We start from the raw sequence: 57,671 nt of genomic DNA, 5'->3' as shown, positions 1-57,671 counted from the left end.
CCAGCAAAAGTCCCAGAAGGACCCTCCCAAAAACACGTGCAAACTTACTCATATAATCTCCTCCTCTAATCAGCCGCTTCTGTATTTTTCAGAAACTTGTTGTTAAACGCCGTAAGAATCAGTATCAGCATAAACAGCACTACGCCAAGAGCTGAACAATATCCCATCCTTCTGTAGGTGAAGCCCTGCTCATACATATACACAGCGGGCACCATAGTTGACTGTCCGGGTCCTCCCTTAGTCAGGATAAAGATGGAATCAAATATCTGCAGCGAATTGATGATAGCAAGTGTGATCATCAGCTTCAGCTGGCTGGCCAGCATGGGAAGGTCTACCTTCAGGAAACGCTGTACTATATTGGCCCCATCCAGCTGGGATGCCTCAAAATAATCTTTTGGTATACCCTGTATGGCTCCGAAATAAATCAGAAACTGCATGCCGCCCATCATAGCCATCCCGATCCACGGAAAACCGATCGCCAGGATCGATCCAAGCGCCGTCCCCGAACTGCCCAGCCAGGGCTTTGCCAGATTTCCAAGTCCTACCATGTTCAGGAAATTGTTCAGGACTCCCGTATCGCCTGCCAGGATCCATTTCCACAAAAGGATCACTACCACTCCCGGCACTACCATAGGAAATGTAAAAGCCGTCCTGATCGCATACTGTTTCCTTGACGATTTCACTGCGTACAGCAGTTCGGCTGCCAGCAGCGGGACTGTGACTACGATGATCACCTGGACTATTGTAACGATTCCCGCCCTCAGGATACTGTTCAGAAACATCTTGTCCCCAAATGCCTCCGCATAGTTTTTCAGCCCTATGAATTCGTTCATATTGGCGCCGTTCCAGTTAAAGAGAGATTTTACAAACGCCATCCCGAATGGTATGTACTTAAAGGTTATCAGCAGGAAGTACACTGGCACCAGGAACAAAAACGGCTTCAATATCTTGAAAAACGATTTCTTTTTTCTTCTTTCCATGTCGCTCCTCCTTTTCATTGAAACCATCATATCATAATGTTTTAAGGAATTATTTGTAGTATTTTACTAGTTTAGTGGTATTATTTTTCTTTTTTTCATCATTCTTTAACATTTGCCCATCATTATTTTATACTCCAGCCAGCATTTCTTCCAATTGCCTGTCCGTTTTCCATACCGTGTCCATCAATATTCCCGTATATGTTATCGCTTTTCTTACTCCCGGATCTATGTTAAAATTAACATAATAAATATAAAGGAGGAATGCGTTTGGAAAAATACCTGCTGATTGTTTCACTCATCTGTATAATATCTGTCGTATGCAGCAAGCTCTTTGCCCGTTTTGGAATACCTGCCCTGCTGCTGTTTCTGGCTCTGGGGATGCTCATGGGATCAGACGGCATCGCAGGCATCTCATTTGATGATTACGGGCTCACGGAACATATCTGTTCTGCTGCTCTTCTTTTTATCATGTTCTACGGAGGCTTTGGCACCAACTGGGATGCTGCGAAGCCTGTAGCTGTCAAATCTATCCTGCTCTCCACCTTCGGAGTGATCCTGACTGCTCTGATAACAGGAGTCTTCTGCTATTTCGTTTTAAGGACCTCGCTGCTGGAGGGCCTGCTCATAGGCGCTGTTCTGGGCTCCACAGACGCTGCTTCTGTATTTTCCATTCTCAGGGGAAAAAAGCTGAATCTGACAGGAGGTCTGGCTTCCCTGCTGGAAATCGAGAGCGGAAGCAATGACCCTATAGCATATATGCTCACCATCATCATCCTGGGACTGATGCAGGGAAATGGCGCCGCCAGCCTGCCTCTCCTGCTTTTTAAGCAGATATTTTTCGGGCTGGCATTCGGAGCTGCCATCGGCTGCGCCACAGCTTTTCTTATGAAGAAATTCTCCTTTCACTCAAACGGGATGCATCTGATCCTCGTGTTCGCAGTAGCCATCAGCGCCTATTCCATGCCGGTGCTCCTGGGGGGCAATGGATTTTTAAGTGTCTACATAGCCGGAATCATTCTGGGCAACAGTGCAATCTCAGATAAAATTGAACTAGTGCATTTCTTTGACGGACTGACCGGGATCATGCAGATCCTGCTGTTTTTCACGCTTGGCCTGCTCTCCTTTCCCAGCCAGATGCTCCTGATCCTGCCAAGCGCAGCCCTGATAGCGCTCTTTCTGACGCTGGTGGCCAGGCCGCTGGCAGTCTTTGCCATACTGACTCCCTTTAAGGTCCCCTTCAGGCAGCAGCTCCTCGTGTCCTGGGCAGGCCTAAGAGGCGCAGCCAGCATTGTATTCGCCATAGCAACTGTAGTAAGCCCGGCATACACCAAAAATGATATTTTCCATATTGCCTTTTTCGTATGCCTTTTGTCTGTGGCCATACAGGGCTCCCTGCTTCCCCTCTTGTCCAGGCGTCTGGGCCTTATAGAGAAAGACTGCAATGTCTTTCGCACCTTTAATGATTATCAGGATGCAAAAGAATTAAACCTCATAGAGGTGCGCCTCAGCGAAGGACATCCCTGGGTGGGACAGACGCTTTCTGATATCTCCATGCCAAAGGATATGCTGGCAGTCATGGTAAAGCGGGAGGGGGAAACTCTCATCCCCAATGGTTCTACCCGTATCCGGCTCTCTGACAGCATCATTATCAGCTGCAGCAGCTACACCGACAACTCAAATGTGAACTTAAGCGAAGTCTTTCTGGACAAAGATCATCCGTGGGTCAACCAGCCTGTAAACAATATCTCCCTCCCTGACAGTTCTCTTATAGTTATGGTGAGGCGGGGGCAGGAAAATTTTATTCCGGACGGAAACAGCATGCTTAAAAAAGGAGATACCCTGATTTTGTGCAGCGATGTTTAAATCGTTGCCGGGTTACTGGTCACAGAGCGGCCAGTGATGTTAAATCCTTCCTTGACGCGTCAGACAAAAGGGTTATATAATTAAATTAATAAGAATTTCCCTGTAATGCAAAATGATAAGTGCGCACTGCTCATCATTTAAGCGAGGAGGAAGGAGTTATAAAAGATGGAAAGTAACCATAGTGTTACAAAAGTCATTAAACGGTTTCAGGATTTCCGGTACAAGCTTGTATTTGAAGGTCTGTGCATTGGAGCCGTGGCAGGTCTTGTTGTTGTGCTGTTCAGGCTGATCCTTGGAAAATTGGAGATACTGCTGGAAGAACTCGTAGTATATGTACAGGTCCACCCGTGGTTCATGGCAGTGTGGTTCCTTATCCTGCTCTGCGGCGCCGTCATCACCACCCTGCTTCTGAAATGGGAGCCTATGATATCCGGTTCAGGCATCCCACAGCTGGACGGCGAGATCCAGGGCTATTTCCAGCAGACCTGGTGGAGAGTGCTGACAGCCAAATTTCTGGGAGGGATCATCACTATCGGTTCAGGCCTTTCCCTCGGGCGCGAAGGCCCGTCCATACAGCTTGGAGCCATGGTGGGAAAAGGATTTGCCCGGCTCACCAAAAGAATGAAGGTGGAGGAAAAGATGCTGATCACCTGCGGTGCCAGCGCAGGGCTTTCAGCTGCCTTTAATGCCCCTATCGCAGGCGCCCTGTTTGCGCTGGAAGAAGTACATAAAAATTTCTCAGTAGAGATACTCCTCTCCTCCATGGCCTCCGCCATTACAGCCAATTTTGTCTCCAGAAACGTATTCGGCTTAAAACCTGTATTCGATTTTTCAGGCGCTATTGCCATTCCGCTCTCCCACTTCTGGATCGTTATCCTGCTGGGAGCAGTTGTGGGACTTATAGGTGTGCTTTATAATTTCTGCACGGACCGTGTACAGAAGCTTTATGATAAGATCCCCAGCCAGTTTATCCGTACCCTTATCCCGTTTATGCTGGCAGGGCTCTTCCTGTATTTCTGTCCTGCAGTACTGGGAGGCGGCAGCAGCCTTGTTATGGATATTGCGGACAAGATCCCGCTCATCACACTGGCAGCGCTGCTTGTTATCAAGTTTGCATTTTCTATTACCAGCTTCGGTGCAGGCATACCGGGCGGGATTTTCCTGCCTCTCCTGGTCCTGGGCGCCCTCTGCGGCGGGGTCTTCCACGGCATCGCTGACGCTCTGGGCTCTGACCTGAACCTGGGCGCCCTGCTCATACTCGGCATGGCCGGAAGCTTCGCCGCAATTGTCCGCGCCCCCATAACAGGCATCCTTCTTATCACTGAAATGACAGGCAACTTCACCCATCTGATGTTCATCGCTCTTGTATCATTGACTGCGTTTACTGTAGCTGATGTCTGCCATGCCAAACCCATCTATGACCAGCTGCTGCGCAGAATGCTCTTTAAGGCCGGCAGAGTCAAGAGGGAAGAGACAGGTGAAAAGCTGCTGCTTGAGACGCCCATACATCTGGGGTCACCGATCTGCGGAAAGCGCATACGCGAAGTCAGCATACCTGACCGCTGTCTGATCATAGCCGTCAAACGGGGAGAGATCGAGATCGTGCCCCGGGGCGAGACAAAGCTGGAAGCCGGAGACGGACTGATCGTACTCTGTGATGAGGCCTACAGCCCGGAAGTCACCCAGATGATGGAGGAACAGTGTAAGGCGGTAGTCGCGCCTGATGAATTCTAGACGGTAATAAAACAGGACATATAGAATCTGTCTAAGCATTTTCTATATGTCCTGTTTTTTTGATCAATCCGCGGATCAGCTCCCGAAAAATTCCCATACCCTGTTCTTTGGATCATTCAGGTCATTGTACTGAAGCATCCTGTACTGGTCCAGCAGTGACTGCTCATCCTCGTCCGCTTCTCCATCCTTCCAGTTGTGGAAGGCAATGCCCTCTTCTGATGCATCAGCCCAGAAATTGGCAGTTATCACAGGGAAATCCTCCCGGAGGCCTCCCAGATAACTCTGGAAGCCGCTCAGAGGCAGATTGGCTTTTTCCAGAAGAAGCCCGCCCAGATAATTGGCGCTGATTGCATCAACCTGTTCTTCTTCTATATCATAGTTTGCCCACATCACAAAGGGCACAATGTAACCTTCTGAAAATTCATCAACGCTGTCTTCCCTTGCCTCTGTATCCTTACCCAGCAGCCTGAGTATTACATTGGATATGTAATCTGACGGCTGATGGTCGCCAAACATCAGAATGACTGTATGCTCATCCTGGCCTGCAAAGTACTCTGTCAGATCCTGGAATGCTTCATCAGAGCGCTTTATAAGGCTCAGATAACGCTCCGCCGAGATCTGGCTCAGTGTCTTTCCTGACTCATCCAGGTCAGACAAATAGACATCTTCCTTAAAGTCATCAAACTCTTTGCTGTACCCTCCATGGTTCTGCATTGTCACTTCAAATGCAAAAAGCCTGTCATCCTGCTGCTTCTCCTCATACAGTTCAATGATCTTATTAAAAGCAGATTCATCATCTACATATCCTCTCAGAGTGGAAGCGCCGCTAAAATCTGACTTAAAATAAGAATTGTCAAATCCAAGATCCGGATAAACAGTATTCCTGTTCCATCCTGTAGCGTAGTATGGATGGAGGGCAGCCGTCTGATATCCCAGACTTTTCAGATGGCTTGCAAGTGAGGGCATCTGGCTCTTTACATACTGCTGGTAAGCAACACTGCCGCTTGGCAAAAAGGCCATCGTATTTCCTGTCAGGAATTCAAATTCTGTATTAGCTGTATTTCCTCCCTTTACAGATACGTAAAGATTGCCCTTTACAGTATTTTCCTCAAGAGAATGGATATATGGCATAAAATCTTCACTCACATTAAAATCACCGTACACAGAAAGGTCAGAAAATGCCTCGTTCATGATAACAACTATATTGGGCATGTCCGATATATCTGTCAGCGCATCTTTATTGTCATCCTTATTTTTTTCTTCCAGAGAATCCGCAATTTCCTCTACAGCCTCTTTTGAATATCCCGACGGTTTCTCAATATTCAGATACTGGAGATTTGCCAGAAATGCTCCTGCGAATCCATTATTCCGATACAGCACATTTGGCGTAAAGAGGATGTTATCAAGTCCAAACAGATTTTCTGTAAACTTTGTCTGTATCCCCTGGACATATCCAAAAAGCAGTACGGCTGACAGCACTATGGAAGCAGCACGCACCTTCACCTTCCGGATCCTGATACTTGTCTTCTCACCCAGTATCATCAAAAATATAAATCCCATCAGGACAAACACAAGACGGTCACTGACAGTAAAAGTATAATTATCCGCTATCGTTACTGCTGTCCCCAGTGAATAGAAATCCCACGGAACGATAGGTGAGGATCTGAAGCTCACCACGAAATAATTTGCCATGCCAAAGATCATGGGTATCACAGGCCCTGCAACACATCCCCATCTGGTATTTCCAAACAGAGAGGAAAACAGCAGGTAGAGCAGCAGATAAAACAGATAGTTCAGTATCAAGATCGGAAATGTCAAGTCCCAGGGCACATGTGTATAAAATTCCATACAGCAGAGCGCCAGCAGGGGTAAGATGAAAAATATGATACCGCCTGCTATCTTGTTAACAGGGATCCTGATAATAATAAGAAGGCCTGCAAGTATTGAGAGAAACAGAGCCAAGGCAAATTTCCCCGCCGTCATCCCGCCTTCCTGCAAAGCCACTATGCTGAGTACAGACAAGGCAATTGCCACTGCGCTAGCAATGGCAACCCTCACCTTTGAGATATTGAGATATTTCTTCATTTATTTCGCCTCGACTATGTGCATCATGTTAGTTATTGTCCCTTCACCGGTAACAAAATTCGTAGCCGGATCTCCCGCTGTAAATACAGCCAGCTGTCCTCTCTTTATCAGCTTTTTCTTTCTGATAAGAATCATAGAATTGGCAATGATGCTGCTCGTTGTCTCTTCCTGATTTCCCAGGAACGGCCTTACTCCCCAGTACAGCTGCATCCTGCGCACAGCTTCCTCATTGGGGGAAATTGCATATATAGGCATCTCAGGGCGGAAATTAGAGATCAGCCTGGCTGTCTGCCCTGAAATAGTTGGTGTCACTATGCAGACTGCATCCAGGTTATGTGCTGTAGATACCGTAGCAAAGCCTACAGCGCTTGAGATGCTCTTCTTTCTGCGGCTCTTGGCATTCTTTATAAGCAGTTTATAATCCAGATGGGCCTCTGTCGTTTCAGCGATCTTGGCCATCATCCTGACTGCTTCCACTGGGTATTTTCCCATAGCAGTCTCACCGGAAAGCATAATGGCGTCACTGCCGTCATAGATAGCGTTTGCCACATCTCCCGCTTCCGCCCTTGTAGGCCTGGGATTCCTTATCATAGAATCCAGCATCTGTGTTGCCGTGATAACAGGCTTATAATGATCATTGCATTTCCTGATAATCTTTTTCTGGATATACGGAACCTCGTCAGCCGGTATCTCCACACCAAGGTCTCCCCTGGCAACCATTATCCCGTCGGCTTCCTGGATGATCTCATCTATATTCTCCACGCCCTCCGCATTTTCAATCTTGGCTATGATATGGACATGGCTTCCTCCGTTCGCATTCAGGATCTTCCTTATCTCCCGTATGCAGCCTCCGTTTCTCACAAAGGATGCGGCAATAAAATCAAAGCCCTGCTTGATGCCGAAGAGAATATCCTCTTTATCTTTTTCTGTGACATTCGGAAGGTTTACGCCTACATTCGGCACATTGATGCCTTTCCGTTCTCCCAGCTCACCGCCGTTGATAACGGTACAGCTTATCTCCTCATCTGTCACTTTCTCTACACGCAGTCCGATCAGGCCGTCATCGATGAGGATCGTATCACCCTTATTTACATCCTCACAGAGCTCAGGATAAGTGATAGAGCATTTTGTCTCATCCCCCACTGTCTCTTCCATCATGAGAGAAAAGCTGTCTCCTGCCTTTAATTCCACCTTCTTCCCGTCCTTCAGAAGGCCGGTGCGGATCTCAGGACCCTTTGTATCCAGAAGCATGGCAACCGGTATCCTCAGTTCATCCCGGATGCTTTTCAGCAGCTCTATCCTGCCGCGGTGTTCCTCATAATCACCGTGGGAAAAGTTAAACCTGGCAACATCCATGCCGTTTTCAATCAGCTGCTTCAGCAGATCGCGGTCATTCGTGTTAGGTCCCATGGTACATATAATCTTCGTTTTCTTCATTTAATTTCTCCTCTGAACTATGTTATTAAGTTGCTCCGGCAGCGCCCTCATATCAGGCACCCCTATTTATGCTTGTGGACATGGTTAAACAGATGGTCCTGACAATATTCGTAATTCCCGTCACACTTGGAGCAGAAACGGAATTCTAGGTTGTCCCCGTCCAGCTCTGTCCGCCCGCAGACGGCGCACTTATGCTTTGTAACACCCTTCGGAGTGCTGGTGGCCTGCTTATACTTCCGCTTCCTGTTTATCTCTCCTGGTGAGACTCTTTTATAATTCCTTGTCATCAGGAAGAATACAATGAAGTTAAACAGTGATGCGATGATCGCAACCTTTCCCACCCATGAAGACTTAACAAAGGAATACAGTATAAATACTCCGTAGACCATTCCCATCCATTTCATCTTTATAGGGATCAGGAAATACAGCATGACGCGCATCTCCGGATACATGGCGGCAAATGCCAGGAAGATGGACATATTAATATAATAAGTGCTGAACAGCGCAGAGCCGAACAAAATGTTTCCTCCCAGGATAAAATACAGAAGGAATGCGCCCAGCGCCGTAGCTATGATACCCGTAAAAATATATACATTATACCTGAAAGCGCCCCAGGTATGCTCCAGCGTATTTCCTATTGAATAATAGAAAAAAAGCATAATAATTGTAAAGATATCAAGGCTTGAGGGCGGCACGATGACCCATGTCACCAGCCTCCAGACCTGGCCCCGCAGGATAAGTCCCGGCTCAAGGGTGAGATATCCTAAAATCTGCGGTGAAAACATGAGCAGTACATAGCCTGCCGCATACAGCGCTATAATATATGCCGACAGGTTATGTATAGCATGCCTGCCGAATTTCCGTTCCATCTTGTTTAAAAAATTCATTCTGTCACCTTTCCTTTTTCACTTTTTTCAGAAAAGATCTTTTTTGGAGAAGATCAGAGCAACCACAAGGCTTAAGACCAGTGAAATGAGGATCACGATCAAAAATCCATAGGGGCTGTCCGCAAACGGCATGCCTGCAGGGTTTACATTCATTCCATAAGCGCTGAATATCATTGTCGGTATAGCCATAACGATCGTCACTGTTGCCAGGAACTTCATGACAATATTCAGATTGTTGGAAATAACAGATGCAAATGCATCCATCATGCCGCTTAAGATACCGCTGTAGATATTGGCCATCTCAATAGCCTGCTTGTTCTCTATAATAACATCCTCCAGAAGCTCTTCATCCTCCGGGTAGTGCTTGATACTCTCAGTCTTTAGCAGCTTCTCCAGAACCACCTCATTGGAACGCAGGGAAGTGGTAAAATATACGAGGCTCTTCTCCAGCTCCAGAAGTTCTATCAGCTCCTGATTCTTTGTGGATGCATGGAGCTTCTGCTCTACCTGCTCGCTTTTTTTGTCAATCACACGCAGATAATGCAGGTACATGGTAGCATTCTTATACAGGATCTGCAGGATGAACCTAGTCTTCTTATAAGTGAAGAAATTCCTGACCCTGCCGTCCATGAACGCAGACAGTACCGGCGTATCCTCCAGGCATACTGTAAAGATCAAATCATCTGTCACGATAATTGACATAGGTATGGTCACATACCACTCCTTATCGTTGCGCTCCTCTATGATGGGGATGTCCACAAGGATCATAGTATAATTATCCCCCACATCTATACGTGAGCGTTCTTCCTCATCCAGAGGGGCCCTCAGATCGTCCACCTCTATCTGGTATTCTTTTGAGATATCAAGTATCTCTGTAGCTGTAGGATTTACAAGTGCAATCCAGCAGCCCTCCTGTACTTCGTTTACCTGATGGACTGCCCCATCAATCGTCCTGAAAATCTTAATCATGACTTTGTAACTCCTTTCGATTATCCGCGGACGGATAACCTGAAATGGACCGCCCTGCGATTATTTTATTTTTCCTGAAAACCTGCTTCGCTCAGGACTAGGCCCACCTTCCATGGAATCACTCTGCCTTTCCTCTTAACACTATAAAAGCTTTCGTCAATGCGAAAGCTTTTGACTTATCTACAGTTCACAATTTACACTTGACATTATAAATTCTAAGCGGCTATTTGTCAATCAACGGTGTTATTTTTTTCATATTCTTTACTTTCTTTTAATAAAGAAGCGGGAATGTCAACAGGTTCCAGACGGGGGATACAGAGTTCATCACCTATCTGAAGATTGTAGACATTTACATAGGGATTAGCCATCAGCAGGCTTCCCACCCTGACGCCGTATTTTTTTCCTAATTTATATAAAGTATCTCCTTTTTCTATTACATGGATAAATCCTCTGCATCTTCTGAAATTTTCCTCTTGTCCATACATATTATGCTCCATCTTTTTCTCCTTTATAATAATGTATAATAATATATATGCTTTTTACCCCTTTTGTGATAAACTGATAGAGAAGAACTCATTTTAATATTTGATAGAAGAAGGAGGAACATCATGGCTGGTTCAACATTTGGAAATATATTCAGGGTAACAACCTGGGGAGAATCCCATGGAAAGGGGATCGGGGTGGTAGTAGACGGCTGCCCGGCAGGGCTTGAGCTGGATGAAGATGATATCCAGCGTTTCCTGGACAGGCGCAGGCCCGGACAGAACAGGTATTCCACACCCCGCAAAGAAGATGATACTGTGGAGATCCTCTCAGGAGTCTTTGAAGGAAAGACTACAGGAACCCCTATCTCCATGATCGTATATAATAAGACACAGCGCTCAGGAGATTATTCTGAGATAGCAGGCTACTACAGGCCCGGACATGCAGATCTGACATATGATATGAAATACGGCTTCCGTGACTACAGGGGAGGAGGACGTTCCTCCGGCCGGGAGACTATCGGACGTGTGGCTGCCGGAGCCATAGCTGTCAAGATACTGGACAGGCTGGGAATCAGGATCCTGACATATACACGTGCTATCGGCCCTGTCTCCATTGACTACAGCCGTTTTGACCGCAGTGTCATTAAAGAAAATCCTCTCTTTATGCCTGACCGCACAGCTGCTGGGGCTGCCGCAGCCTTTCTGGATGAATGTATAAAGGACCAGGATTCCTCCGGAGGTGTGGTAGAATGTATCGTTAAAAATATGAAGCCGGGATTCGGCGATCCGGTCTTTGAAAAATTAGACGCAAATCTGGCAAAGGCTATTCTCTCCATAGGCGCCGTCAAAGGATTCGAGATCGGGGACGGATGTGCTGCAGCGCGTGCCCGGGGAAGTGAGAATAATGATGAATATACTCTCTCCCCTGACGATGAGATCATCAAGCTCAGCAACCACTCCGGAGGCGTGCTGGGAGGGATCAGCGACGGAAGTGACATTATCCTGCGTGCCTTTATCAAACCTACTCCGTCTATCAGCACTGAACAGTCTACTATTACAAAAGACGGCAGGAGCATACAGATAAAGGTAAAGGGACGCCACGACCCTGTCATCGTGCCGCGTGCAGTCGTCGTTGTTGAGGCTATGACAGCCCTGACACTGCTGGATATGCTGTTCGCCGGAATGACCTCCAGGATGGACAACCTGATAAAATTCTTTAAGCTCACAGACGGCCAATAAGGGACGCGTGAGCCAGGCAAGCCAGAATTTAACTTATTACAGCAAAAACATAAGGCCTGCGGCCGGATATTAAACTATCCCGGTCCGCAGGCCTTTTCTTATGAAATAAAACCCTCCTGGAGGATGCGCAGCTTTTGTTCTATAAATATTATTCCGGTGATCCTACTTTAGAGATCAGGATGCAGTTGGGCGTCTCTATAGTGATTGGTCTTCCCTTCATCACAAGCAGTCCTTTTTCATAATCAATTCTGAAGAATCTGATATCATTTGACTCGTGGTTAAGCACTACGAGAGTCTTCTCCTCCCCCGGTATCACAGCGATATCCTTAGGATACTTTCCGCTGATGGGCAGGATACACACTTTCGAAAGCATTCCCGTCTCCTGGTCTATCTTAAATACTCCCGCGCTGTTGTCTCCTGCTGTTGAACAGTAGAGATATTTGCCGCTCGGTGAAATCCTCAGTCCTGAAGCAGCACATGCCCCTTCAGCAGCATCCATAGGCGTATCAACAGTCTGGATCAGATCGAAACGAGGATTCTTTCCGCTGCCGTCGTATGTGTACACATTGATCTGGTTGCTGAGCTCACATATAACATACGCAAACTTTCCGTTTCTGCTGAATCTGATGAGCCTTGGCCCTGATTCCAGTTCACAGCGCACAATATCATAGAGCTTTAATTTTCCTGTTACAGGATTTACTGTATAGAGCTTGATCTGGTCAATCCCATTGTCAACTACACAGAGGTATTTTCCGTCAGGTGTGGGCATGGCACAGCTCACATGGGGGCGGAAATTCCTCTCAGCCACGCTGCCCAGCCCTTTGTGGAAGATGCCATCCAGGACACTGCCCAGCCTGCCGTCCTGATGTATGCGGACAACTGTGATCTTTCCGTCATGATATCCCCCTACAAACAGAAATTTTCCTGATATATCTGTGGACAAAAAACATCCTCTCATGCCATCGATCCCCACCTTATTGATAGGCTCCAGATCGCCTGTCTCCTGGTCTATCTTCAGCACCTCTACGCCCTCATCTGCTATTGAATAGAGATATTCCCCGTTATTAGATTTGCAGATGTGGGATGCATTATTTACAGGTATCACATTTCGTTCCTTCATTGTCCCATTCTCAGCGTCTATATCATATACATGGATACCAATGCTGCTTCCGTGGGTATATGTGCCTACATAAGCAACGTATCTGTCCTTTGATTCACTCATAATAATTCTCCTCCTTAAACTGTGCTGTTCGCCCTCCGGCATTTGTTCTTACTTATCTTATCATAAACATGTTTATTTGTTAATATAAAACTTTTTAAAATCTCTCTCTTTTCTATTGACAACGGGCATCAAAGATGTATAATCATTCTTAGCGTTTGTTTACTAATTGTAAACTTCATGTTTATCCACAAAGGAGGGATTCTCTTGCATATCGGTCAAAAAATCAAAGAACTGCGCACTGCCAGAGGGCTTACCCAGGAAGAGCTCGCTGACCGTACAGAACTTTCAAAAGGATTCATCTCACAGCTGGAAAGGGATCTCAATTCTCCTTCTATCGCAACGCTGTGTGACATCCTGCAGTGTCTCGGAACGAATCTAAGTGAGTTCTTCTGCGAGGAAACAGAGGAGCAGATCGTTTTCAGGGATGCGGACTATTTTGAAAAAATCGATCAGGAATATCACAATAAAATAGAGTGGATCGTTCCCAATGCCCAGAAAAATATGATGGAGCCCATACGCCTGACCCTTGAGCCCGGCGGTTCCACATATCCTGACCAGCCCCATGAAGGTGAGGAATTCGGATATGTGCTTTCCGGCAGCATCAGTATTATCATCGGCAAAAAGACATATAAGGCAAAAAAAGGGGAATCCTTTTATTACCAGCCTGCTAAGCAGCATTTTATCAAAAACACCGGCAAGACACCTGCCACATTAATCTGGGTGAGTTCACCTCCCAGCTTTTAAATCTACTTCAGGAGGAATTAAAATGAAAGACAAATTGATTGACCTTGTCAATATCACAAAATCCTTTGACGGACAGACGGTGCTGGATGAACTGAACCTCTACATCCGCGAGAACGAATTTTTGACCCTGCTTGGCCCAAGCGGCTGCGGCAAGACTACCACACTGCGCATTCTGGGCGGATTTGAGACGCCGGACAGCGGACAGGTGATATTTAACGGCGAGGATATTACGAAACTTCCTCCTAATAAAAGACAGCTGAACACGGTCTTCCAGAAATATGCTCTCTTTTCCCACATGAGCATTGCTGAGAATATTGCTTTTGGACTGAAAATCAAAGGCAAGAGCAAGACTTATATACAGGATAAGATCAAATATGCTTTAAAGCTTGTAAATCTGGAGGGCTTTGAGGACCGTTCACCTGATTCATTAAGCGGCGGCCAGCAGCAGAGGATCGCCATCGCAAGGGCGATCGTGAATGAACCAAAGGTCCTTCTTCTGGATGAACCTCTGGGCGCTCTGGACCTGAAACTGCGCCAGGACATGCAGTATGAACTGATCCGTCTGAAAAATGAGCTGGGCATAACCTTCATCTATGTGACACATGACCAGGAAGAGGCCCTCACCATGTCAGACACTATCGTTGTAATGAATCAGGGCTACATCCAGCAGATCGGAACACCTGAAAAGATCTACAATGAGCCTGAAAATGCCTTTGTGGCTGACTTTATCGGGGACAGCAATATCATTCCCTCCCTCATGGTGGAGGATAAGCTTGTAAAGATCCTCGGTGTTCCTTTCAAGTGCGTAGATACCGGCTTTGGCAAAAATAAACCAGTTGACGTAGTGATCCGCCCCGAGGATATTGATCTTGTCTCCCCTGCTGACGGCACTATGACCGGCATTGTCACTCACCTTATCTTCAAGGGAGTGCACTATGAAATGGAAGTCACTGCTAACAACTTTGAATGGCTCGTGCATTCAACAGACATGGTTCCGGTGGGAACTGAGGTCGGCATCAAGGTAGACCCGTTCGATATCCAGATCATGAACAAACCAGTATCGGAAGATGAGGAGGCTGTCGGGGTTGAAGAATAAAAAATTACTTGCAGGCCCTTACCTGTTCTGGTCAGTGGCCTTCGTAGTCATACCGCTGTTAATGATCGTATATTATGGTCTGACAGATACTTCAGGCGCATTCACCTGGGACAACATCGCCAAGATCACCACACCTGAAAATCTGAAGGCTCTGGGGATAGCGGTGCTGCTCTCCGTAGTAAGCACGGTGATCTGCCTGCTGCTGGCTTATCCGCTTGCCATGATACTCAGCGCCAAAAGCGTCAGCCAGTCCAGCTTTATTGTGCTCATTTTCATCCTTCCCATGTGGATGAATTTTCTTCTGCGTACCCTGGCATGGCAGACACTGCTTGAGAAGACAGGCGTCATCAACAGCATTTTAAACGTACTGCACCTGCCTTCCCTGGATATTATTAATACACCTTATGCCATCATTCTCGGCATGGTTTATAATTTTCTGCCCTTTATGGTCCTGCCCATCTATAATGTGCTGATCAAACTGGACAGGGATGTTATCAACGCCGCCAGGGACCTGGGCGCCAACAGCCGCACTACATTTTTCAAGATCATACTGCCGCTGAGCATGCCGGGCATCATCAGCGGGATCACTATGGTATTCGTCCCCGCTCTGACAACCTTCGTTATCTCAGACTTGCTGGGAGGCGGAAAGATTCTGATGATAGGCAATGTGATCGAGCAGGCATTCAAGCAGGGAAGCAACTGGAATGTGGGCAGCGGCCTGTCTCTGGTACTCATGATTTTTATTATCGCAAGTATGGCTGTTGTGGCTAAATATGATAAAGACGGGGAGGGAACAGCATTTTGATAAAAAAAGTATCTCAAAAAGTGTATATGGCGCTGATCTTCATCCTGCTCTATGCCCCGATCGTGACACTCATCGTTCTGTCCTTTAATGCTTCCAGGACCAGGGCAAAATGGGGGGGATTCACCATTGACTGGTACAAATCACTTTTCCAGAACAGCCAGATCATGAATGCCCTGTACACAACACTGATCATTGCCCTGCTCTCAGCCCTTATCGCCACCATACTTGGCACTTTGGCGGCCATCGGCATGCAGGGGATGAAGAAAAAATCCCGCACGGTTTTTATGGGGCTTACTAATATCCCCATGCTTAATGCGGAAATCGTAATGGGTATCTCACTGATGCTCCTCTTTATCGCTTTCCATATAACGCTGGGATTTTCCACGATATTGATCGCACATATTACTTTTAATATTCCATATGTGATATTAAGTGTCACGCCAAAACTGAAACAGACAAAACGCAGTACTTATGAGGCAGCTCTGGATCTGGGGGCTTCTCCTTTGAAGGCTTTCTTTTCCGTTGTCTTTCCTGATATCATGCCCGGCGTGCTGTCAGGCTTCATGCTGGCCTTCACCATGTCCCTGGACGATTTCGTCATTACGCATTTTACCAAGGGGCCGGGGATCGATACCCTCTCCACAAAGATCTACACAGAGGTGAGGAAGGGGATAAAGCCGGAGATGTATGCACTGTCCACCCTCCTTTTCGTGACTGTGCTGATCCTGCTGATCCTTATCAATGTCTCTCCCGCCGACAGCAAAAAGGCCAGGAAAGTGATCACAAAACGCACAAAAGCTGTTTCCATTATCTGTAAACGCGTGGTACCTGCCCTGATGGCCATTGTCCTCATAGCAGGAGGCTTCTACTATGCCGGACAGGGCGGCCTTGGAACAGATGACAAGGTTATTGTCTATAACTGGGGCGAGTATCTGGATCCGGAGGTTATAACCATCTTTGAGGAAGAGACTGGAATTGATGTTGTCTATGAAGAATTTGAGACTAATGAGATCATGTATCCAAAGGTTCAGTCGGGGGCCATCGCCTATGATGTGGTCTGCCCCTCAGATTATATGATCCAGCGGATGCGGGAAAACGGCCTGCTGGCTGAGCTCAATTACGACAATATCCCCAATATTAAAAATATCGGCAAAACTTACCTGGAAAAATCCGAAGAATTCGATCCGGGAAACCTGTATTCAGTGCCGTACTGCTGGGGCACTGTAGGCATACTCTATAATAAGACTATGGTAGATGAACCTATTGACAGCTGGAGCGTACTCTGGGATGAGAAGTATAAAGATAATATACTGATGCAGGACAGTGTCCGGGATGCCTTCGGCGTCACCCTGAAATATCTTGGATATTCTCTGAATTCCACAGACCTGGATGAGCTGACAGCAGCCAGAGATATGCTGATCAGACAGAAACCGCTTGTGCAGGCATATGTGATCGACCAGGTCCGCGACAAAATGATTGGGAATGAAGCGGCTATCGGCGTCATATACTCCGGAGAGGCCATCTATACTCAGCAGGAAAATGCAGATCTGGAATATGTCATTCCAAAAGAAGGCTCCAACATCTGGATAGACTCCTGGGTCATTCCAAAAAATGCGCAGCACAAGGAGAATGCAGAAAAATTTATCAATTTCCTCTGCCGTCCTGACATCGCACTTATGAATTTTGAATACATCACTTACTCAACTCCAAACACCGCGGCCAGAGACCTGATTGAAGACGACAGCATCCGCAACAGCCCCATCGCTTTTCCAGATGATGAGGAGCTTAAAGACTGCGAGACATACAGATTTTTAGGTGATGAATTCGACTCTGTCTATAATGAGATGTGGAATAAAGTAAAGGCAAGCTGACTTACCTGCGCATCTTTGTATTTAGCTGTTTAATATGAAAGGAGATTTTAAAATGAGTTTTAAAGAGATCGCTGCAACAGAACTTAAAAGTAATCCGTTCCAGATGATTGGAAAAGACTGGCTGCTGGTGACAGCAGAAAAGGACGGAAAATGCAACACCATGACAGCTTCCTGGGGAGGCGTAGGCGTTATATGGGGCAAAAATGTGGCATACATCTTTATCCGCCCACAGCGCTACACAAAGGAATTTATAGACGGTTCTGATACTCTCTCACTCTCCGTTTTGGATAATTCCTTCCGCAAGACCCTGAATTACCTGGGCACTGCCTCAGGGCGGGATGAAGACAAGATCGCCAAAGCCGGTCTGAACGTTGTCCGCGATGAGGAAACCCCGTATTTCCAGGAATCCGATACAGTGCTCATCTGCCGAAAGATGTATGCACAGGAATTAAAGCCGGAATGCTTTATCGATGATGGCGCAGGCGAAAAATGGTACCCGCAGAAAGATTACCATACCATGTATGTATGCGAGATACAGAAAGTACTGGTGAAATCAGATACCCCGCAGTAACTTAGACTTCAAATAGGACTTCAGAATCTGTATGCGCTGTCTGCAGTAAAGACAGAAAGTTCCCGGATCTCCTGCCATTGTCAGGATCCGGGAACTTTTTTACACCTGCACAAATTTCATTACAGGAAACTTACTCAGCATCATCTTAAATGGTATCTCATCAATCTCATCTTTGTCAATATATCGGTAAAGCACGGTGTATGGCAGATAAAAATCCATCTCAGTCTGGGGGCGCAAAGCGAACGAAACACTGCCTCCCGCATTTCTATTAGCATAAGGGTATAAAACAGCATTCATATCCAATGATTTATCTTTATCGATCAGATACATCCATAACCAGTTGAGCCCATTTGTATTATCACTTACTATACTGGTATTTCTTACTTTTACATGAACCATAAAAATTTCATCTGGCTCCACTGTCAAGTGGTTTTCTACTTTCTGCCAATATTCTTTAATCTCTTCACCGGAGGCATATTTCTTTAGATACTCTTCCACGTTCATTCTGGAAGTATCTTCTACTTTGATTTCATATCCCGTCATAACTGCATATTGTTCTATTTTACATGCATCCAGATTAACCCACTCTCCTTTAGCATATTCCTCCTGTGGTATGATTACTGCTTCTTTATTAATTTTCCAGACGCGGTACCCCCAAAAGACCAGAAGAAAACAAAAAGCGAACACAATCACAAAATAATGCTTCCTTTTAGCCATCTTACTCCCCCTTTTTTTCTTTAGCTGCTTTACCTCCTGAAATTTCTATAATTTCATCAGCTAAAAATTCTAATTGCTCCCTGTCATGACAAGCCATAATCACCAGTGCACCTCTCTCTTTCTCATTCCTGATTAAGTTTGCAGTCATAGTGACACCATCCGTATCTAATGCATTAAATGGTTCATCCAGAATAACTAAATCGGGCTGCTCCATTAGTGCAGCTGCAATACCAAGTCTCTGTTTCATTCCCAGGGAATACTTTTTATACTTTCGTTTATCATTAGGTTCAAGTCCTACCTTGTCAAGAATCTCTTTAATTTCTTTTTCTCCTATCTTTTTCTGTATATCCGCAATCAGCTTCAAATTCTGATAACCTGTATAACCATCCAGAAAAGAAGGGTTTTCCAGTAAAACACCAACATCAGGAGGAAAAAAATATCATGTCCCAGTTCCATATCATCATAATATATATTTCCAGAAGTAGGCCTTATCAAGCCGCAAATGAGCCTCATCAGCATTGTTTTTCCGGAGCCGTTAATACCTCTTAAACCATAAATCCTGCCTGGTACAAACATCAGGCTGATATCATCAATTACAAGTGAACCCTTTATCTGTTTACTGACATGTTCTATTTTCAGCTTCTGTAAACCAGCCATTTATGTATCCTCCTGTTCTTTTGATAAGTAATCTTTTCTTCGTGCTGCAATACATATTAAAAACAGGCACAAGATAATTGCAGACACACAAACTGCCACACATCCTCCTGCCTGTATCCCTGTATCCGTTATACTCTTATCCCTCAGAACCATCCCAAGATTACCTATTAAAAAAGGAGAAGCATACACCGTAGATGATACCAGCCATGATGAAGATGCTAAGAACCCTAAAAGAGGCCCCGCCAGAATTCCTACCGCAAATTGTAAAAACATCAAAGTAAATAGCACAAGAATGGGACATCCTATTAACCGAAATACCCAATACAATCCTGTTACTTCTTCTATAGGTGCAAAACTACTGCTGTATGCAAATATCTCTAAATCCATTTTACCCATAATAGGAATACCACTCAAAGCACAGTATAGGAGCAGTGCACATCCAAAGACTATAATATAAAAAATCAAGCATAATACTGCCAGGATAAGCTTCTCTATCCACCATCCAATCCTAGCCTTTAACCGTACTAACTGCTGGATACCTGTAGCTTCTAATATATGGAATGTGAAGTCATTTGATATAAATAGTCCTGGTAAATAAATCAGACACCAAAGAACCGGAACCTGGAAAAATTGGAAATCTTCTGGCTTTGCATATTTAGTTCCCATAAAAAGGTACGCCAGGAGATTCCATATACTTCCCTTTCCGCTTATTAATCCAAATTGATTCCCCATATGTATCATACTTCCATATATGGTGCAAAGTATCAAAAATGCACAAAAACAAATTGCAAGCTGGCACAAAAAACGCTTTCTTATACTTTTGAAATCTGTAATTAGCAAATTAGTATATTTCATATTTTTCGCTCCGGTACAAAACAATAAAATGAATCAACAATAAGCCTGCTGCTATCCCTAAAATAACCCACCCATTACTTCCATATCCCTGCCGACGCAAAAAACCATATGGTGAAAAATCACTATTTAAAGTTATAGACGGATTCCAGTAAGATACATATTTTCGCACAATATCTGTAAACAAATATAGAAACAGTGGGATTCCCAGTACAGCTATACGCCTTTTTATGAAGAAACTTAAAATATAAGTTGTACCCGCAAAAAGCCCGCCATATATACCTTCGATGCCTATGTATCCTATCACATAAAGCAATGGTTTACTATAAAAAATCTCAGACCACATTTCTCCGCTCATAACCCCAAAATAGGGAAAAATCACAATGGGCACTTCTGCATGATACAGGGCTGCCGAAACCATAAAATCTAATGCAAGTGGAATGGCAATTACAGATGCACCCGCTAAAAATACAGCAAAATATTTGGTGACAAAATAATCCCTTCTTTTCGCCCTGACCAATACCATTCTGAGCTGACGCTTCTTTTCCTCCACGTAAAATGAAGTTGCAAAAGGAATCGATGCAACTACCGGAATCCAGAAAAAAAACAAAGTACGGCCTATACTGTTCTGCTCTATAAGAATCCATGAACTATATAATGTAAATACCTGTGATACAGGATATTTATCCGCCCAATACTCAATATATGGCTTTTGATACTGATATAAACCATACTCATACAGAATGCTAATAAGACAGAAAAAACATGAAATCAACATCGCAGTTTTAAATGAAGGACCTGAAAAAGCTTTTTTTAATTCAATCTTTAGAATATTCTTCATTCTTTTTCTCCTCATTCATGGCCGGGATCTCCAAAAGAATCCCCTGAAAAGTATCAGCATTTACTACGAGATGACATTCTTCTTCTAACCATTTTTCCTTGATAATAAATCCGACTTTAAAATCAATGGACTCTCCAGGTTCAACCCAAAAACGATTATAGCCTTTTTCCAAATCTCCATGCGGCTGATTATATATTCTTTCTATAGAAAAAATACCCTCTTTTTCTAATGCCTCACTGTTAAATCTTAAATCTAATAAATAATATTTCTTACCATTATCCTCAAGAGGAGTACCATCTTCATTTGTAACTCTGACCTGGCACTCAAGAAGTTTTTGGGCACTCCCATCATACGAATATCTAAAACTGCCATCTTCCGCAATTTCATTTTTCAAATAGATATCTTCCAGTTCTATGTCAGCATCCTTTATATTATCATATAAAACCGCTGATGTTATTTTGTAACGGATACCTCTGGAACTGCCTTCTACAGAGTCTACATCTTCATTTTTTTCTTTTATTTCCTGTATATTTTCAGATTCAATTTTCCTATATTCTTCATCTGTAATTTCAGACTTTATTCCATCGCCTTTAAAATAACCTTTTACTTCATTTTCAATTTCATACCAGGAGCAGCCAGATAAGACACATAGGAAAACTAATAAACTAAGTATGGTGATATGGAGTTTTGTATCTGAAATTATTTTAGAATATTTATATTTTTTCACTGGCTAACCTACCTTTCTCTGCAAGTCTGGCTAACATGAATCATTACCACTCATTTTCAATGCAGGCTTTAAGATTTTGTCATAGCGCGCCTCAATATACCGGCCATAAAATTCCTTTTGCAGTTCAGAGATATACGGGACTCCACCAAGAAACGCCCTGATTTTTTCCATGTCAGTTCCCTGCACGATCCCCCGGACCGCTTTCTTGCAGCCCTCGTACTCCATACCGGTCAGAAAATCATAGTAATTGATCTTTCGGCCATTCTGCTTGATGGCGGAGGTCGGGAACTGATAGATGCGGGCATTCAGCGCATTCACGTCTGACAAAACCTCTTTCATAACTTTCTCATCTGCCTGCGGCAACAGGCAGCTTCCGCAGTCGAACACCGGTGCCACACAGGCCTCACCGGAAACGTCATCATAAAGAAACCCCCAGTTTCCGTTGTGCCGGTCAAAATTTCCAAGCAGGGCATCTACTACAAACATATTCCAAAAATGTTCGGTCAGCATAGCGGGATCGACATACTGCTGTTTTTCTAATGCTTCCAGTATATCCTGAAGCTCTGTACCGCTGCCGTCCGATTCGGAATCAAGGATCGTGTTCTTAATGGAACAGAAGTCAAAAAAACGCATCCCATCCGCTGTAAAATCCTTGCAGGCGCACACAACCTTTCTCTTTGCTCCCACCTGATATGTGCCGAGCAGCGTTTCCTGTGCCCTCACTCCCAAGAGATTAAAGATACTGCTTGCAATATGCTCGCTGACGCAGCTGTTGGTATACGACATAGTTGTGGGCTTTCTCGCGCCGGAAGGAGGGAACTTCAGCATATACGCATTCCCGTCATATTCCACGGCGATTTTCTTACCGTTTGCGCCATTATAGGCTCTGCCGGGTATCTTCCGGCAGCCTGTAAAGTCAATTCGTTCCATCATGGATTTCTTCCCCATAAATATTTCTTCCGCAGATAATCGGCGTGCTCCGGCGTGATAACACCATCGCTGATTTCTGCCAGATTGATGCTTCCGTAAAGTTCTCCCCAATAACAGTCGAGCAGGCTGGATTTTTTGCGCAGCCCGTCTTTATAGGCGTCCAGATCATGCTGGAGGTATTCGGGCAGTCCGTATTCATAAGCGCATTCCCGCTCGGTCTGCCGTATGCCGTCCTCTGCGAGCAACTCCATAGTAACGCCCAGTGCCTTTGCCAGCTTGTAAACCGTTTCGGCAGAACACTTTTCCAGTTTCGTTTTTCCGTTGCAGATATCACTCAGCGTTGCATGCGGGATACCCGCCTGTTCCGCAAGCCGGTATCTGGTCATGTGTGCCTGTTTTAACAAATCGTTAATGATCATCGTATCATCCCCTCTCGCTTTATTATATCGGCACGCCGAAATAAAATCAAGTGTGTTTGAACAACTTTGCAAAAAAATCCCCGGATCTCCTGCCATCGCCAAGATCCGGGAACTTTTGTCAGATTCTAAATTTTGTAAAAATTATTTGTAAAATTATGATTCTGGGGATTCCGCATATTTTTCATAATATAACTTTTCAGCGGAATCAAGCTGGTCTTCAAACTCTTTCAAGACAGATTCCTCAATCTGAGGATAAGCAATTTCTTCTAAATAGGCTCTAAAATAGTCTTTCGTGTTTTCATAGACGTGATCACCGACTCTGTCATTCCCATCAGCGAATTCTTTACGAATATATTGTTGCAGCCTTGACCTCACTAAGTCAGCACGCATAATCTCTTTGTTTTTCTCTGCTGATTCCTGAAGGGATATTCCCGCATCCATATAAATTTTATTATAGTTTTGCATAAAGTAGTCTGCCTGTGATACGTCAGAAATATATTTTTCCACTATTTTATTCATTTCCTCATCTGAAACAGTAATACCCAGTTGTTTTGCACATTCATTTTGCATCATATTTTCTGTAAGCAAGTTTCTGACAGCATTAACTGCCTCCGTTTGAGACTGGTTCGTATTCTCTAAAAGAAACTTCGTGTAAAAAACAAATTCAAAATCTTTTCCAGGGTATCAAAAGCTTTTTCCAACTCTAAACGTATTTTCAAGCTTTCAGGGGGCATTCCAAGCGTATACTCTCCTTCACCCGCCTGAGGAGATTTTTTAAAATCAGTTAAACTTGTAAAATCCGCTATAAAATCAGCATTTTCATACACACTGCCGCTATCAGTCTCTACATACCAGTTGTCGCCTCTTTTAAAGAAAAAGAAAACATCTTTTAAGCCATCACTGTAAATAAATGAGATAGGTACATAATCTTCTCCCCTTTTGATGCTGTACATTTCCTCCTGTGCCAAAAGTTCAACTCTGTTTAAACGATAAATCAGAGTATCAAGCTGAGCGCCAGGATATTTATCTATATCTATTCGCGATGAACCAAGCTGAATTTTAACAATGTCTTCTTTTCCGTGCGTCATTATGAATGCTTGATCTGTCTGTTTTTTCTCAATCTCTTTCTCAGCGTGGACAGAAAGAGGAATACTCGAAAAAAGTATGATACATATGAAATAAAACACTGAGCAAGTTACTATTTTTTTCATAAGATATCACCTCCCATTCGCAAAGAAATCTACGCTTCGCTCCCCCATACCTCCATCTGCACCAGCGCCGGAAACGGTGACGGGTCATCAGCTTTTATCAGCTGTCCCAATGTAAGCCATTCAATTTTCCTTTTCTCAAATGTAAACTCCTGCGCCATGCCTGTCTTTTCCAGATTCAGTTCAAGGCTGCTCCCATCTGAGAATGTAACTGTCCCTTTAACCCACCAGTTGTCATGAGGAAAATCTGCTCTTGTATACAGAATGATCCTGTCGGTCTCCACAAGCCTGCCAAAATCCAGCTTAAGCCTGGCATCCTCTCTCCTGTTGATTCCCCAGGATTCATGAGGCCACCGGCCATGGCTGTCGCTGGCTGTGACACCGTCTATGACATTCATGGCGGCAAACACTGATTCTCCCCTGGTTTCCACATTAGCAGAAGCGTGGGGATAAGAGCCAGTATTCTCATGCCAGTCACTTACATTCAGCGCCAGGTTCCTGTAGGCCTGATATTCATACGGCCTGGCCTTTCTCATATGTATCAGGTGTCTTTCCCCTGAAAATACCTTTGGTGAGAGGTTGATCCGCTTTTCACCGAATGGGATCTCATACTGCAGATCTCCTTTCACATATACAAGAGAGCTTCCTTTTGCATCATCCAGCTGCAGCCAGTAAAAGGCATCCTTCTCATCTGTCTCAGCCACAATCACATCCCCCTCCTGGTAGGCAGCATCATAAAGCAGATTTATTTCCTCTTCTGCGCAGCCTTCCCTCAGGAGTACACCTTCTCTATTCAATATTTTGATACTTATCTTTGCCATATCTTTTTTGACCTCCTAACAAATATTTAATATCGCCTTCGGCGATGGGATTTTTGCACTCCTAGATCATTATAATAGACCCTACTGAAAAAGGCAATGGCTTCCAGCACTGATTAACTGTTGCTGCCTGATATTTGGGTATAAATTGGGATATGCTACGGAGTGTTAATTATTGTCAAAGACCATTTTCTATGTTATGTTGTTATTATAAATCATAGGAAGGGGCTTGATTATGCCAGCATCCAAATATACAAAAAGCCACACCAGCCCCCACCGATAAGCCAAAAGAAAGGAAGTGTTACTATGGCAATACCGAAAAAACAGACATACACAGAAGCAGATTATTACGCCTTGCCGGAGGATGTCCGGGGCGAACTCATTAACGGCCAAATTTATTACCAGGCAGCACCCAGCCGGGCACATCAAAAAATACTGATGTCTGTGTCAAAAACAATTGCAAATTATATTGATACAACGGGCGGATCATGTGAAGTCTATCCTGCCCCATTTGCCGTTAAATTATATGAAGACAGGAAAACCATTGTCGAACCGGATATAAGCGTTATATGCGATCGTGATAAGCTCACAGACAAGGGCTGCACCGGTGCGCCTGATTGGATTATTGAAATTGTTTCCCCCGGCAATTCCAGCCATGACTACATTCGGAAGCTGAACTTATACGCTGATGCAGGCGTTCGGGAATACTGGATTGTGAACCCTGTAGAACAGTCCATATTTGTGTATCACCTTGAAACGGACAGCTTTCAGGTCAAATACTACACCTTCCGGGACAAGATAAAGGTCAATATATATGATGATCTATGGATTGACTTCCAGGAAATCACCCTGTAATTATTTCCGGGGAGCATTAGAAAACAAAAATATCCCGCGGAGAATCGTATGCCGAAAAGCACTGAATTCCACGGGATATTCTTTTACCCTGCAAACTTTGTGATATATCCCATCACAAAGATCACAATCACGATAACCGGCAATATAAATTTCACATAAATGAGCACCCAGGAGGGAAACTTTAATCCCTTACCCGTGTTCGCTTCACTGCGGAAATTTTTAAATCCCCATCCGCACTTCCAGGTACAGAACAGCAGATAAATGAGGCTTCCCAGAGGCAGAAGGTTATTGCTGACAATGAAATCCTCCAGATCCAGCACATTGCTGCTTCCACCCAGAGGGTTGAACCCGCTCAGAACATTGAAGCCCAGCAGGCATGGCAGGGAAAGGATAATAATTGCAATAAGGTTTACAACAACCGCCTTCGTCCTGCTGCACCCTGTCAGATCCATGGCAAATGAGATGATATTCTCAAATACTGCCACAATGGTGGATAAGGCCGCAAATGACATAAACATAAAGAACAGGCTGCCCCACAGTCTTCCTCCTGCCATTGCATTAAATACATTGGGCAGGGTGATAAATATCAGATTCGGGCCGCTGTCCGGCTGCACATTATATGCAAAGCACGCCGGAAAGATGATCAGGCCTGCCATCAGGGCCACGAAAGTATCCAGGACCGTCACACTGACAGCCTCCCCTGTGAGCGCCCTGTCTTTGCCGATATAGCTTCCGAATATTGCAAGAGCGCCTATCCCAAGGCTCAGGGTGAAAAATGCCTGGCCCATGGCTTCATAGATCACCTGACCGATCCCATACTCCTGAAGCTTCCCGAAATCCGGCTTCAGATAGAACTCCAGCCCGGCCTGTCCTCCTTCCAAAAAGATCGAACGTCCTGCCAGAACAATCATCAGGATCAAAAGGCATACCATCATGACCTTTGTGATCTTCTCCACACCATTCTTGAGTCCCTTGCCGCATATTCCAAACCCAATAAGAACTACCAGTATCATACATCCGCCCATCAGCAGCGGCTGCCCCATCAGGTCGCCAAAAGCGTTCTGGACCTGTTCAGGATCCAGGCCCTGGAACTGTCCTGTCACCATCTTGAAAAAGTACAGGATCATCCATCCACCTATGGTTGTATAGAACATCATCAGCAGATAGTTCCCTGCCATGGCACCCCATTTATACCAGTGCCATTTAGTTCCCTTAGGCTCCAGCACATCAAAAGAAAGCGCCGCACTTTTCTGGCTGGCACGTCCCACGGCAAACTCCATGACCATGATTGGCAGACCCAGGATGAACAGGAAAAACAGATAAATAAGCACAAACGCCGCTCCGCCATACTTCCCTGTTATGTAGGGGAACCGCCACACATTTCCAAGCCCGATGGCGCATCCTGCAGATATCAGGATAAAACCAAGCCTGGAAGAAAACTTTTCTCTTTCCATTTCTCTTTACCTCTCCTTTGTAGTTTCCCTTTCATTTTACATGATAAGGCACATTCTGAGAAGTGGTAGATAATTTTTTAACAAATTTTATCATCTATTTAAAGCATTAATGTTCCAGCGTATATATTTAAATTGCTTTCCTTTTCTTTAAAAAAATGATATGCTATTTACTGTCTAAGATTTTTATAATACTGAACGAGTTTAGTTACACCGAAAGGATACATATGACACGGATTTTTACCTATAATATTGATATGAACTACTCTTCCATTGAAGAATTTCTGCGTCAAAAAGGGTACTCGCATCATATAATGACACACCTTAAAAGGACAGAGAGGGGAATTGTCCATAATGGAGACTGGGCTTATTCCTCCGCCGCTCTTGTTCCGGGCGACAGGCTGGTCATAACCCTCACAGAAGATGCCTGCTCTGAAAACATACTGCCGGCTCCTGTCCCGTTTGAAATCGTCTATGAGGATGAAGACCTGATGATCATAAACAAACCCAGCAATACGCCTGTCCATCCATCAGTCAATAATTACGGCAATACCCTGGCCAACGGGCTGGCCTGGCATTTTGCCCAGAAAAAGGAAAACTTCGTGTACAGATGCATCAACCGCCTGGACAGGGATACCAGCGGTCTGCTGATCATAGCCCGTCACGCACTAAGCGCTGCTCTTCTCTCCTCCATGGTGGCCAGCAGAAACATCTGCCGGGAATACCTGGCAGTCGCCGCCGGATCTGTCCCTCACTGCGGCATCATAGACGCGCCTATTGCACGGGAAGCTGGTTCCGCTATAACACGCTGTGTGGATTTTGAAAGGGGAGAGAGGGCTGTGACACATTATAAGTGCCTTTCACGCAGGGATGGCTGTTCTCTCGTGCGCCTGCGCCTTGAAACAGGCAGGACCCACCAGATCCGTGTCCACATGAAATACCTGGGATATCCCCTGCTGGGTGACTATCTGTATAACCCCGATTACCGCATTATGAAGCGGCAGGCGCTGCACAGTGCCAGACTTTCCTTTGACCACCCGGTTACAGGCATTAAAATGGATTTTACAGCGCCCCTGCCGGATGATATGGAATGGATCATGAAATGACAGGCTCTAGTCTGCAGTATCAGAAATCTGGAAAGGAGTGCGGATTTTCCGCAGTAAATAATATGCGCCACGGAATTAGAAACGTATTTGGAATTGTTTTACGCAACTGGAGCACCTTATTGTGCTTTGAAATGATCTACAGATGGTTTGGTTTTGTTTTTCTTTTCCCGTTTGTCAGATTTCTTGTGAGCCTGCTTCCTTCTCTTGCCGGCGAGACATATCTGGGCCAGGAAAATATATGGGCAGTATTTAGGCATCCTGCCGCTATCCTGCTCCTTTTGGCAGTCTTGCTTCTGGCAGGGTTTTATATTTATTTTGAAATAATAGCTCTCATCCTTTACAGTAACAAAGGCTGGCAGCGCACTACGGTCTCCGTCTGGGGGCTCTGGAAAGAAACTGTCCGTAAAGCTCTCTCCTTTTTCTCTCTCAGACGGCTCCCTGTCTTTCTTCTTTTGCCGCTGATGATGCTCTCCGTATTTGCCTTGACGAGTGGTTATCTCCGTATGTTCCAGATTCCTGAATTTATCCTGGAATTTATGATAGGAGATCCTATACTGCTGTGGGTTTTTGTTTTTGTGATCGTGATCCTGCATGTTATTTTATTCTTTTATCTGCTGGGATTCCCTTCGCTCATCCTGAATAAAAATACTTTCCTGCAGTCCTTTAAAGAAAGCCTTTCTCTTCTTCGTGGGAAAAAGCTAAAGATTTTGGTGCGTTTTGCGGCATATGTAGTCCTCTTCCAATTATTCATGGCTGCAGCTGCGTTCCTGGCTGCGGGGATCCTGGCCGGCTCCGTGAGACTGTTCCATCCTCCGTCTGACTGGAGGAGTGTATTCCAGTTTTATTTTCTGAAATGGGAGAGTGTGTGGCAGATAGCTGCCGGCGTGTTTCTGTCAGTCTTTTTGTGCACTGTAATGGTTGTTTTTTATCATCAGTACAGAAATGACATAAGACCCGCCTGCGTTAAATCACAGTGGTCTTTCAGACACTTTGGAATCAGGTTATTTTTTACTTTAATTACTGTAATAGCTCTTCTTATATTCAGTGAGACAGAAATCGCCGCACAGACATGGTACCCTAAGCCCAGCCATACTATATTTGTAGCCCACAGGGCCGGAGCCACATTTGCTCCCGAAAATACCGTGGCTGCACTCAATCAGTCCATAAAGGACGGGGCAGATATGGCTGAGATCGATGTCCAGCAGTTAAAAGACGGCACTCTTATCGTGATGCATGATACTAATTTCAAGCGCACCACAGGCACCGACCTTAATGTGTGGGATGCTGACTACGAGACTGTCAGGGAGCTGGATGCAGGGTCCGGATACTCTTACGAGTACTCAAAAGAGAGGGTCCCCACCCTGAAAGAAATGCTGACTGCAGCCAAAGACAACATCCAACTGATGATAGAACTGAAATCTACCGGACATGAAAAAGAGCTTGTCAGGCAGACACTTGATGAGATCTGCGAGGCAGGGATGCAGGACCAGTGCATGATCGCTTCCATGAGTCTGGATCTGCTCAAGGAGGCAAAAGAGCTCAGGCCCGAAATAAAGACTGTATATATTTCTGTCCTCCTGCTCTCCCGGCAGTATGACCTGGATTATCTGGATGCCTACAGCATAGAGACCACATCTTTATCCGCCGGCCTTGTTGGGCAGGCACATTACCAGAATAAACAGGTATATGCATGGACTGCAAATTCTGAACGTAGCATCCAAAAGATACTCCGCAGTCGGGCAGACGGCCTTGTGACTGACAATATCCCTCTGGCTAAATATGAAGCCGGAGACATAGGATGGAACTTTATATTAAATCAGGCTGCAGACTTTTTCTTTCCTGATCCGTCTGCACAGATATTTTAGCATTATTATCCACGGCCCTGGGAAAATACCGTTTCCACGAATCTTCCGCCTTCCCAAAAAAGGGATGCGCCATCTCCGGCGCATCCCTCATCTTTTGTCTTTCTTACTTCTGTCGCATATCCGTATCATTTTAAGCTCATCAGAGTATATCTCCTCTGATCCTGGGCACTTCATCAATATGCAGATAACGGCTCAGGCATTTGACTATCAGATCATGGTCAGCAATATGGTCAAGGCCCGACACTAATATAGCTCCAATAACGCCGACCTCCTCCACGCGTACCGGGAAACCTCCGCCGCAGGCAGCATACTCTTTTTCATCAAGCGTCCAGTCTGACAGCTTCTCCTCTGTCTTCTGGAGGAGCATATAAGTATGGAGGCTGCTGTGCTCAAGCGTCTTCACTGAATTATACTTCCGGTTCAGCCAGTTCTCATTGTGAAGAGTCGTGCCGTCTCCTGCATACTTGAAGACCTCATATCCATTATTGAGCCTTATCTTCACTGCCACAGAAAGTTTCCTTCTTCTGGCCTCCGATACGATTTCACAGCCCAGCTCCCAGGCATCCTCATTAGTGAAATGTGAAAACTGCAGTATTTCTTCCTGCATTTCCAGCATTGTGATAATCTCATCCCAACTCATAAAAATACCTCCTTATATTTTAACATGACACATCTTATCTGATGCGTTCAGGGAAACCTACTTTTTTCTGTACCTTGCGAAGTGTCTTAGTTGCGAAATAATTAGCCTTCTCTGCATTATTCTTAATTATGCCGTCAATATATGCCTTATCCTTTTCAAGGCGCACCACCTCATCCTGTATTGGCTTTAACACAGAGACAACAGCTTCGCCCACAGCTGACTTCAGATCACCGTAGCCTTTGCCCTCAAATTCTTTCACTGCATCCGCAGGTGCTATGCCCAGGCAGGTACTGTAGATGTCCAGCAGGTTTTTGACACCCGGCTGCTCATCCCTGTAAGCGATCACCGCTTCTGAATCCGTCACCGCACGCCTGCACTTTCTCATAATTGTATCAGGGTCATCCATAAGATAGATGCTGGCATTTGGGTTCTCATCTGATTTGGACATTTTCTTCACAGGGTCCTGAAGACTCATGATCTTCGCGCCTGTCTTTCCAATATAAGCTTCAGGAATGGTAAATACATCCCCGTAGATATTGTTGAAGCGGATAGCGATATCCCTTGTGATCTCCAGATGCTGCATCTGGTCGATCCCTACAGGCACAAGGTCTGTCTGGAAAAGCAGGATATCTGCCGCCATCAGCACAGGATAAGTGAACAGACCTGCATTGATATTGTCAGCGTGTTTAGCTGACTTATCCTTAAACTGGGTCATTCTGTTCAGCTCTCCCATATAAGTGAAACAATTCAGTATCCATGTCAGTTCTGCATGGCCTGACACATGGGACTGGTAGTAGATACAGTTCTTCTCCGGGTCCAGTCCTGCCGCTATATAGAGCGTAAGAAGAGCCCTGGCTCTTTTTCTTAAAACCGCCGGATCCTGTCTGACTGTTATGGAGTGCATATCAACCACACTGTAGAAACATTCATATTCATCACTTAAAGCTACCCAGTTCTTCAGGGCTCCCAGATAGTTTCCAAGAGTCAGATTACCGGTAGCCTGCATTCCGCTAAATAATACTTTTTTGTCATTAATCATGTCATATATCCTCCATATTTGTATGGGTAAAGTTAGTTACTGTTCACTCCGTGAACAGTAACTAAAGTTTATCACTGAACCCCATTAAAGTCAAGTTTCTGTGGTAAAGCACGGCCATATCTGGTAAAATAGAAATTGAATTCTGAGTGACAAATTTATTAAGGAGACTGATCTATGGAAAAAATAACCAGCTTTACAATCGACCACATCAGGCTTGTCCCTGGCCTCTACGTATCCCGGAAGGACACTGTTGGGAATACAACTGTAACCACCTTCGATATCCGCATGACTAACCCAAATGAGGAACCTGTCATGAATACTGCCGAAGTCCACACCATTGAACATTTGGCCGCTACTTTTTTAAGGAACCACCCTGTTTTCGGGAGTAAAACGATCTACTTCGGACCTATGGGCTGCCGTACAGGTTTCTATCTTCTTCTCTCCGGCGATTATGAATCAAAGGATATTGTTCCGCTTATGACAGAGCTTTTCACTTTTATCCGTGGATTTGAGGATGAGGTTCCCGGGGCCTCTGCCAGGGACTGCGGAAATTATCTGGATATGAATCTTCCCATGGCCAGATATCTCGCAAAACGTTATCTTGAAGAAGTGCTCACAGGCATTACAGAGAGACAGCTGAATTACCCTTCATAAATATGGGTTTACGCAGACAGGAGCTTCCCTGGGGCAGCTCCTGTCTCTTTTCACTCTTCTTTTAAAAACCTGTTCTTTACATACCAGAAAAGTGCATCTTCTCCTTTATCATTCAGGATACGGAGCAGGCCTTCCAGCTGCCGGAATGTCTCCGGATGCATCATATAATGCTGCTTGCCCTTCTCGAAATATGCCAGAGGATAACTGTCATTATAATGTCCCCTGTTATAGATCCTGGATGCTGCAATGCGGTCCATGAGCATTTCAGCAACATAACGCCTTGGCATCTTCATGCCTGCCATAGGCGCTCCTTCCTCCTTGTCATTATAATCAATCCAGTATTCCAGGTGATGCTTATTCCGCCCCTTGTGGTGCAGCCAGGCGCTGGAATATCCCTTCACTTCCCTCTCAGCATTGTTGGGGCTCCTTGTTCCCTGATAATACCTGCAACCCACCAGAAACTCACTGGGCATGTATTTGGACATATCATGCAGAAGTCCCTGCCTGTACAGGCCAACGCGGAAACAATATCTCATCACCAGCAGCTTATGCTCTGTAATAGTTTTAAAATGTTCAATTACCTTCATTTCTTACGCCTCGGTTTCTGTCTGCCAATAAGCACGATTATGCTGCGACCGTCTGCTTTCAGATAGCGCTCATCCTCAAGGACAGGTTCCTCTTCTTCTTCATAAATACCATATGCCGTATCCAGCGCTTTGTACCATTTATAATCCCCGTTCAGGCTGGGCAGGGCAAAATGCTTTTCCTCCCAGTGCATATTTAAGGCTATGTAGATAAATTCGTCTTCACCTGCATATTCACCGCAGTACATCAGACCGATATGGCGGCAGCTGTCATCAAAATCACCATACCAGGCCCTGTCCCCATGATAAGAGAGATCAGGGTAGCCGCAGGACATGGTATCCATGACCTTCAGCTCGGACGGCATATGAAGGATCCTGTGTTTTTTGCGGAATTCAATCAGACCCTTAGTAAAATCCAAGAGAGGCTGATTGGTCTTCTGCATATTCCAGTTCAGCCAGGAAACTGCATTGTCCTGACAGTATGCATTATTATTTCCGTTCTGGGTATTCCCCATCTCATCTCCTGCCAGGAGCATGGGAGCTCCCTGGGCGAGAAGCAGTAATGCCAGGGCATTTCTCACCTGACGCATGCGCAGCTCCACTACCTTTTTGCGCTTCGTCTTTCCCTCTATGCCGCAGTTCCAGCTGTAATTATTATCAGGCCCGTCCAGATTCTGCTCTCTGTTTTCCTCATTATGCTTTTCATTATAAGATACAAGATCAGCCAGGGTAAAGCCGTCATGATTTGTAATATAATTAATAACGCCGCTCCCTGACGGGTTCCTTCTAAGCCTGTAAGTAGCGGCATTCACCATACCCTCATCACCCTTTAAAAAGCAGCGCATATCGATCATAAAACCGTCATTGCACTCTGCCGTATTGCGGTACCTCTTCTTCCTGTCATATGGTCCCCGGGCCTCGTCCGGAAAATATATTCCCAGAAGCTTAGTTGATGACAGCATAGGATCCTTCGAAACAAAAGAAGCTACTGTTTCATCACACAGCAGATGGAAACCATCTATATGATATTCCACTGCCCAGTAAGCCAGGCAGCTGGATATAAGCCTGGGATTTACGTTTTTCGGGAATGAGAATTCCATAATGATCTCAAGTCCGTTCAGGTGAAAGGCCTTGATCATGTCCTTAAACTCCCGGACAGCATCCTTCCCATAGCTGTATGCTTCCTTGAGAGCAAAATAATTGCCGCTGCCATATCCCCAGTAATTTATCTTGAATGTCTGGACCTCTTTTTCCTTATAGTTCATGTTTGTATGAGGTGAAAGCTCCATCCGCTCTGCAAAATCATATACAGGCATCAGTTTTATCTGATTTACCCCAAGCTCTTTTAAGTAAGGTATTTTTTCCTGGAGACCCAGAAATGTCCCTTTATGGCGGACTCCGGAGCTGGAGTGTTTTGTAAAGCCTCTCACATGGAGATTATATGCAACCACATCCTCATAAGGGATATCCGGCCCCCTGTCACCTTCCCAATCATACTCCCGGGTTACAAACCCTGACCTTATACAGTGTGGATCTTCTGCCGGGACAGGCTCACCAAACGCAGGCCGTCCTGTAATGCGCTTTGCATAAGGATCCTGCTGCACACAGCCTTCTATACGAAAATTATACTCATACCGCTGGGGTTCAAAACCTTCCAGCTTCATAGCATATATGCTTCCAATCACAGGTTCGTCCGGAAAGGGTATCTCCTCAAAGACATCCCTCTCACCTTTTTTATAGATCAACAGGCTGACCGGTTCTTCTGTATCTGCCGCAAGCGCAAAATTCATGCCCCCGGACATTCTGACCGCTCCCAGTCCTCTGTAGTCCCCCTTGCTGATCCTCTTAAAGCTCTTTCCTTCCACTTTGTTTTTCCCCTGCCCTTTCCTCATTCATCCTGCCAGTCTGTCATGGAGAATATTTTTTGTCAGTTTAAACTATTATACTTCATATCGCGCTAAATTTCCAGACTATTTTAAGAAATGGGCAAAAGCAACAGACATCCGGCGCATCATCAATTTTTCTGCGCTTCTATCTTTTCTGCCAGGTCGTTCAGATATATCCAGCGCTCCATTTTTTCCTCCAGCTGGGTTTCCGCCGCCTCCTTTTGCTGTGTCAGTTCATTGAGCCTGCCGGAATTTGTGGCGTTTGCCATGATATCTGCGTCAAGTGCTTCTATTTTCTGTTCAAGAGCAGCAATCACATCGTCTATTGTCTCAAACTCTTTCTGTTCTTTATAGGAGAATTTTAATTTAACAGACCTGTTCTGTTTCCAATCCTTATTTTGCCCCTTCTTTTCATCAGGACTCTTCCTCTGTACCGGGCTTTCATCCTCCCCTGCAGCCTCTCTCTGTCTTGCCTCCAGGTAATCAGTGTAGCCTCCCTCATATTGCCTGAGGCGGCCATTACCGTCAAAAACGAATATCCTGTCCACCACATTATCCAGAAAATAACGGTCATGAGAGACAGTGATCACAATACCCGGGAAAGAATTCAGGTAATCTTCCAGGATCGTCAGAGTAGGGATGTCCAGAGAATTCCCAGGTTCATCAAGGAGGATCGTATTGATTCCGCTGCTTAAGGTCCCCAGCAGATAAAGCCTGCGTTTCTCACCGCCTGAGAGCTTTCCTATAGGTGCATACTGCATATCCGGTGTGAAAAGGAATCTCTCCAGCATCTGTGAAGCGCTGATCCTTCCCTCCCTGGTAGGTATATATTCTGCGATATCCTTCACATAGTCAATCACTCTCTGGCTGTCATCCATATCCTGCTCTTCCTGGGCAAAATAGCCGATCCTGACAGTCTCCCCAATCTCGATCACCCCTTCGTCAGGCTCTGTCAGCCCTGCGATCATTTTAATAAGAGTAGACTTGCCGCAGCCATTGGCCCCTATGATCCCAATGCGCTGGTTTTTAAGGAAGATATAATCAAAATCATCTATTATTGTCTTGCCGTCATAGCTTTTGCTTATATGATGCAGCTCAATTGTCTTTTTCCCCATCCTGGTTTCCACAGAGTCCAGCTCCACCAGCTGGTCCTGCACCGGCGCAGCCCCGTTCTTCAGGGCCTCCAGCCTTTCCAGCCTGGCTCTCTGCTTTGTGCTCCTGGCACGGCATCCTCTCTTAGCCCATTCCATTTCTATACGCATGATGCTCTGGCGCTTTCTCTCACTCGCCAGCTCCATCTCCTCCCTCTGGGCCTTCATTTCCAGAAATTTTGAGTAATTGGCATCATAGGAATAAAATTTGCCGCGGCTGATCTCCAGTATCCTGTTGGTAACCTTATCCAGGAAATATCTGTCATGGGTCACCATAATAAGGACACCCTTATATTTTCTCAGGTAATCTTCCAGCCATGTCACCATCTCCTCATCCAGATGGTTGGTTGGCTCGTCCATGATCAGGACATCGGAGGGCTCCAGAAGAGTCCTTGCCAGGGCCACTCTCTTTTTCTGGCCCCCGGAGAGAAACTCAATCTGTGCATCATGGTCTGTGACTCCCAGGCTGTTTAAAATGCTCTTTGCTTCACTCTCTGTATTCCACTCTTCCTGCCTCTGTCCGGCAGACACATAAGAAAGCACAGTGGCTCCTTTGGGAAACTCCTGATACTGGGGCAGGTAGCTGAACTTTATGCCGTTCTGCCTTATAACCTGCCCTTCATCCGGCTCCTCAATTCCCGCTATGATCTTAAGCAGGGTAGTTTTCCCTGTTCCGTTTATCCCAATGATACCGACCTTATCACCTTCATGTATCCCGAAGGATACATCATCAAAAATCGTTTTCTCACCAAATATTTTGCTGACATGTTCTATATTTAATATATTCATCTTATACGCTCCTCTTGGCAGCTGCCTGCAGTACTAACACATATCATAAAAGATTTTAGCCTAAACGTCAACTTCCTGTAACTCTTTTACATGAAAACGTTACTGTTCACTCCGTGACCTGTAACACGCTTCGCGATGCACAGAAACGGCAAAAACCGCCGTTTCGCGCTGCAGCCCTCGGGATTTTCGTGAAAATACACACGAAAACACCTCGCGGGATGGTGACGTGTGAACAGTAACACGAAAACACCTCGCAAAATAGCGGTGTGTGAACCAAAACAAAATCAGGGCCATGGCAGGCCCTGATTTTTAAAGTTCAATATCAAGTTCAACAGGACAGTGGTCTGAGCCAAATACCTCTGTGTGTATTTTAGCGTCCACCAGCTTATCCTTCAGGCATTCTGATACGCAGAAATAATCAATGCGCCACCCTGCGTTCTTCTCCCTGGCCCTGAAGCGGTATGACCACCAGGAATATACCTCTTCTGTATCAGGATAAAAGTACCTGTAAGTATCGATAAAGCCGGACTCTGTTATCCGGGTGAATTTCTCCCTCTCCTCATCGGTAAAACCTGCGTTTTTCCTATTTGTCTTAGGATTCTTAAGGTCGATCTCTTTGTGGGCGACATTCAGGTCACCGCAGAATATAACTGGCTTTTTCTCCTCCAGTCCTTTTAAATACCTCAGGAACTCATCCTCCCATTTCATCCTGTAATCCAGCCTGGCCAGCTCATTCTGGGAATTCGGGGTATACACTGTAACCACATAATAATCACCAAATTCCAGGGTGATCACCCTTCCCTCCTGGTCATGCTCTTCTATCCCTATCCCATATGACACGTTTAAGGGTTCTTCTTTTGTAAAAATGGCAGTCCCTGAATACCCTTTTTTCACAGCATAGTTCCAGTACTGATGATAGCCCGGCAGCTCCAGTTCGATCTGCCCTTCCTGCAGCTTGCTCTCCTGGATGCAGAAGACATCTGCATCGATCTCATTAAAAAAATCTATAAAACCCTTCTGCACACAGGCCCTAAGCCCATTCACATTCCAAGATATCAATTTCATAATAAAGTTCTCCTTTACTTCTTTCTCTGTCTAACAATATATCATGAATCAGCTGTAAATGGTACCCTGTTTTTTCATACTCATTCATTTCCATAAATTGTTACAGTTCAGCCGTCTGCTATTCAGCAGCCGGCTGAACTATAACAACGCTTCGCGATGCACACAAAATGCTGTTTACAGCATTTTGGCGCTGCTACTCTCGGGATTTTCGTGCATTTTGCACGAAAACACCTCGCGGAACAGTGGAGGGCTGAACTGTTACCGTAAAATCTAAAATTTTCCTATTAAATCTTGCTTTTTTCATATACATCTGTTAAAGTGAAAGTGCATTTATTTAAAAATCACATGATAAAAGAGAGGTATTCATAATGAGTGAACATAATCACGACGAAAACTGCAGCTGCGGCTGTGACTGCTGCGGATCTGACTGTGGATCCGACTGCGGACATGAAGAAGAAGCTACCGTAACCCTGACTCTGGATGACGGAACTGTTGTAGAGTGTGCGATCCTTACGATCTTCCCTGCCGCTGACAAAGAGTATATCGCACTTCTCCCGCTGGATGAGAAGGGTGAAAATGAAGACGGAGAAGTTTTCCTTTACAGATTTACTGAAAAAGACGGACAGCCGGAACTTTCCAACATCGATTCTGATGAAGAATATGAGATCGCCGCTGACGCTTTCGATGAACTCTTAGACAGCCAGGAATATGATGAGCTGGTTGACGCAGAAGAAGACGAAGAAAACTAAAACGAACAAAAACTAAAGCATCTAAAATAAGCCCGCTCCGTGCCAGTACCAAAAAGGTACCCGGCGAAGCGGGTTTTAATCTGTCATTTATTTCCTGTCCTGCGAAGCTCTTCTAAAAATCTGGACGGATCCATTGGTTTTCCGTACCGCTCTTTTACATAATAGAGATGGAGCTTCTCTTTTGCCCGGGTCATCCCCACATAGAACATTCTTCTCTCCTCCTGGACATCCATGTCCAGCACTGCCTTTCTGTGGGGGATCACTCCTTCATTAATATCAATAATAAAGACGATCTTAAATTCCAGCCCCTTAGAACTGTGAAGCGTGGTAAACAGCACTGCATCTGCCTCAGGATCAATGCTGCCCGCCTGTTCCCTCAGAGCCTTCGTATACTCCTCCATATGTGCAAACCAGTCCTCAAAGGTCCGGAAGGCCTTTGCCGCCTCTGACAGCTCGTCCAGTACCTCATACAGATCTTCCGGCTTGATTTTCCTGTATACTGCATATTCCTTCAGGTACTCTTCATATCCTATGCCATGCCTGATGTAGTTGATAGCCGCATAGGGCGTCATTTTAGATATGAGCTTTATATTGTATTCCATCTGGTCGATACGTTCAACCATCCACTGCTTGTCTTCATAGTATTTACACAGCTTATCAAAAGAAACCGTCGGCTCATCCAGGGTCTCCCTGCCAATATACCGCTTCGGCCTGTTGATAATGCGCAGAAAATCCTGGCGTTTCCTCTCCCCCATGGCAATCCTGAAATAAGCTGCGATATCCTTTGTGATCCAGTGGTCGTAGATATTGGGCATCACGTCCCTCATCTGAAAGGGGATATTGTATTCCATGAACTTTTCTACGATCGTCCTTGCCCCTGTATTAGTGCGGAACAATACAGCCATATTCCTGTATGTCTCACCCTGCTTCAGATATTCCTGTATCCTTTTTATCAGGAAGATATTTTCCTGTGTCTGGTTTACAAATCCATGCAGCTCCAGCTTATCACCAGGGCCTTTTACACCGTGTATCTTCTTGGGAAATCTGGATGTATTGTTTGATATGACCCTTCCCGCCGCTTTAATGATATTCTCCGCGGAGCGGTAATTTTCCTCAAGGGCCACGATTTCACACTCGGGATATTCTTTTGGGAAATTCAGCATGATCTCCGGCTTTGCGCCTCTGAACCGGTAGATGGACTGGTCATCATCCCCTACGATAAAAAGGTTATTGGCCGGGGCTGCCAGCAGCTTTATCACATCATACTGGATCTTGTTAATATCCTGGAATTCATCTATAAGTATATACCTGAAACACTTCTGCCATGATGAACAGATATCCGGCCTCTCTTTCAGAAGCTCATATGTATACACAAGTATATCATCAAAATCCAACAGCCTTGCGCGGCTGACTTTTTCCTTATATGCTCTGAAGATATCCCGGAATATCTCCTCAGGACAACTGTTAGAATAATAATGCTCCAGGGGTATCCTCTCATTTTTGACAAGGCTTATTTCAGAAGCCAGATCAGATGTAAACTCTGACTCATCTTCGATCTCCATCTTCAGATGGCTGACTATCTCTTTTAAATACTGGTATTTCTGCTCTTCCTTCAGTATATTCCCTGCTGTCAGATGATAAGCCTGCCTCAGAATAGTAAAAAATACGGCGTGGAAGGTACCAAATGTCACAGGCAGCTTTATCCCGCCCATAAGAGCATAAAACCGCTCCTTCATCTCCAGCGCCGCAGCCTTCGTAAAGGTTATGACAAGGATCTCCCTTGGCATGACCTTTAGCTCTTCTATCAGATATTTTGTCCTTTGTGTAATTACTGTGGTTTTTCCGGAGCCGGGCCCTGCAAGACACATGCATGGCCCTTCTCCGTGGGCGACTGCCCTGGACTGAGTTTCACTTAACCCCATATATTATCTGCCTCAGATTTCTTTCTCAAGCTTTTCAATGGCTGCTTTAATACGCGCCACTGACTCCTCTTTTCCAAGAACTTCCATGATCTCCGTAGCTCCGGCAGGAGTTGTCTGTTTTCCTGACACAGCTGTCCTTACCGGCCACATCACGTAGCCGTTCTTGCATCCTTTTTCAGATACATAGCCGGCGAGCATCCCATAGAGCGCATCATTGCTGTAATCCTCCTGAGCTTCAAGCTTCGGCAGGATCTCCTTTAATACCTCCAGGGATGTCTGCGCATTCGTCTTCATCTTCTTATGTGTATACATGGAAGAATCATATTCCGGCACAGCTTCAAAGAAATCTATAAGATCCGGGATATCCGGGAATACTTCGATTCTTGTCTTTACCATCTCTGCTATCTTCTTAAAGTCCATCTCTCTTGACAGAGTCTGCCTGATAAAAGGCAGCGCCCTCTCATAAAAGGCGTCAAAATCCATAGCCTTAATATATTCACCGTTCATCCATTTGAGCTTAGTAACATCAAATACTGCCGGAGACTTGCTCATATGGCGGTAGTCAAATTCTTTTACCAGTTCTTCCAGTGAGAATATCTCCCTGTTCTCTTCCGGACACCATCCCAGCAATGCCACATAGTTGACTACTGCTTCCGTCAGAAATCCCTGCTCGATCAAATCTTCGTAGGAAGAATGGCCGCTTCTTTTGCTCAGCTTTTTATGCTCCTCATTTGTGATCAGGGGACAGTGTACATAGACCGGTACTTTCCACCCAAAAGCATCATAAAGCCTGTTATATTTCGGCGCTGATGAGAGATATTCATTTCCTCTGACTACATGTGTGATCCCCATAAGATGGTCATCCACCACATTTGCAAAATTATATGTGGGATATCCGTCTGATTTGATCAGGATCATATCATCCAGCTCGCTGTTGGGAACTTCAATAGTTCCGTATATCTCATCTTCAAATCTCGTTGTACCTTCTCTGGGGATATTCTGGCGGATGACAAACGGCCTGCCCTCTGCCAGGTTTGCCTCCACTTCCTCCTTAGACAGGTTCAGACAGTGTTTATCATATACAACGATCTCCTTGCCTGCCACTTCCTGCCTCAGGGAATCCAGCCTCTCTTTGTCACAGAAGCAGTAATAAGCTTCCCCTTTCTCTACGAGCTTTTTAGCATATTCCATGTATATGCCCTGTTTCTGGCGTTCGCTCTGCACATATGGACCCACGCCGCCGTCCTTGTCAGGACCTTCATCATGAATAAGACCCGTCTCAGCCAGGGTATGATAAATGATCTCAAGCGCGCCTTCCACAAAACGCTCCTGGTCTGTATCTTCTATCCTGAGCAAAAAATCTCCATCTTCATGCTTGGCAATCAGGTATGCGTATAACGCCGTTCTTAAATTTCCCACGTGCATCCTTCCTGTCGGGCTGGGTGCAAATCTTGTTCTTACTTTACTCATTCTCTTTCTCCTAACTTATACTAAAAATGCCTTTCGGCCTAATTGTTAATTATATACCGAAAAGCATTTTATTTCAACGCAAATAATCTTTCTCTTTTAATTCCTGCTCGATCGCATCGAGGATCTGGGTATTCCCGGCTTCCACCGTGTGATAGTGGATGTCGCTTGTGAGTTTTTTCAGCGGGGCGGCTTTGCCGCTCCTAAGCTCCTCCATAAAATTCCTGACATCCCTTCTGGAACCTACAGAAAGCTTTGCACATAGCTTTCCGTAGACCTTATGGTCCACAAAAACATCCGCCACAAAGCCTCCCATATCAACAATACAGTTGAGCTCATCCTCTGTCTGCTCATCCGTGTGAAATACTTTAAAAACCCTGGAAACGGATTTTGCCTCATTTAAAATATATCCTTTTGTAGTCGATACGATGGGATAATCAGCCGCTCTTAAAAGTGCAATATCCTGGACGATGACCTGCCTGCTCACATGCAGCATCCCTGCCAGTCCCGTGCCCGACACGGCATCTCTGCTCTCACGTATGATGCGGATGATCTCCCTGCGTCTCTCTTCTCCTGTCATAGCCATGTCTCCTTCGCAAATCAAATTCCCCTTGCGGGAATAGAAGTCCTGGCTCTAGTTTATCCAAATATTCTCATTGTGTCAACTCTTTGATGATATCTTCCACATGTTCCAGATGGTCTGACCTCCACGCATTGTCACCGCAGAACAGCAGTGCGTTCTCTGTATCACCTTTCGCCGCTGCCGCCAGGGCCCTCGTGATACAGTAGGGGATCGTGGCCGGATTGCAGTGTTCCAGGCAGTTGTAGCACTTACCCCGCAGTCCCGGGGGATTCTGCTTTACTGAACAGAGAAATTTATTGGAAATGGCCCTTCCGGGCATTCCTACAGGGCTGTCAACTATGCAGATGTCTTCTTTTTTCGCATTTATATATGCCTGCTTGTAGGCGTCACTTGCATCGCATTCATATGTGGTCACAAACCTGGTTCCCATCTGTACGGCATCTGCTCCCAGCGCCAGTGCTTTTTCCATGTCGTCTCTGCCGTAGATGCCTCCGGCCACAGCTACAGGGATATGTACCCCGCCATGCTCTCCATAGTCCTCTACGACTTCCATGATTCCTTTTATCTCTTTTTCATACTCCCCGGGCGTGAATTTTTCCAGCTGTTCTCTTGTAAATCCAAGGTGCCCTCCTGCTCTGGGTCCTTCGATCACCACAAGATCCGGCAGTCTGCTGTATTTCCTCTCCCAGAGCTTGCAGATAACGCTCGCCGACTTCACAGTAGATACGATGGGGGCGATTTTCGTCCGGCTCCCCCTCACAAGATCAGGCAGCATGGTAGGCAGCCCAGCGCCTGATATGATCAGGTCAACACCGCTCTTAACTGCCTCTCTCACATAATCGGCATAACGTTTTGTTGCAACCATAATATTTACGCCTATGATTCCGCCCTTCGCTATTTCTCTTGCCCTTGCTATCTCTTTTCCGATCGCTTTTAAATTTGTCTCAATGGGATTCTCTGAAAAGCCGTCCTCCCTGTATCCGATCTGTGCCGTGGATATGATGCCCACACCCCCGCACGAAGCCACGCTGCCGGCCAGTCCTGAGAGGCTGATGCCTACTCCCATCCCGCCCTGGATGACTGGGATCTTAGCTGTCAGATCCCCTATAACCAACGGTTTTAAATTCATTCCGTCCTCCTAATATACGCAGCCTACATCCGCCTGAAGCGCTCATATCTGGCCTGAGGAAGCTCCTCTTTGGAAACTCTGCTGCTGTTTTCTAAAAACTTATCTATTTTTTCCCTCATTGAAGAAGTGATCGAAGGTATGCTTTCCCTGCATGCCGGCACTTCCTCAGGAATGATCTGCTCTATGATGCCCAGCTCTTTTAAATCTGCTGCCGTGATCTTCATCACCTCTGATGCCTCCCTGGCCCGTTTACCATCCTTCCAGAGTATGGAAGCAAAACCCTCAGGCGACAGAATGCTGTAGGTGGCATTTTCCATCATCCACACCTGGTCAGCCACTGCCAGACCAAGAGCACCGCCGCTTCCGCCTTCCCCGATCACAATTGACAGAACAGGAGTTTTAAGCGCAGACATCTCCATAAGATTCCTTGCTATAGCCTCGCCCTGTCCCCGTTCTTCCGCGCCGATACCGCAGGCTGCTCCGGGAGTATCTACAAAATTAATGATCGGACGGTTAAACTTCTCTGCCTGTTTCATCAGTCTTAAAGCCTTCCTGTAGCCTTCAGGCGATACCATTCCAAAATTCCTGGTGATATTTTCCTTCGTGTTCTTGCCCTTCTGCTGCCCGATGACAGTGACCGGCTGTCCGTTAAACCATGCTATACCGCCTACTACGGCGCCGTCATCCCTGAAGCTTCTGTCACCGTGAAGTTCCACGAATCCTGAAAACACTTCATTTATATAATCAAGGCTGGACGGGCGCTCTGAATCTCTGGATATCTCAACCTTCTCCCAGGCTGACAGCTCCTGTCTGTCCGCGCCGTCTTCCCCGCTGCATTCTGCTTCCTGTACAGGTCCGGCTACAGCCTCTTCTGCAAATGCCTGCCTGATCTCTCTGTAGTTCTCATAACCTGTTCCCTTCCCGTGCATCCTGATAAGGCCGGAAAGAGTTTTTTTCAGATTTTTTCTCTCAACAATACCATCTATGATACCCTTCTCAAGCAGAAATTCTGCCTTCTGGAAACCCTCCGGCAGCTTTTCGCCTATAGTCTGTGCTATCACCCTGGGACCCGCAAATCCGATCAGAGCTCCCGGCTCTGCCAGAATGATGTCTCCAAGCATGGCAAAGCTGGCTGTCACACCGCCCGTAGTAGGGTCTGTCAGCACAGGCACATAGAGAAGGCCGGCACGGCTGTGGCGTTCCAGAGCCGCGCTGGTCTTAGCCATCTGCATGAGAGAGACGATCCCTTCGTGCATCCTGGCGCCTCCTGAGCAGCAGAACAGGATCACCGGAAGCCCAAGCTCAGTCGCCCTCTCAACAGCCCGGGTAATCTTCTCCCCAACCACATATCCCATGCTGCTCATCATAAATCTGGCGTCGCAGACACCGATAACTGCATCCTGGCCGTCTATCCTGGCCCTGCCGATCGTCACAGCCTCCTTCAGGTGGGTCTTTTCACGGAGCTCCTCAAGTTTTTCTTCATATCCAGGGAAATCCAGAGGGTTCCTGCCGGCAATTTCTGTCCCCCACTCCTCAAAGCTTCCTTTATCAGCCACCATGCGGAGTCTTGTTTTTGTCTTGATCCGGAAATATCCTTCACATTTTGGACAGACGTAATTATTCTCCAGAACGTCCTCCTTGTAGAGTGTGGCTCCGCATTTAGGACATTTTACCCACAGGCCTTCCGGCACCTGGGGCTTCTCTTTTGGTTCTTCTGTTTTGCCAAGGGTTATATACCCTGTCTTCTTAAACATATCCTTTAATCTGGGCATCACTCATTCTCCTTAAAAATGCTTTTCGATAAAATCCGTGGTGAATTCACCTTTTTGAAAATCCTCATTATTCAGGATCTCATACTGGAAATCCGTATTAGTAGTTACCCCCTCCAGTATAAGCTCACCGAGAGTGCTGCGCATCTTTGCAATAGCGCCCGTTCTTGTCTTGTCATGCACAATGACCTTTGCGATCATTGAATCATAGTAGGGCGGTATCTCATAACCGCTGTAGACTGCCGTATCAATGCGTACCCCGTTTCCTCCCGGCAGATGCACCTCAATTAATTTTCCGGGACAGGGCATAAAATTCTTCCTGGGGTTCTCCGCATTTATCCTGCACTCGATTGCATGGCCATTCAGGCAGATATCTTCCTGTTTCACACTTAACGGCAGCCCCGCGGCGATATATATCTGTTCCTTGATCAGATCCACGCCTGAAACCATCTCCGTCACAGGATGCTCTACCTGTATCCTCGTATTCATCTCTATAAAATAAAAATTCTGCCTGTCATCCAGGAGGAACTCTATTGTGCCCGCATTCTCATAGCGCGCCGCTTTTGCAGCCCTCACTGCCTCATCGCCCATCTTCCTGCGAAGCTCCTGCGTCAGAATAGCGCACGGAGATTCTTCTATTACTTTCTGATGATGACGCTGAATAGAGCAGTCTCGTTCCCCCAGCTGCACCACATTTCCGAACTTATCTGCTATGATCTGAAATTCTATATGCTTGGGGTTGCGCACGTATCTTTCAATATACATGGTATCATCGCCGAAGGAACGCACTGACTCCATCTGTGCAGTATTAAAGTTTTCCATAAAATCTTCAGGCGACTCTGATATCCTCATGCCTTTTCCGCCGCCACCTGAAGATGCCTTGATCATAACAGGGAATCCTATTTTCCCGGCGGCTTCCAGAGCTTCATCCGCCCCATAGACAGGTTCTTTTGTTCCCGGCACTACCGGCACTCCTGCCTTCTCCATGGTGGACCTGGCTTCAGACTTGTTGCCCATCCTGTTAATAACCTCTGCTGAAGGTCCGATAAAAGTAATGTTGCACTTCTGGCACATATCCACAAATTTACTGTTTTCTGAGAGAAAGCCAAATCCGGGATGGATGGCATCAGCATTCACAACAATAGTAGCGCTTAAAATCCTCTCCATATTTAAATAGCTGTCAAGGGAAGAAGCAGGTCCGATACATACAGCCTCATCCGCCAGCTGGGTGTGCAGCGCTTCCCTGTCTGCCTCTGAGTAGACGGCAACCGTCCTTATCCCCAGCTCTCTGCAGGCACGTATGATACGTACAGCTATTTCTCCTCTGTTAGCAATCAATATTTTCTGAAACATGGCAACTCTCCTATCCTATGGCAAAGGTAAGCTCAGCGCTCACGGCCACTTTCCCGTCTACTGTGGCTGTTGCCTTACCGATTCCGATAGGGCCTTTCTGCTTTATCATTTCTACTTCCAGCATGACCACATCTCCCGGAAGTATCTTCTGTTTGAACCTTGCGTTATTGATCGCTGCAAAATAAGCTGTCTTTCCTTTAAACTGCGGACAGCTCAATATGACTACCGCGCCCACCTGTGCCAGGGCTTCGATCGTAAGCACTCCCGGCATAACAGGCTCGCCTGGAAAATGTCCCGCAAAATATGGTTCATTATAGCTGACGCATTTTTTTCCTACGCCTCTTTTTCCCGGTTCCAGCTCTTCTATTGTATCGATCAGCAGCATAGGCTGCCTGTGTGGAATGATCTCCATGATTTCCTTAGTTGTTAAAAGTGACATACCTAAGCCTCCCTTCAGCGTATTTTAAACAGCGGCTGGCCATACTCCACCATCTGCTGGCTTTCAGCCAGGATCTCTTCTACAACACCATCAAATTCGCTTTCAATCTCATTCATCAGCTTCATAGCCTCTATAATGCCAAGGGTCTGCCCTTTCTTTACTGTATCTCCCACCTGCACAAAAGGCTCTGCATCGGGGGATGAAGAATTATAGAAGGTCCCTACAAGAGGCGCTGTGATAATATTGCCTTTCTCATTATCTGAAGCCTCCCCGGTTTCCCCGCGGCCTGCCCCGGCGGAAGCTGCTGTGCCGGAGATGACCGGTATTTCAGCTGAGAGTATGGGGGCTGCTGTATTTTCCCCGGCTGCTGTCACAATGACATTCTTTTTCTTTTTTCCCATTGAGAGCTTTATGTTTCCCTCTTCAAATGAAAACTCAGTCAGGTCAGATGATGACACTTTATCAATCAACGCTAATAAATTCTCTATTTCCATTTTTTATACCTCTTTATATTTCTTTACAAGAATACTTGAGTTGTGGCCGCCGAAGCCCAATGAATTACTGATGGCATAGTCAAGATTTCCCATGACCGGCTTATCAGGAACGTAATTGAGATCCAGTTCTTCATCCGGTACGCTGTATCCTACTGTAGGATGGATATATCCCTCCTGTATCTCCTTGATGCAGGTAATAAACTCGATTGCTCCTGCTGCCCCCAGCATGTGGCCTGTGATGGACTTAGTAGAGTTAACGCGGATATTATATGCATGTTCCCCAAATGCTTTCTTGATTGCCCTTGTCTCAAAAAGGTCATTGTGATGTGTGCTTGTTCCATGGGCATTGATATATGTGATATCTTCAGGCTCAAGTCCTGCTTCCTTTACTGCATTTAACATAGCTCTGGCTGCACCGGAACCATCCTCTGCAGGAGATGTGATATGATAAGCATCACTTGTAGTGCCGTATCCGGCAACCTCCGCGAGAATCTTTGCTCCTCTTTTCTTAGCATGCTCCAGTTCTTCCAGCACTACGACTGCCGCGCCCTCTCCCATGACAAAACCGCTTCTTTCTTTGTCAAAGGGAATAGAGCAGCGCTGCGGGTCATCGGACCCTGTAAGCGCTGTCAGGGCTGCAAACCCTCCGATACCGATAGGACAGATAGATGCCTCCGTTCCTCCTGCTACCATGACATCAGCGTCACCGCACTGGATCGTTCTGAAAGCTTCTCCGATGGAATGTGTGCCTGTGGCGCATGCGGTAACCACATTTACACTCTTTCCTTTCAGGCCGAACTGGATAGAGACATTTCCGCAGGCCATATTAGAGATCATCAGGGGTACAAGAAGAGGATTGACACGTCCCGGCCCTTTTTTCTGCAGCTTGTCGTACTCTCTTTCCATAGCCTGCAGGCTTCCGATCCCTGATCCTACTGAGCATCCCACCATATATGGATCCTCTTTTTCTATGTCCAGGCCTGACTCTTCAATGGCTTCCTTTGCAGCGGCTACAGCATACTGTGAGAAAAGCTCCATTCTTTTAGCTGCCTTAAAATCCATATATTTCTTTGCGTCAAAATCCTTGATCTCAGCAGCCAGCTTTGCCCTGTAATCACTGGCGTCAAATCTCGTGATCGGTCCAAAAGCTGTCTTCTTTTCCTTTACACTGTTCCAGAATTCATCTACACTAAGTCCAACGGGAGTGATAGCTCCCATCCCTGTAACTACTACTCGCTTCATATTTATTTTCCTCCTGTTACATTGCCATTCCGCCGTCGATGCACAGCACTTGGCCTGTAATATAATCTGCTTTTTCCGATGCTAAAAATACTGCCGCCTCTGCGACTTCCTCTGCCTGTCCGAACCTCTTCATAGGGATCTGGGCAGCTGCAGCTTCCTTCGCTGCATCTGACAGCGCATCTGTCATCTCAGTCTCTATAAATCCCGGTGCTATGGCATTGACGCATATCCCCCGGCTGGCAAGCTCCCTCGCCATAGTCTTAGTCAGGCCTATGACGCCTGCCTTAGAGGCTGAATAATTCGCCTGCCCTATATTTCCAAGGATACCTGTAACACTTGACATATTAATGATTTTACCGCTTCTCTGTTTTAACATCTGGCGGCTGATATGGCGTATTGTATTAAACGTCCCCTTCAGGTTGGTAGCTATCACTCTGTCAAAATCTTCCTCGCTCATTTTCATGATCAGGTTATCTTTTGTGATCCCTGCATTATTGACAAGAATATCAATCTGGCCATATTCTCTGACAAGCTCTTTGATCATTTCCCCCGTCTTATCATAGTCGGATACGTCACACTGCCATGTCACTGCCCCGCCTCCGTTTTGGCGGATCAGTTCTGCTGTCTCCTCTGCCTTTTCTTTTGAGCCATTATAGTTGATGACTACAAAAGCGCCTTCCTCTGCCAGGCGTATAGCTATTGCACGGCCCAGTCCTCTGGCGGCCCCCGTCACTAGAGCTGTCTTTCCTTTTAACATTTTAATTCCTCCGCAACCTTCTTTATATCTTCAGCTTTCTCTATATTAAACCCTCTGGCATTTTTGTCTATCTTACGTAAAAATCCGTTCAGCGTCCTGCCCGGTCCGATCTCTATAAAAGTATCGATCCCGTCAGATATCATCTTTTCAACACTCTGCTGCCACTTTACTGAGGAAGCGACCTGCTCTTTTAAAAGCAGCTTTACATCTTCCTTCTTACTCACATATTCAGCAGTCACATTGGCCACATAGGGAATCCTGATATCCTGTATTTCTATCTCTTTCATGGCTTCCCACAGCTTCTCGCCTGCGCTCTTTAACATAGGTGAATGAAAAGGCCCGCTAACCGTGAGCGGTACACACCGCCTGGCCCCTGAAGCTTTCAGCATTTCTGCCGCCGCCGCCACTGCGCTCTCTTCCCCTGTTATGACTGTCTGTCCCGGACAGTTATAATTAGCTACACTCACCTGTCCCTCTGTCTTTTCACACACACGTGCGATCGTCTCTCCGTCAAGCCCTATGACTGCAGTCATAGCTCCGCCTGACGGGACAGCCTCCTGCATATAGATTCCTCTCTTCCTCACAAGCTTAAAGGCATCTTTCTCATCCAGCGCCCCTGAAGCTATGAGTGCGGTGTATTCTCCCAGGCTTAAACCGGCATTCACTTCCGGAACGATCCCCTGCTCCTCTAAAGCGCGGAGCATAGCTGTCTCTGCTGCCACCATGGCTATCTGCGTATATTCCGTAATATTGATCTCCTCGTTAGGTTCAAAACAGAGCTTTTTTATATCCAGCCCCGTAACTTCCCCTGCCAGGTCAAAAACTTCTTTTGAACAGCTTACCTGTTCATAAAAGTCCTTCCCCATTCCAACATACTGGGCACCCTGTCCCGGAAAAATAAATGCGATTCTGCTCATTCCTGGTTTACTCCTTTATTGTATTTTTAAAAGCACTTCTGCCTCATGCATAATTTCTTCAATCATTTCCCTGCAGGTCTGTTCCTTTTTCACAAGCCCTGCGATCTGTCCCGCCATGACGGTTCCGTTCACCACGTCACCTTCCATGACTGCATTTCTTAAAGAACCAAGCGTCAGATATTCCAGCTCCTCGAAGGAAGCTCCTGACTGTTCCAGCTTTATGTATTCTCTTGTCATCTTGTTGCGCAGTGAGCGCACCGGATGGCCTGTACTCATTCCTGTAACTTCAGAATCTATATCCTTTGCTTTTATGACTCTCTCTTTATAGTTGCCGTGGACAATAGACTCACTGGCCACCACAAACCTGGTTCCCATCTGGACGGCTTCCGCCCCCAGCATCATAGCTGCCGCAAACCCTCTTCCATCGCCGATCCCGCCGGCCGCTATAACAGGTATATCAACTGCATCCGCCACCTGGGGCACCAGAGTCATCGTTGTCTGGGAGCCTATATGCCCGCCTGACTCCATACCCTCAGCCACTACTGCGTCGGCGCCATATCTCTCCATCCTTCTGGCAAGGGCCACGCTTGCCACTACCGGGATAACCTTGATCCCCGCATTTTTCCAGAGCTCCATATATTTTTCCGGATTTCCTGCTCCTGTGGTGACTGCCTTGACGCCTTCCTCGGCTACCACCCTGGCCACCTCATCAGCGTGGGGGCTGAGCAGCATGATATTTACACCAAACGGTTTATCTGTCAGCTCCTTTGCCTTGCGTATCTCATCCCTGACCACTTCAGCCGGTGCGCTGGCCGCACCGATAAGCCCGAAACCGCCGGCATTTGACACAGCCGCTGCCAGGTTATGTTCTGCCACCCAGGCCATTCCGCCCTGGATGATTGGATATTCTATTCCTAAAAGCTTCGTTACTCTTGTATCCATGTCTTCCTCCCGTGTTTCCTATAGAAGAAGGTGTGGCTTATTCTTCCACACCTTTATTTTTCAAGTAATCCATGACTGCCTTTACAGTTGTCAGATTCTCAAGGTCTTCTGACGGGATCTCCACTGAGTATTCATCTTCCAGAGCCATAACAAGTTCAAACAGGTCAAGTGAATCAGCTCCCAGATCATCCTTGAAATTAGTTTCCAGTGTGATGGTCTCCTTTTCACAATTTAACTGCTCTGCGATGATATCTTTCATTTTCTCAAACATGGTCAATCTCCTCTTAAATTCATATTATTTTTATATCAAATATTTTGATATCCAAAGTATATATGTAAAAAAAAGATTTGTCAAGATTTTTTTATAGCCCAAAACTGCAATATTTTGCGGGCATGTGAATAGTAATGGTTGCTTTCATGTAACTGTTCACATGCCCGCGGGGTGTTTAAAGAATGTTCTGAACCGTCATTTATCTATATATTCTTTATTAATGGTGAATCCCCTGCCCCTCACTTCTTTTACCTGGCTGATGATAAGGAATGCCTCTGGATCTATCTTCTGAACCTCCCGGTTCAGCCTTGGAAGCTCTCTGTTGGAGATGATGGTAAGGACCATGGGAAGCTTTGTGTGAAGGTACCCTGTCTCTCCCTGAAGCAGGGTAGACGTCCTGTCCACGTTCTGGATGATCATCTGGTTGATCTCCTCATACTTTTCACTGACAATCTTTACCTGCGTCTTTGTCTGGCCCATAAACAGTACCTTATCCAGCACAAAGGTATAGAGGAATACAAGAAGAAGTCCTAAAAGTACCTGCTCCTTCTCGGCAAAGGTGACCTGCAGCAGGAGAATGAGGCAGTCAAAAGCATACATAACTGCTGACACCGGCAGGCCGAACAGCTTATTGATCACAAGGGGAGGAATATCCATCCCGCCCGTGGAAGCTCCCGCTTTAAATACAATGCCGATCGCCGCGCCGATCATTACCCCGGCATATATGGCTGCGATCGTTCCGTCATTAGTCATATTTCCCAGTGCGGGCACGTTCTGCAGGACGCCCAGGATGAACGGATAATAAAAGGTGCTGATGATGGTCGTCATAGCAAATTTCTTTCCCAGTATGGCTGCGCCCGCCAAAAAAAGCAGAAAGTTGAACACCAGCGCAAACACCGCAATAGGGATCCCGAAATAATGCTGTACAGCCAGGGCCACACCTGTCCCGCCGCCGATCACCAGGTTATTTGGCAGGATGAACATAGTTACTGCCAGTGCATAGATCGTGTTGCCCAGCAGCACCATTAATACATCAATAATTGTTTTAGAATACTTTTTCATTGCCTCTTCTCCTCGATTCTTCACTTAGTCTGCAGCTGCAATGATCATCCAGCCGCATGATGTTTCTATTTATACAGCTGACGATGTAACACGTCACCTGAGTAAAATGTAAAAAAACAGCGCCCTAATGGACGCTGCTGCACTTTTTGCAGGAGCCGCTGCAGCCCTCACAGCTGCACTGGCAAAACCTGCCGTTCTTTATATCTTTTATCCTTTTTCTTATCACAAAGGCTGCATAGAGGAAAATTGCCCCTCCCACAACAACCGTACTGAAAACTTCCATAATATCACACTTTCTGTAAAATATCTGTTTTACACCTGTTTCATCAAATACCCGCCAGCAGGGAGCCTGCCTGGAACACCAGCACCGCGCAGCCCCAGGCAAGAAGGAGCTGAAAGGCGATCATCATGAACGTAAACTTCCAGGAATGTGTTTCTTTCCGTATCGTTCCAATAGTTGCAGCGCATGGGGTGTAGAGAAGGCAGAACACCATGAGCGCATATGCATTCAGGGCGCCAAAGCCGTAAACCGACAGATTCTGCACGATCTGAGCCATACCTGCCGCCGAATTGGCGTTTCCCACTCCAAAAAGGACGGCAAAGCTGGAGACAACCACTTCTTTTGCCGACAGCCCTGAAATCAGAGCCACTCCTATCTGCCACAGGCCAAGGCCGGCCGGAGCCAGCAGGGGTTCAAACCATCTGCCAAGGGCAGCGCCAAAGCTTTCCGACACCTCTGTCACCATACCGTGCTGGTTAAAATTCAGGATAAACCATATGACGATTGAAGCCACAAATATGGTGGTCCCGGCCTTTGTCAGATAATCTTTGACCTTCTCCCACACATATATCATGATAGTCCTGGCGTTGGGCGCTTTATATTCCGGAAGCTCAATCAGCAGAGACTGGCTGCTTTTGTTTTTCTGGAATCTGTTAATTACAAGCGCTATGACGATTGCTGTCAGCATTCCCAGCACATACATGGAAAATGCAGCTGCCATGGCATATTTTCCAAAGAACATGTCTGCAAACAGTACATAGATAGGGAGTCTGGCTGAACAGGACATAAATGGAGTCACAAGTATTGTCTTCTTTCTGTCCTCTTCCCTCTCCAGAGCCCTTGTGGCCATAACAGCAGGCACCGTACATCCAAAGCCCAGTATCATGGGGAGAAAGGCCTTTCCTGATAATCCTGCCCTGCCCATGATCTTATCCATGACATAGGCCACCCTGGCCATATATCCGCTGTCCTCCAGAACAGCCAGTGCAAGGAAGAGGATAAATATATTGGGGAGGAAGGTCAGGATGCCTCCCACTCCTGCAATGATCCCGTCCACTATGAGTGATATGAGCCAGTCAGCCGCACTGACGCTCACAAGAAGATGGTTTACTGCATCTGAAAACATTGACAGAACTATCTCAAACACGCCTTTTAAGGCATCTCCTATGAAAAATGTCAGGAAGAACACAAGAGCCATGATCCCCAGAAATATGGGCACTCCCCATAATCTGTGGGTGAGCACCTCATCGATCTTGTCTGTGGAAGCTGCTTTTTCGCTCTTATAAAAAAGACACTCGTCTATCACTTCCTCTATGTAATCATATTTCTGGTTAATGATATCTTTCTCATAGCTGCGGTCAATGACAGCCGCCGTATCCAGAGAATATTGTTTTTCAACCTCATCATCACGCTCCAGCAGCTTGATGGCATGCCATCTGATATTTTTAATCTGAGGATACCTGCTCTTAAGAAGCTTCTCCACCTCTACTATGCGCTTCTCCATATCCGGCCTGTAGACAACCACATTTCCTGCAGGCCCCTCTTCATAGTGATGCTTTACTGCATGCATCAGTACATCAAGTCCCGTCCGCTTTCTGGCAGACACAGGCACAACAGGAATATGGCCCAGCAGTTCAGGCAGGCGGTGCATGTCGATCTCCATCCCGCGCTCTTCCACAATATCCATCATATTCAAAGCCAGTATAACCGGCTTTCCCAGCTCCAGCAGCTGCATGGTCAGATAGAGGTTCCTCTCCATGGCAGATGCATCCACAATATTGATAATGACATCTATGTCATCCTCCAGAATACACTGCCTTGTCACCTTCTCCTCTATGGAATAAGAAGTCAGGCTGTATATACCGGGGGTATCTATCAGCTTAATATGCTGGCCTCTGTAGTCTGTCTCTCCCTCTTTTCTCTCCACGGTGACTCCAGGCCAGTTGGCCACCTTCAGATTTGCCCCTGTATATGCATTAAACAGGGTCGTCTTACCACAGTTGGGATTTCCCACAAATGCGACATTAATTGTCTGTTTCATCCTGCTGCTCCTTTATCTCCCCGGGTTCTCTGACTCTGATGCCTTTAGCAAATTCTTTTCCTATGGCCCATCTGGCCCCTCTCGCTTTTATGATCACGGCACCATTTTTCTTCTTATTCAGGATCTGAAGCTTTGTCCCCTCAAAGATTCCCAAAGACTCCAGCCTTCTGGTGATGTCCTCCGGCAGGAGGATTCCCGTCACCTCGTAGGCCCTGCCCATGTCTCCTTCAAATACTGTCCCTGTATCCAGATCTTTCATCTCTTTCCTCTCACGCTGTCCTTGTCAGCGATCTCTTTCCTTCTTCCTGTTCTTTAAACTTTATCTGCCTCGAGACGCTCAGCGCCAGTGTCATCTCCGCCATTAGGAACAAGATCGATGTGCCCCCATAGCTGACAAACGGCAGAGTTACTCCTGTGGTAGGGATCATATTCAGTACGACTGCCATATTAAGGACCACCTGCAGGGCAATATGGGCAAATATGCCGGTTGCTATCAGTGAACCTAAAAGGTCAGGCGCATTCTGGGCAATGAAGAGCAGCCTGTAAAGCAGGAACACAAACAGTATTGTGAGCATAGCCGCTCCAAATACTCCCAGCTCCTCACACACGATTGAAAATATCATATCATTCTGTGCCTCAGGTACAGCCCCCAGCTTCTGCGTGCTGTTTCCAAGGCCTTTCCCGAAAAATCCTCCTGACCCAATGGCATACAGCCCCTGCATAACCTGATAACCGCCCCAGCTGGCATAGGCCTCCGGGTCCAGCCAGACAAGCACCCTCCGCAGACGGAATGTCCCGCTGGCCGCATTAGTCGCCACATAGAACACTACGCCTGCCGCCATGACAAGAACAGCTCCCACGGCTGCCAGGAACGGAACTGTCTTTGGATGGGCCACAAACAGCATGATTCCTGTAATACCCGCCATTATGATCGCAGTACTCATATTCTGAGTGAAATAATAGGTAAAAAACGCCGTAATGCCGCCAAGTCCTAAAATGATAGCCGGCGCCCGCCATCCCCGCATCTTTCTGCCACCTATCTTCACTATGACGCAGGCCAGAAAGAGGATCAGCGACAGCTTGCCCAGCTCAGCCGGCTGGAACGAAACAGGTCCGAAATAGATCCATCTCTTGGCGCCGTTGATCTCCCTGCCTATAAACTTCGTAGCTACCAGCAGGACATTTGATACAATATAGAGAGCTGTTGCAAATTTGGCATATATATGATAATCAATCTGGGAAAATATCAGTACAGCAACAAGGCAGGCTGCGCTGATAGCTGCCTGCTTTCCAAAGTAAAACATATCGCTGCCGTGCTCCACCTGCGCCTCATACGCGCTTGTACTATATAACATAACAAGCCCAAAACAGGTGAGCAGTATCACGCTGGCGAGCAGATTATAATCATAATATCTCTGCACCGCCGGCCTGCGCCGTCTCCGGCGCTGCTGTTTTGGGACATTCGTTCTGGATCTTCTTTTTTGTGCCATTTCAAACTCCTCTGCCGCTCAAACTTAATAATTACGATATATTATCATAGCACAAAAATCATCCTTCTGCAATTTTTATTGTTCCTGACTTTACGAGATTTATAAAAACCGGCACCAGCTTTGGATCAAACTGCTTCCCTGCTTCCTCCTCCAGGATGGCAAAGGCTCTCTCCACAGGCATAGAGGCCTTATAACTTCTGACAGATATCATGGCGTCAAAAGAATCAGCAATACATAATATCCTGGCCATGAGCGGAATATCCTCTCCTGCGATCCTTCTGGGGTAGCCTTTGCCGTCATACCTCTCATGATGGCCGATCACAGCAGGTATCACATAGTCCAAAGACGGCAGATGCCGGATGATACCTATGGAGTTCTCCACATGTGTCTTCATGATCTCATATTCCTCTGCCGTCAGCTTGCCCGGCTTATTCAGTATATCCTCCTGAATGCCGATCTTTCCAATATCGTGAAGAAGCCCAGCTTCCTTTACGATGTCTATACACTCATCGTTCATTCCAA

The 57,671-nt window shown here is 46.0% G+C and carries 58 protein-coding genes (2 of these 58 cut by a window edge); 13 read left to right on the top strand and 45 right to left on the bottom strand.

What is annotated here, in order from left to right; all coding sequences use genetic code 11:
* Both NSB28_RS07645 and NSB28_RS07640 read right to left on the bottom strand, forming a co-directional pair.
* Positions 1–52 carry the beginning of a carbohydrate ABC transporter permease gene (locus NSB28_RS07645; RefSeq protein WP_109626320.1) on the bottom strand. The gene continues 764 nt to the left of window position 1, outside the view, so 52 of the gene's 816 nt are visible here — the first part of the coding sequence; the start codon lies at positions 50–52; its stop codon lies beyond the left edge, outside the window.
* Between the two features lie 13 nt (positions 53–65).
* Positions 66–980, bottom strand: a complete 915-nt coding sequence (locus NSB28_RS07640; RefSeq protein ID WP_257497624.1) for a carbohydrate ABC transporter permease — start codon at positions 978–980, stop codon at positions 66–68.
* Positions 981–1,247: 267 nt separating this feature from the next.
* Between NSB28_RS07640 and NSB28_RS07635 the strand changes: the two genes are divergently transcribed.
* A complete protein-coding gene (locus NSB28_RS07635) occupies positions 1,248–2,843 on the top strand; it encodes a potassium/proton antiporter (protein ID WP_109626318.1) in 1,596 nt (531 codons plus the stop codon).
* 165 nt (positions 2,844–3,008) lie between these two features.
* On the top strand, positions 3,009–4,577 hold the full coding sequence (locus tag NSB28_RS07630; RefSeq protein ID WP_109626317.1) for a ClC family H(+)/Cl(-) exchange transporter: 1,569 nt from the start codon (positions 3,009–3,011) through the stop codon (positions 4,575–4,577).
* A 75-nt stretch (positions 4,578–4,652) separates the two neighbouring features.
* Here NSB28_RS07630 and NSB28_RS07625 read toward each other — a convergent pair whose 3' ends face one another.
* From NSB28_RS07625 to NSB28_RS07605, 5 genes are all read right to left on the bottom strand, one after another.
* The gene (locus NSB28_RS07625; protein ID WP_109626316.1) at positions 4,653–6,662 is read right to left on the bottom strand and encodes an LTA synthase family protein; all 2,010 of its coding nucleotides are present in this window, start codon (positions 6,660–6,662) and stop codon (positions 4,653–4,655) included.
* Positions 6,663–8,099, bottom strand: a complete 1,437-nt coding sequence (pyk, locus tag NSB28_RS07620) for a pyruvate kinase (RefSeq protein ID WP_109626315.1) — start codon at positions 8,097–8,099, stop codon at positions 6,663–6,665.
* Between the two features lie 62 nt (positions 8,100–8,161).
* Positions 8,162–8,986: a cation-translocating P-type ATPase gene (locus NSB28_RS07615; protein WP_109626314.1), complete on the bottom strand. Its 825-nt coding sequence runs from the start codon at positions 8,984–8,986 to the stop codon at positions 8,162–8,164.
* Positions 8,987–9,013: 27 nt separating this feature from the next.
* Positions 9,014–9,955, bottom strand: a complete 942-nt coding sequence (locus NSB28_RS07610; RefSeq protein ID WP_109626313.1) for a magnesium transporter CorA family protein — start codon at positions 9,953–9,955, stop codon at positions 9,014–9,016.
* A 230-nt stretch (positions 9,956–10,185) separates the two neighbouring features.
* Entirely contained in the window at positions 10,186–10,452 is a 267-nt protein-coding gene (locus tag NSB28_RS07605) for a LysM peptidoglycan-binding domain-containing protein (RefSeq protein ID WP_243134888.1), read from the bottom strand.
* 111 nt (positions 10,453–10,563) lie between these two features.
* Here NSB28_RS07605 and aroC point away from each other — a divergent pair, with 111 nt between their 5' ends.
* Positions 10,564–11,679 carry a chorismate synthase gene (gene aroC / locus NSB28_RS07600; RefSeq protein ID WP_109626312.1) on the top strand — a complete coding sequence of 372 codons (1,116 nt, stop codon included), beginning with the start codon at positions 10,564–10,566 and terminating at the stop codon, positions 11,677–11,679.
* Positions 11,680–11,827: 148 nt separating this feature from the next.
* Here the strand turns inward: aroC and NSB28_RS07595 are convergent, their stop codons facing one another.
* Positions 11,828–12,901 (bottom strand): lactonase family protein, encoded by a 1,074-nt coding sequence (locus NSB28_RS07595; RefSeq protein WP_109626311.1) that lies wholly within the window; start codon positions 12,899–12,901, stop codon positions 11,828–11,830.
* 204 nt (positions 12,902–13,105) lie between these two features.
* On the opposite strand from NSB28_RS07595, the gene NSB28_RS07590 reads away from it, so the two are divergent.
* The 5 genes from NSB28_RS07590 to NSB28_RS07570 are packed head-to-tail and all read left to right on the top strand — an operon-like array spanning position 13,106 to position 17,988.
* The gene (locus NSB28_RS07590) at positions 13,106–13,645 is read left to right on the top strand and encodes a helix-turn-helix domain-containing protein (protein WP_109626310.1); all 540 of its coding nucleotides are present in this window, start codon (positions 13,106–13,108) and stop codon (positions 13,643–13,645) included.
* Positions 13,646–13,667: 22 nt separating this feature from the next.
* Entirely contained in the window at positions 13,668–14,741 is a 1,074-nt protein-coding gene (potA, locus tag NSB28_RS07585; protein ID WP_109626309.1) for a spermidine/putrescine ABC transporter ATP-binding protein, read from the top strand.
* A complete protein-coding gene (locus NSB28_RS07580; RefSeq protein ID WP_109626308.1) occupies positions 14,731–15,546 on the top strand; it encodes an ABC transporter permease in 816 nt (271 codons plus the stop codon). Before potA ends, NSB28_RS07580 begins: the two co-directional genes overlap by 11 nt.
* Positions 15,543–17,417, top strand: a complete 1,875-nt coding sequence (locus NSB28_RS07575; protein WP_109626307.1) for an extracellular solute-binding protein — start codon at positions 15,543–15,545, stop codon at positions 17,415–17,417. The genes NSB28_RS07580 and NSB28_RS07575 overlap by 4 nt, the downstream gene beginning before the upstream one ends.
* 52 nt (positions 17,418–17,469) lie before the next feature.
* Entirely contained in the window at positions 17,470–17,988 is a 519-nt protein-coding gene (locus NSB28_RS07570) for a flavin reductase (RefSeq protein WP_109626306.1), read from the top strand.
* Between the two features lie 99 nt (positions 17,989–18,087).
* Here the strand turns inward: NSB28_RS07570 and NSB28_RS07565 are convergent, their stop codons facing one another.
* The 11 genes from NSB28_RS07565 to NSB28_RS07520 form a co-directional block, all read right to left on the bottom strand.
* The gene (locus NSB28_RS07565) at positions 18,088–18,705 is read right to left on the bottom strand and encodes a DUF5028 domain-containing protein (protein ID WP_109626305.1); all 618 of its coding nucleotides are present in this window, start codon (positions 18,703–18,705) and stop codon (positions 18,088–18,090) included.
* A gap of 1 nt (position 18,706) precedes the next feature.
* Positions 18,707–19,069 (bottom strand): ATP-binding cassette domain-containing protein, encoded by a 363-nt coding sequence (locus NSB28_RS24670; protein WP_306812156.1) that lies wholly within the window; start codon positions 19,067–19,069, stop codon positions 18,707–18,709.
* A complete protein-coding gene (locus NSB28_RS24665) occupies positions 19,066–19,362 on the bottom strand; it encodes an ATP-binding cassette domain-containing protein (RefSeq protein ID WP_306812155.1) in 297 nt (98 codons plus the stop codon). Before NSB28_RS24665 ends, NSB28_RS24670 begins: the two co-directional genes overlap by 4 nt.
* Positions 19,363–20,217, bottom strand: coding sequence for a hypothetical protein (locus tag NSB28_RS07555; protein ID WP_109626304.1), 855 nt, complete (start codon positions 20,215–20,217; stop codon positions 19,363–19,365).
* Complete coding sequence (locus NSB28_RS07550; protein WP_109626303.1) at positions 20,204–21,055, bottom strand: hypothetical protein; 852 nt, start codon at positions 21,053–21,055, stop codon at positions 20,204–20,206. Before NSB28_RS07550 ends, NSB28_RS07555 begins: the two co-directional genes overlap by 14 nt.
* A complete protein-coding gene (locus tag NSB28_RS07545; protein ID WP_109626302.1) occupies positions 21,033–21,782 on the bottom strand; it encodes a DUF5027 family lipoprotein in 750 nt (249 codons plus the stop codon). The genes NSB28_RS07550 and NSB28_RS07545 overlap by 23 nt, the downstream gene beginning before the upstream one ends.
* A gap of 30 nt (positions 21,783–21,812) precedes the next feature.
* Positions 21,813–22,730 (bottom strand): HipA domain-containing protein, encoded by a 918-nt coding sequence (locus NSB28_RS07540; RefSeq protein WP_257497621.1) that lies wholly within the window; start codon positions 22,728–22,730, stop codon positions 21,813–21,815.
* Positions 22,712–23,131, bottom strand: a complete 420-nt coding sequence (locus NSB28_RS07535) for a helix-turn-helix domain-containing protein (RefSeq protein WP_109626301.1) — start codon at positions 23,129–23,131, stop codon at positions 22,712–22,714. Before NSB28_RS07535 ends, NSB28_RS07540 begins: the two co-directional genes overlap by 19 nt.
* A gap of 153 nt (positions 23,132–23,284) precedes the next feature.
* Positions 23,285–23,650 (bottom strand): hypothetical protein, encoded by a 366-nt coding sequence (locus NSB28_RS07530; RefSeq protein WP_257517590.1) that lies wholly within the window; start codon positions 23,648–23,650, stop codon positions 23,285–23,287.
* 116 nt (positions 23,651–23,766) lie between these two features.
* Positions 23,767–24,342 (bottom strand): hypothetical protein, encoded by a 576-nt coding sequence (locus NSB28_RS07525; RefSeq protein WP_109626299.1) that lies wholly within the window; start codon positions 24,340–24,342, stop codon positions 23,767–23,769.
* A gap of 29 nt (positions 24,343–24,371) precedes the next feature.
* On the bottom strand, positions 24,372–25,160 hold the full coding sequence (locus NSB28_RS07520; protein WP_109626298.1) for a DUF7402 domain-containing protein: 789 nt from the start codon (positions 25,158–25,160) through the stop codon (positions 24,372–24,374).
* A 303-nt stretch (positions 25,161–25,463) separates the two neighbouring features.
* On the opposite strand from NSB28_RS07520, the gene NSB28_RS07515 reads away from it, so the two are divergent.
* A complete protein-coding gene (locus tag NSB28_RS07515; RefSeq protein ID WP_109626297.1) occupies positions 25,464–26,012 on the top strand; it encodes a Uma2 family endonuclease in 549 nt (182 codons plus the stop codon).
* An 83-nt stretch (positions 26,013–26,095) separates the two neighbouring features.
* On the opposite strand, the gene NSB28_RS07510 is transcribed toward NSB28_RS07515, so the two are convergent.
* Positions 26,096–27,466 carry a sodium-dependent transporter gene (locus NSB28_RS07510; RefSeq protein ID WP_109626296.1) on the bottom strand — a complete coding sequence of 457 codons (1,371 nt, stop codon included), beginning with the start codon at positions 27,464–27,466 and terminating at the stop codon, positions 26,096–26,098.
* 224 nt (positions 27,467–27,690) lie between these two features.
* On the opposite strand from NSB28_RS07510, the gene NSB28_RS07505 reads away from it, so the two are divergent.
* On the top strand, positions 27,691–28,569 hold the full coding sequence (locus NSB28_RS07505; RefSeq protein ID WP_109626295.1) for an RluA family pseudouridine synthase: 879 nt from the start codon (positions 27,691–27,693) through the stop codon (positions 28,567–28,569).
* A complete protein-coding gene (locus tag NSB28_RS07500; protein ID WP_109626294.1) occupies positions 28,554–30,434 on the top strand; it encodes a glycerophosphodiester phosphodiesterase family protein in 1,881 nt (626 codons plus the stop codon). Before NSB28_RS07505 ends, NSB28_RS07500 begins: the two co-directional genes overlap by 16 nt.
* A 139-nt stretch (positions 30,435–30,573) precedes the next feature.
* On the opposite strand, the gene NSB28_RS07495 is transcribed toward NSB28_RS07500, so the two are convergent.
* Positions 30,574–31,074 carry a heme-degrading domain-containing protein gene (locus NSB28_RS07495; protein WP_109626293.1) on the bottom strand — a complete coding sequence of 167 codons (501 nt, stop codon included), beginning with the start codon at positions 31,072–31,074 and terminating at the stop codon, positions 30,574–30,576.
* Between the two features lie 34 nt (positions 31,075–31,108).
* Positions 31,109–32,113: a tryptophan--tRNA ligase gene (gene trpS / locus NSB28_RS07490; protein WP_109626292.1), complete on the bottom strand. Its 1,005-nt coding sequence runs from the start codon at positions 32,111–32,113 to the stop codon at positions 31,109–31,111.
* 174 nt (positions 32,114–32,287) lie between these two features.
* Between trpS and NSB28_RS07485 the strand changes: the two genes are divergently transcribed.
* A complete protein-coding gene (locus NSB28_RS07485; protein ID WP_109626291.1) occupies positions 32,288–32,767 on the top strand; it encodes an S-ribosylhomocysteine lyase in 480 nt (159 codons plus the stop codon).
* A gap of 50 nt (positions 32,768–32,817) precedes the next feature.
* Here NSB28_RS07485 and NSB28_RS07480 read toward each other — a convergent pair whose 3' ends face one another.
* The 4 genes from NSB28_RS07480 to NSB28_RS07465 form a co-directional block, all read right to left on the bottom strand.
* A complete protein-coding gene (locus NSB28_RS07480) occupies positions 32,818–33,354 on the bottom strand; it encodes a DUF5662 family protein (RefSeq protein WP_109626290.1) in 537 nt (178 codons plus the stop codon).
* A complete protein-coding gene (locus tag NSB28_RS07475) occupies positions 33,351–35,243 on the bottom strand; it encodes an alpha-amylase family glycosyl hydrolase (protein WP_109626289.1) in 1,893 nt (630 codons plus the stop codon). Before NSB28_RS07475 ends, NSB28_RS07480 begins: the two co-directional genes overlap by 4 nt.
* Positions 35,244–35,365: 122 nt before the next feature.
* Positions 35,366–37,177, bottom strand: a complete 1,812-nt coding sequence (locus NSB28_RS07470) for an ABC-F family ATP-binding cassette domain-containing protein (RefSeq protein WP_109626288.1) — start codon at positions 37,175–37,177, stop codon at positions 35,366–35,368.
* 309 nt (positions 37,178–37,486) lie between these two features.
* A complete protein-coding gene (locus NSB28_RS07465) occupies positions 37,487–38,242 on the bottom strand; it encodes an exodeoxyribonuclease III (RefSeq protein WP_109626287.1) in 756 nt (251 codons plus the stop codon).
* Between the two features lie 368 nt (positions 38,243–38,610).
* Here NSB28_RS07465 and NSB28_RS07460 point away from each other — a divergent pair, with 368 nt between their 5' ends.
* Positions 38,611–38,991 (top strand): DUF1292 domain-containing protein, encoded by a 381-nt coding sequence (locus NSB28_RS07460; RefSeq protein ID WP_109626286.1) that lies wholly within the window; start codon positions 38,611–38,613, stop codon positions 38,989–38,991.
* A gap of 83 nt (positions 38,992–39,074) precedes the next feature.
* On the opposite strand, the gene NSB28_RS07455 is transcribed toward NSB28_RS07460, so the two are convergent.
* From NSB28_RS07455 to NSB28_RS07365, 19 genes are all read right to left on the bottom strand, one after another.
* Positions 39,075–40,913, bottom strand: coding sequence for an ATP-dependent helicase (locus tag NSB28_RS07455; RefSeq protein WP_109626285.1), 1,839 nt, complete (start codon positions 40,911–40,913; stop codon positions 39,075–39,077).
* A gap of 12 nt (positions 40,914–40,925) precedes the next feature.
* On the bottom strand, positions 40,926–42,383 hold the full coding sequence (gene gltX / locus NSB28_RS07450; protein ID WP_109626284.1) for a glutamate--tRNA ligase: 1,458 nt from the start codon (positions 42,381–42,383) through the stop codon (positions 40,926–40,928).
* A gap of 73 nt (positions 42,384–42,456) precedes the next feature.
* Positions 42,457–42,960: a transcription repressor NadR gene (locus NSB28_RS07445; RefSeq protein ID WP_109626283.1), complete on the bottom strand. Its 504-nt coding sequence runs from the start codon at positions 42,958–42,960 to the stop codon at positions 42,457–42,459.
* 73 nt (positions 42,961–43,033) lie between these two features.
* Positions 43,034–44,092 (bottom strand): NAD(P)H-dependent flavin oxidoreductase, encoded by a 1,059-nt coding sequence (locus tag NSB28_RS07440; RefSeq protein WP_109626282.1) that lies wholly within the window; start codon positions 44,090–44,092, stop codon positions 43,034–43,036.
* A 23-nt stretch (positions 44,093–44,115) separates the two neighbouring features.
* The gene (locus NSB28_RS07435) at positions 44,116–45,864 is read right to left on the bottom strand and encodes an acetyl-CoA carboxylase carboxyltransferase subunit alpha (RefSeq protein WP_109626281.1); all 1,749 of its coding nucleotides are present in this window, start codon (positions 45,862–45,864) and stop codon (positions 44,116–44,118) included.
* A gap of 12 nt (positions 45,865–45,876) precedes the next feature.
* Positions 45,877–47,214, bottom strand: a complete 1,338-nt coding sequence (locus tag NSB28_RS07430) for an acetyl-CoA carboxylase biotin carboxylase subunit (RefSeq protein WP_109626280.1) — start codon at positions 47,212–47,214, stop codon at positions 45,877–45,879.
* Positions 47,215–47,224: 10 nt separating this feature from the next.
* Positions 47,225–47,653, bottom strand: coding sequence for a 3-hydroxyacyl-ACP dehydratase FabZ (fabZ, locus tag NSB28_RS07425; RefSeq protein WP_109626279.1), 429 nt, complete (start codon positions 47,651–47,653; stop codon positions 47,225–47,227).
* Positions 47,654–47,667: 14 nt separating this feature from the next.
* A complete protein-coding gene (accB, locus tag NSB28_RS07420) occupies positions 47,668–48,147 on the bottom strand; it encodes an acetyl-CoA carboxylase biotin carboxyl carrier protein (protein ID WP_109626278.1) in 480 nt (159 codons plus the stop codon).
* Between the two features lie 3 nt (positions 48,148–48,150).
* Positions 48,151–49,389: a beta-ketoacyl-ACP synthase II gene (fabF, locus tag NSB28_RS07415; RefSeq protein WP_109626277.1), complete on the bottom strand. Its 1,239-nt coding sequence runs from the start codon at positions 49,387–49,389 to the stop codon at positions 48,151–48,153.
* A 16-nt stretch (positions 49,390–49,405) separates the two neighbouring features.
* On the bottom strand, positions 49,406–50,146 hold the full coding sequence (gene fabG, locus NSB28_RS07410) for a 3-oxoacyl-[acyl-carrier-protein] reductase (protein ID WP_109626276.1): 741 nt from the start codon (positions 50,144–50,146) through the stop codon (positions 49,406–49,408).
* On the bottom strand, positions 50,140–51,063 hold the full coding sequence (gene fabD / locus NSB28_RS07405) for an ACP S-malonyltransferase (protein WP_109626275.1): 924 nt from the start codon (positions 51,061–51,063) through the stop codon (positions 50,140–50,142). The genes fabG and fabD overlap by 7 nt, the downstream gene beginning before the upstream one ends.
* A 15-nt stretch (positions 51,064–51,078) precedes the next feature.
* The gene (gene fabK, locus NSB28_RS07400) at positions 51,079–52,005 is read right to left on the bottom strand and encodes an enoyl-[acyl-carrier-protein] reductase FabK (protein WP_109626274.1); all 927 of its coding nucleotides are present in this window, start codon (positions 52,003–52,005) and stop codon (positions 51,079–51,081) included.
* 37 nt (positions 52,006–52,042) lie between these two features.
* Positions 52,043–52,276, bottom strand: a complete 234-nt coding sequence (acpP, locus tag NSB28_RS07395) for an acyl carrier protein (protein ID WP_109626273.1) — start codon at positions 52,274–52,276, stop codon at positions 52,043–52,045.
* A gap of 195 nt (positions 52,277–52,471) precedes the next feature.
* A complete protein-coding gene (locus NSB28_RS07390; RefSeq protein WP_109626272.1) occupies positions 52,472–53,338 on the bottom strand; it encodes a YitT family protein in 867 nt (288 codons plus the stop codon).
* A 124-nt stretch (positions 53,339–53,462) separates the two neighbouring features.
* The gene (locus tag NSB28_RS07385) at positions 53,463–53,621 is read right to left on the bottom strand and encodes a FeoB-associated Cys-rich membrane protein (RefSeq protein WP_109626271.1); all 159 of its coding nucleotides are present in this window, start codon (positions 53,619–53,621) and stop codon (positions 53,463–53,465) included.
* Between the two features lie 43 nt (positions 53,622–53,664).
* Complete coding sequence (feoB, locus tag NSB28_RS07380) at positions 53,665–55,659, bottom strand: ferrous iron transport protein B (protein WP_109626270.1); 1,995 nt, start codon at positions 55,657–55,659, stop codon at positions 53,665–53,667.
* Positions 55,643–55,918 carry a FeoA family protein gene (locus NSB28_RS07375; RefSeq protein WP_109626269.1) on the bottom strand — a complete coding sequence of 92 codons (276 nt, stop codon included), beginning with the start codon at positions 55,916–55,918 and terminating at the stop codon, positions 55,643–55,645. Before NSB28_RS07375 ends, feoB begins: the two co-directional genes overlap by 17 nt.
* A 10-nt stretch (positions 55,919–55,928) precedes the next feature.
* On the bottom strand, positions 55,929–57,149 hold the full coding sequence (locus NSB28_RS07370) for an FtsW/RodA/SpoVE family cell cycle protein (RefSeq protein ID WP_109626268.1): 1,221 nt from the start codon (positions 57,147–57,149) through the stop codon (positions 55,929–55,931).
* Between the two features lie 58 nt (positions 57,150–57,207).
* Positions 57,208–57,671, bottom strand: the 3' portion of a protein-coding gene (locus tag NSB28_RS07365) for a histidine kinase N-terminal 7TM domain-containing diguanylate cyclase/phosphohydrolase (protein WP_109626267.1). The gene runs 2,047 nt beyond the window's last position; 464 of the gene's 2,511 nt are visible here — the last part of the coding sequence; its start codon lies beyond the right edge, outside the window; its stop codon occupies positions 57,208–57,210.

The organism is Murimonas intestini (assembly GCF_024622195.1).
Taxonomy (GTDB): Bacteria; Bacillota; Clostridia; order Lachnospirales; family Lachnospiraceae; genus Murimonas; species Murimonas intestini.
This window is presented reverse-complemented; position numbering and strand designations above follow the sequence as displayed.

Bases quoted from the DNA above. Each gene is read 5' to 3' on its own strand.
- NSB28_RS07640 (WP_257497624.1), bottom strand. From the start codon at position 980: ATGGAAAGAAGAAAAAAGAAATCGTTTTTCAAGATATTGAAGCCGTTT.
- NSB28_RS07630 (WP_109626317.1), top strand. From the start codon at position 3,009: ATGGAAAGTAACCATAGTGTTACAAAAGTCATTAAACGGTTTCAGGAT.
- NSB28_RS07625 (WP_109626316.1), bottom strand. From the start codon at position 6,662: ATGAAGAAATATCTCAATATCTCAAAGGTGAGGGTTGCCATTGCTAGC.
- pyk (WP_109626315.1), bottom strand. From the start codon at position 8,099: ATGAAGAAAACGAAGATTATATGTACCATGGGACCTAACACGAATGAC.
- NSB28_RS07615 (WP_109626314.1), bottom strand. From the start codon at position 8,986: ATGAATTTTTTAAACAAGATGGAACGGAAATTCGGCAGGCATGCTATA.
- NSB28_RS07610 (WP_109626313.1), bottom strand. From the start codon at position 9,955: ATGATTAAGATTTTCAGGACGATTGATGGGGCAGTCCATCAGGTAAAC.
- NSB28_RS07605 (WP_243134888.1), bottom strand. From the start codon at position 10,452: ATGGAGCATAATATGTATGGACAAGAGGAAAATTTCAGAAGATGCAGA.
- aroC (WP_109626312.1), top strand. From the start codon at position 10,564: ATGGCTGGTTCAACATTTGGAAATATATTCAGGGTAACAACCTGGGGA.
- NSB28_RS07595 (WP_109626311.1), bottom strand. From the start codon at position 12,901: ATGAGTGAATCAAAGGACAGATACGTTGCTTATGTAGGCACATATACC.
- potA (WP_109626309.1), top strand. From the start codon at position 13,668: ATGAAAGACAAATTGATTGACCTTGTCAATATCACAAAATCCTTTGAC.
- NSB28_RS07570 (WP_109626306.1), top strand. From the start codon at position 17,470: ATGAGTTTTAAAGAGATCGCTGCAACAGAACTTAAAAGTAATCCGTTC.
- NSB28_RS07565 (WP_109626305.1), bottom strand. From the start codon at position 18,705: ATGGCTAAAAGGAAGCATTATTTTGTGATTGTGTTCGCTTTTTGTTTT.
- NSB28_RS24665 (WP_306812155.1), bottom strand. From the start codon at position 19,362: ATGGCTGGTTTACAGAAGCTGAAAATAGAACATGTCAGTAAACAGATA.
- NSB28_RS07555 (WP_109626304.1), bottom strand. From the start codon at position 20,217: ATGAAATATACTAATTTGCTAATTACAGATTTCAAAAGTATAAGAAAG.
- NSB28_RS07550 (WP_109626303.1), bottom strand. From the start codon at position 21,055: ATGAAGAATATTCTAAAGATTGAATTAAAAAAAGCTTTTTCAGGTCCT.
- NSB28_RS07540 (WP_257497621.1), bottom strand. From the start codon at position 22,730: ATGGGGAAGAAATCCATGATGGAACGAATTGACTTTACAGGCTGCCGG.
- NSB28_RS07535 (WP_109626301.1), bottom strand. From the start codon at position 23,131: ATGATCATTAACGATTTGTTAAAACAGGCACACATGACCAGATACCGG.
- NSB28_RS07530 (WP_257517590.1), bottom strand. From the start codon at position 23,650: ATGAATAAAATAGTGGAAAAATATATTTCTGACGTATCACAGGCAGAC.
- NSB28_RS07525 (WP_109626299.1), bottom strand. From the start codon at position 24,342: ATGAAAAAAATAGTAACTTGCTCAGTGTTTTATTTCATATGTATCATA.
- NSB28_RS07520 (WP_109626298.1), bottom strand. From the start codon at position 25,160: ATGGCAAAGATAAGTATCAAAATATTGAATAGAGAAGGTGTACTCCTG.
- NSB28_RS07515 (WP_109626297.1), top strand. From the start codon at position 25,464: ATGGCAATACCGAAAAAACAGACATACACAGAAGCAGATTATTACGCC.
- NSB28_RS07510 (WP_109626296.1), bottom strand. From the start codon at position 27,466: ATGGAAAGAGAAAAGTTTTCTTCCAGGCTTGGTTTTATCCTGATATCT.
- NSB28_RS07505 (WP_109626295.1), top strand. From the start codon at position 27,691: ATGACACGGATTTTTACCTATAATATTGATATGAACTACTCTTCCATT.
- NSB28_RS07500 (WP_109626294.1), top strand. From the start codon at position 28,554: ATGGATCATGAAATGACAGGCTCTAGTCTGCAGTATCAGAAATCTGGA.
- NSB28_RS07495 (WP_109626293.1), bottom strand. From the start codon at position 31,074: ATGAGTTGGGATGAGATTATCACAATGCTGGAAATGCAGGAAGAAATA.
- trpS (WP_109626292.1), bottom strand. From the start codon at position 32,113: ATGATTAATGACAAAAAAGTATTATTTAGCGGAATGCAGGCTACCGGT.
- NSB28_RS07485 (WP_109626291.1), top strand. From the start codon at position 32,288: ATGGAAAAAATAACCAGCTTTACAATCGACCACATCAGGCTTGTCCCT.
- NSB28_RS07480 (WP_109626290.1), bottom strand. From the start codon at position 33,354: ATGAAGGTAATTGAACATTTTAAAACTATTACAGAGCATAAGCTGCTG.
- NSB28_RS07475 (WP_109626289.1), bottom strand. From the start codon at position 35,243: ATGAGGAAAGGGCAGGGGAAAAACAAAGTGGAAGGAAAGAGCTTTAAG.
- NSB28_RS07470 (WP_109626288.1), bottom strand. From the start codon at position 37,177: ATGAATATATTAAATATAGAACATGTCAGCAAAATATTTGGTGAGAAA.
- NSB28_RS07465 (WP_109626287.1), bottom strand. From the start codon at position 38,242: ATGAAATTGATATCTTGGAATGTGAATGGGCTTAGGGCCTGTGTGCAG.
- NSB28_RS07460 (WP_109626286.1), top strand. From the start codon at position 38,611: ATGAGTGAACATAATCACGACGAAAACTGCAGCTGCGGCTGTGACTGC.
- NSB28_RS07455 (WP_109626285.1), bottom strand. From the start codon at position 40,913: ATGGGGTTAAGTGAAACTCAGTCCAGGGCAGTCGCCCACGGAGAAGGG.
- gltX (WP_109626284.1), bottom strand. From the start codon at position 42,383: ATGAGTAAAGTAAGAACAAGATTTGCACCCAGCCCGACAGGAAGGATG.
- NSB28_RS07445 (WP_109626283.1), bottom strand. From the start codon at position 42,960: ATGACAGGAGAAGAGAGACGCAGGGAGATCATCCGCATCATACGTGAG.
- NSB28_RS07440 (WP_109626282.1), bottom strand. From the start codon at position 44,092: ATGAATTTAAAACCGTTGGTTATAGGGGATCTGACAGCTAAGATCCCA.
- NSB28_RS07435 (WP_109626281.1), bottom strand. From the start codon at position 45,864: ATGCCCAGATTAAAGGATATGTTTAAGAAGACAGGGTATATAACCCTT.
- NSB28_RS07430 (WP_109626280.1), bottom strand. From the start codon at position 47,214: ATGTTTCAGAAAATATTGATTGCTAACAGAGGAGAAATAGCTGTACGT.
- fabZ (WP_109626279.1), bottom strand. From the start codon at position 47,653: ATGTCACTTTTAACAACTAAGGAAATCATGGAGATCATTCCACACAGG.
- accB (WP_109626278.1), bottom strand. From the start codon at position 48,147: ATGGAAATAGAGAATTTATTAGCGTTGATTGATAAAGTGTCATCATCT.
- fabF (WP_109626277.1), bottom strand. From the start codon at position 49,389: ATGAAGCGAGTAGTAGTTACAGGGATGGGAGCTATCACTCCCGTTGGA.
- fabG (WP_109626276.1), bottom strand. From the start codon at position 50,146: ATGTTAAAAGGAAAGACAGCTCTAGTGACGGGGGCCGCCAGAGGACTG.
- fabD (WP_109626275.1), bottom strand. From the start codon at position 51,063: ATGAGCAGAATCGCATTTATTTTTCCGGGACAGGGTGCCCAGTATGTT.
- fabK (WP_109626274.1), bottom strand. From the start codon at position 52,005: ATGGATACAAGAGTAACGAAGCTTTTAGGAATAGAATATCCAATCATC.
- acpP (WP_109626273.1), bottom strand. From the start codon at position 52,276: ATGTTTGAGAAAATGAAAGATATCATCGCAGAGCAGTTAAATTGTGAA.
- NSB28_RS07390 (WP_109626272.1), bottom strand. From the start codon at position 53,338: ATGAAAAAGTATTCTAAAACAATTATTGATGTATTAATGGTGCTGCTG.
- NSB28_RS07385 (WP_109626271.1), bottom strand. From the start codon at position 53,621: ATGGAAGTTTTCAGTACGGTTGTTGTGGGAGGGGCAATTTTCCTCTAT.
- feoB (WP_109626270.1), bottom strand. From the start codon at position 55,659: ATGAAACAGACAATTAATGTCGCATTTGTGGGAAATCCCAACTGTGGT.
- NSB28_RS07375 (WP_109626269.1), bottom strand. From the start codon at position 55,918: ATGAAAGATCTGGATACAGGGACAGTATTTGAAGGAGACATGGGCAGG.
- NSB28_RS07370 (WP_109626268.1), bottom strand. From the start codon at position 57,149: ATGGCACAAAAAAGAAGATCCAGAACGAATGTCCCAAAACAGCAGCGC.